The following is a 57,671-nucleotide window of genomic DNA, read 5'->3' on the forward strand; positions in this document are numbered from 1 at the left end:
GCGTCAAGCACAACTATTCCGTCAGATAAAGGTCTTAAGACCGCAGCCTGGATTCGGGCATTGGTATCAAAGTCACTCCCATCAATAGTGACAGTTGGAGTAGTTGCAGTGTTCGTAAGAGTTACAGTGATAGTCCCCCTGTCCCCGGGCATGAAAACCTCGGGTTCCGAAATAACTTCCTTAAGCTCAACCGTACCTTTACTGTCAAATGTTTCAGTGCCTATTCGTATGTCAAAGCTTTTCTCACTCCAGGGACTGTCTTTATCCGTCTTTGTCCGGATATCAATAGAGCGCACTCCTTTCTGTGCGTTTTTATCTACAAACAGGTAAAATTCCTTTGTAGCAGTCCTGCCAGGATTGAGAACTCCGACGTTCTTCAGAGCATTTGCCTGGGAATCAAGAGAGAAAGGATATTGAGGTACGATTTCGATGTCAACATTCTCAGCTTTGTCTCCTCCGATGTTTTCCAACTGAACGGTCAGATTCAGATATTCTCCTATTTTTGCAGGATAGGGATTTGTTTCAACTATTGTAACTTTCAGGTTGGCTCCCCCAACAGCTGCAGAAGCAGGAGCTGCAAAAATTGAGGAAACCAAAAGTAAAGATAATATAAGAGAGAGAAGTGAATTTTTGGTTTTTATCATTCTAATTTCACCCCGATTAGCCTGAGTTTGAAATCTGAATACCAGGATTATTCCTTATTATTCTGAATTATCCCATCCTTTACGAGTACTATCCTGTCAGCGTACCCTGCAATTTCCGGATCATGGGTAATCATTACAATGGTTCTGCCATCTTCATTGAGTTTTCTAAACATATTTAGAATCTCACAGCCTGTTTTCGAGTCCAGATTTCCGGTCGGCTCATCTGCAAGAAGGATTGCGGGATCGTTGACGAGAGCTCTGGCGATAGCGACTCTCTGGGATTGTCCGCCTGAAAGCTCACCCGGCCTGTGACGCATTCTATCCCCCAGTCCCACGAGTCTAAGTAACTCCTTTGCTCTTTCGTGAGTATCGACCCCACTCCTGGAGTTAGCATAGGTAGGAAGTTCGACATTTTCAAGAGCTGTAAGCCTGGGGATCAGGTTAAATGTCTGGAAAATAAAACCGATCTCTAATCCTCTGAGCCTGGCAACTTCCCTGTCAGATAATTTATTGATGTCAAGTCCTTTAATTATGATTTTTCCTTCTGTAGGTCTATCAAGAAAACCTATAAGATTCATAAGTGTGCTTTTCCCTGAACCAGAAGGTCCCATAATGGCAAGGAATTCTCCCTCCCGGACTTTCAGGTTAATATCATGGAGAATCGGAACCTCCATATCTCCAAGTATATAACTCTTTTTAACATCAATCACTTCAATAACAGAAGCTGCTGTCAATTGTGTTTTACCGTTCTGCAGATCTCCAGAACGGCGCAGCTCACATTTAAACTGCTCTTCACTTGAAGTAGCCAGATCTTTTTCCGAGGGCAGTTTTCCTTCAAGCCTGGAATTTTCGGTTCCCGTCTCCAATATTAAGTCTCCGGGAGCAGAAACGTCTTCAATGGATATCTTCGTTTCCATGTCTACTCCTATGTTTTTTGGATGTTCTGATTAATTCATACGTATCTTAGTACCTATATAATATAGCCTATTCTGAGTTTCGAGCTTTGAATATCAGGCAATAGAACAATTTTTCAGCATCTAAAGAGCCAGAACCCTGGAGAAAGAATTATTTTTGATATCAGAGATATTACTTTTCCAGTGACGCACATAAAGTTATTCTCTTAATTCGGGCTCTTCATCCAAGTTCTGTATATCTTCTATACTTTGATAGCTTCGGACTCCCATGATATGAGACTGAATTGCCAGAAAAACAGGCAGTCTCTGGAAACCTATGTAATAATAACTTCCTGTAATTCGGTGAAATTTGAGTTCTTGCACCTGAATTACCTATGATGTAAAGAAGTTACCTGGAAGTTTTGTATAGCCAACCCGTGCCTTATTGGGTTTGTCAGGAAGATAGGGTTGAAAAAGAAAAGGGCTATTCTCCAGACAGAGCAGCCCTACTCAAGGGATAGATATTATTCATATCTCAGAGCGTCCACAGGATTCATGCGTGCAGCTTTTCTTGCAGGATATAGGCCAGCAGTTACTCCCACCAGGATAGAAATCGCAATTCCGATTTCGATCAACTTTAAGGGAAAGACAGGAGGAAGTTTAAGAGCACTCTCAAGAGCGTAAGCCCCCAGACCGCCTATTGCAGTGCCTACAATTCCCCCAAAGAAGCTGACCATTATGGATTCAAGCAAGAAAAGGGATAGAATATTGGAATTGCTGTAACCTACAGATTTCATTATCCCGATTTCCCTGGTTCTTTCAGTTACGGTCACAAGCATAATATTCATAATTCCTATTGAGCCCACAAAAAGAGAGATAAGGGCAAGAGCCAGCAGGAAAGAATTCAAAGCATCTCCTATTTTTCCTGTTTGCTCAAGAACTTCTTCCTGGTTAAAGACGTAATAAGGTTTTACATCCTCATTATCAATGTCTCTTTCCGGAACTCCGAAATTCCGGGCAAATCTGCTATCTACGTCATCTGAAATATCACGAACTTTTTCAGGACTGTCCGCCATTGCAAGGAAAGCTCCATAGTCCTTTTCCCCGATCATTTCGTTCATAGTAGAAATGGGAATGAAAACTGTCAAATCGTAGTCACTGTCTTGACTTACAACCGTTGGCTCGGAATCTTTCAGTATGCCTTTTACCTTAAAACTTTTTGTCACAATTGTACCATTTTCCTGTCGGAAAGCGATCTCTACAGTACTCCTGTGGGAGATATTCTTACTGAACTTGTCGTTTGCAATATCATACCCAAGAACAGCAGATGCGCTATCTTTATCCGTCAGGAAAGTACCCCCTTCCATTTGCAGGCCCTGAATTTTCTGAAAATCCTTGTTAACTCCTGCAATATTCACATTTTTAGTCTCTGAGAGATATATGAGATCCCCGCTCATCGTTTTTCTGGGAGATACGCCTGTAATTCCCGGAGTATTCTTCATAAGATTGTACTCGTTTTCAAAGAAAATGTTTGGCTGCTCGCTGGCTGCAATAATAAAATTGGAGCCTACTGAAGAGATCTCATCAGTAAAAAACTGATTAAAGCTGGCACCAAGGGATGCATTTACAACAACGGCAGCTATGCCAATTACTATTCCCAGTGTGGTGAGTGCAGACCTTAGCTTAGCACTTCCTATACTCCCGGATGCTATACGGGCTGCCTGTCCAAATTTTATCATATTCTACCCCACAAATATGATGTCAGTTCACAAGTTTTAGGTTTATTGTTTTCTTTTCTTGTAGAACAAGAAAGCAGCAGGAACAGAGACTATAAGAAGTCCGCCTGCCAGTACGGCTGTTGGATTAGATTCCGTAGATCCCGAAGCACTGGTGAAGTTCAGGTTGCCTACAGTATTTGCATGTCTGTTAATTCCATTATTATAGTTTGCAGTAAGGCTCATATTTTTACCCTCCTCCCTGCCAGGACTCCACGAATCGTCTGCTACCGCATTGAATTCAATAGTAAAGAGTTCATCCGGATTCATTGGCCCTATGAAGTATTCTGCAGGGTAGAATCTCATACCTTCGGCTTCTGGTTTTATGCTTACCGAATTGAATTCGTTAGGGTGGGTATTTGCCACATCGAACTCAATTGTAGCTTTTCCATCGACCATTGTAAGTTCTTTTGAGGGGATCACTCTTATGTTCGAGGAATCGACCTTGAGAGGAATATTCTTTCTGCTGTTGTAATCAAAGGAGTTGCCCTCGATTGCAAGTTCAAGGTTATGAGTTCCTTCTGTAGCCTCCTCTGCAACCCTAACATTGAAGGTCAGCCTGATGCTGTCTCCAGGCCCCAGAAGACCCATATCCTCGTAGGGAGCGTCAAGCACAACTATTCCGTCAGATAAAGGTCTTAAGACCGCAGCCTGGATTCGGGCATTGGTATCAAAGTCACTCCCATCAATGGTGACAGTTGGAGTAGTTGCTGTGTTCGTAAGAGTTACAGTAATGGTCCCCCTGTCCCCGGGCATGAAAACTCTGGGCTCCGAAATAACTTCCTTAAGCTCAACCGTGCCTTTACTGTTAAATGTTTCAGTGCCTATTCGTATGTCAAAGCTTTTCTCACTCCAGGGACTGTCTTTATCCGTCTTTGTCCGGATATCAATAGAGCGCACTCCTTTCTGTGCGTTTTTATCTACAAAAAGATGAAACTCTTTTGTAGCAGTCCTGCCAGGATTGAGAACTCCGACGTTCTTCAGAGCATTTGCCTGGGAATCAAGAGAGAAAGGATATTGAGGTACGATTTCGATGTCAACATTCTCAGCTTTGTCTCCTCCGATGTTTTCCAACTGAACGGTTAGAGTCAGATATTCTCCTATTTTTGCAGGATAGGGATTTGTTTCGACTATTGTAACTTTCAGGTTGGCTCCCCCAACAGCTGCAGAGGCAGGAGCTGCAAAAATTGAGGAGATTAAGAGCAACGAAAAAAAAGCTGCGATAGTGTTCTTTTTAATTATTTGCATGTATTTCCACCTTCAATTGTATTGAATTATTCCATCCTTTACAAGGATAACTCTATCAGCGTATTTTGCAATTTCAGGGTCGTGTGTAACGATTACTACTGTTCTACCTTCCGTATTCAAATCCATAAATATTCGAAGGATTTCGGCTCCTGTTCTGGAGTCAAGGTTTCCGGTCGGCTCATCTGCCAGAAGGATTGCAGGGTCGTTAATAAGTGCACGTGCAATTGAGACCCGCTGGGATTGCCCTCCTGAAAGTTCCCCTGGTTTGTGATGCATGCGGTCATGCAGTCCCATAATTTTAAGAAGTTCCTTTGCACGTCTCTTTGGATCGATATTGGTTCTCGAATTAGCAAAGGTAGGAAGCAAGATATTTTCAAGTGCAGTCAGGCGCGGAACAAGATTGAAAGTTTGAAAAATAAAACCTATTTCGAGCCCCCGAAGATGGGCGAGCTCTTGATCTGACATCCTATTTAGATCCTTTCCCCTTACAAGAACCTGTCCTTGAGTAGGCCTGTCAAGGCAGCCTATAAGGTTCACAAGAGTACTTTTTCCAGAGCCTGATGGGCCCATGATAGCCAGAAATTCTCCTTGTTCAATTTTAAGATTTACATCTGAGAGAACGGGAATCTCCATACTCCCAAGTATATAGGTTTTCCTGACATTGGAGACTTCGACAATAGGAAGTCTGTCCTCAGGCAAATTATTTTTGTTAATATACACGTCCCCCTGTCCCAAAGTTACTAAAATGTGATAGAAGAATTACATTGAATAATCTCAATGTTTTTACTCATTATGTAAGACAGTCCATTTTAACTTATGCTTTATTAATTTTCGCCCAAAGACCCAGTTTGAAGGCATATAGATATTGTTTTGTAAATTAAAAATCATGGATATTAATTGGTTATCAGAAGATGTTTCTCGAATTACCCTCTGGACTTTTTTAAATAACTTATCATTATAAATAATGAATCTTTACCAAAAAATACGAAAACTAGAGTCAGCTAAAATATAGGCTGTGAAAACAGATAGCTGTAATTCTTTCATGAGGTGAAAGACCTTTTACAGAAAATTTACGAACATTCTCCAGAAGTAACCTTCATAAATTAATAATGTATCTATATGCACATATATTAGAAAACCACTGACGGGTTCAAAACGACTAAACCAATCATTTTTAAAAATTTTTTCATTTAATCTTGAGACACAGTAAAATATTTAGATCAAGGTGGAGAATAAATTAGGGACTTTTAAACATTAAATAGGTTAAAAAATATATATCTGTATAAGGGAACCTTACTCTAAACATTTAGAAACTATTTTTCATAAGGAGATGAAATTCTACCGAGCTTATATAATTTGGTATATATAGCTATATACAGTCACTGTTGGTTAAAGTTTTGAACGGTAGATCTCGAATTAATAGAAAATGCATCATAGAATATTAATAAGTGCTGACAGGGGCTGTGAAAAAGGTACCATTTAGCAGTACGCAAACATTGATATAAAAATGTAAAACAAAGGGGGGAATAGATATGGTCTTTGCATTTAACTTTAGTCAGATGTTCGCATTCATGACTAACTTCAACTTCGTATTCGATTTAGGCAATTTCTGCTTTTTCTAAGCGGAAGTGCAAGATGTGTTTCTGCAGGGAGAACCATAAGGTCTTATCCAGACTGCAGAAGACCAGGGTATAACGGGGGATAAACAAAACCAGGAAAAAGTGAGGGATTTAAAATGATCTTCAGTTTCGAATATTCAAATATTATAAAGTACTTCCAGGCGGAGTGCTTCAAATTCTTCTACTGCTTCTAAGCAAGCTGTAAGAAAAAGACCTCTGCACCGGTATGAACAATATTATTGTAACCTCGGTACAGAAGGCCGTGGTATAACGGGGACGAACAATCAGGAAAAGAGTGAGGGATTTAAAATGATTTTCAGTTTCGAATATTCAAAGATTACACAGTACTTCCAGGCGGAATGCTTCAAATTCTTCTACTGCTTCTAAGCAAGCTGTAAGAAAAAGGCCTCTGCACCGGTATGAACAATATTATTGTAACCTCGGTGCAGAAGGCCGTGGTATAACGGGGACGAACAATCAGGAAAAGAGTGAGGGATTTAAAATGATTTTCAGTTTCGAATATTCAAAGATTACACAGTACTTCCAGACAGAATGCTTCAAATTCTTCTACTGCTTCTAAGCAAGCTGTAGATAGAAGGGTTCTGCAAGGTGAGCGAGGTCCTTATAAACGCAATTGCAGAAACCTGCGTATAACGGGGACGAACAATCAGGAAAAGGGTGAGGGATTAAAATGATTTTCAGTTTCGAATATTCAAATATTGTAAAGTACTTCCAGGCGGAGTGCTTCAAATTCTTCTACTGCTTATAAATACGCATAGTTAAAATGTTCCTGCAGGGAAGGACTGCAAAGCTTATACTTCCCAATTGTAGAAGACTAGAGTATAACGGAGGATAAACAAAACGCAGAATTGAGTGGAGGGATTAAAATGATCTTCGAAATTTTCTACTCGCAGGTCAACAGTTACTTCCAAGCTGAAACGTTGAAATTCTATTATAAGCTTTGATTAAGCAACGGTACTAACGAAAAGATACGAAGTTGCCAGCCCTTCAGGCAACTTCGTCCTTATAAAAGAAATATAATACTGCCACTTTTTTACCTCCTTTTTATTTTGCTGATATTTACTCTTTTTAATGTCTCTATGAGATCTCTACCATGTCGGACATACTTTTGGAAATATAAGAAAAACAAACCTCGTAAAATTTAAAATTGATACTGAAAACTTTAGAATCGGGAAAATATAATATTTTTTAAAGGTTATAGTTTTCTACGAGGATATTCACTCCAGAGTAATCAAAATAGAATGTAGAGAATCGAGAGGTCTGTCCATCCAAATATAAGATTGCAGCAAAAGCTTCTGTTAGCTTATGTTAGATTCTGTTTCCAAATACTAAAAGACTATTATTTGTAAGGAGTTGTTATTCTCCACATTATATGTAAATTAAGAGTATACCTTAATATTGATGATCCTGTGTGAGTCTAGTTCTGAATCTTGTTTCTTTAATAAACTGAGATTTTGTAAATTAGACTAACTTGGATTTCAATAACCTAAGTATATGATTTAAGGTGCTTTAAGATCCTTTGGTCTTTTAGCCAGGAGTCTCCAAGATTGTTTATACTTACCTTCAATCCCAAAAATAGGTTCTGGGAGTATAACTTGGGAGTATAGTATAAAAAAGGATATCTAAGGGGGTTTGGCGAAAGCGAATTCTATCCGAGGGATTAGAGAACTGAATTTGGTTAGCAGAAGCTATAAATCTAAACGAGAAAAAATAAAATTTCACTATGGAGGGAATTACAATGTTTTACTATATAAGTTATACAAAAGTCACCATACTCATACAAGTAATAAGGTTTAAGATGATATATTTTGGCGGCCAGGGTTTTGGCGGCTTTGGAAGATTCCTCAGATGATATAAGTGTCAGATGTTTACCAGTCGACTACCACTTTAAATGATATACATTACAGGCTCAGACTGCATGCTCAGGCAACAGTGTGGCCTGTATGAATTTTTTACAGTGGAAATAATAGGTTTTCTTAAGCATAAATAGCTGAATTCAAATCTTTTCTAGAAATACTACTGCAAGTATAATCGAACAAACATTACAGTTAAATCATAACAGTCCAGTCGAATAGATTTTTATCAGTTTTCCTCTTGTTCGTTATGATCAGGTAGAGGACAATGCCGACTAAGAACTGAAATACGGGAAGTTCTTGAAAATAGATCAATAAATGATAAGGAATAAAGAAGAATAAAAAAGAAGAATAACTTTTGAAGAGAGAAAAGCCTAATTTTATAAAATGATCTTTATTTGAATTTTTAGAGCTAAAGAGGATTTATATTTAGAGGTTGGTGTCAGGTAAAAGCATTCTGGCTTTTCTTCAGAATGGGACCTTTATACTTCAAGGTTAAATTTAGCTCGAGAATTAACCCGAGAGTTGAGTTTAGAGGGACCTATATAAAGCCACTAATTTATACTTATGAACAATACACAGATAAGGCAATGTGAACATGTAAAATTCTAACAGGCTTCCTCTTTTAAGTATCCTGATACTTCCTTTCTAGCAGGAACGCGTTTAGTACAATACGTAGAGCATGAAAAGGCTTGTTTTCTTTATGTTTAAAGAACTCTTAGAACTTTACTGGAAATTTTTAATGCGGTCCAGTTCTAAAGGAAGTGAAAATAATTGTGGTGAAAATGAGTGCCTGGCTTAAATTACACAGGGATAAATATCTTCCGCATATAGCCTTTTACAAGGATCATGCTTATTCACGCTTCAGAGGAATAAAATAGTAAAGCTTGAAGTTCCTAACCTGGAAAGAGTTGCCAGGCCTACCTGATCCTTCTAATATCCGGTTTGGAAGAGAGTAAAGCTTAAGCCCCTATAGAGAAAAATAATTCACAAAATCTAATTGTTACTCTTAGAATTCAGTTGTGTATTAACTGGAATAAACAAATGAGAAATCCTGGACTATTAGGAAAAAAAATAGAAGACCTGTACATATTTTTAATTAGGCGCCTTAAACTTTTTCTTGAATTATGAAATCAGGATTGTGAACTCGCACTTAAAATAGGGAATAAAATTGCCTGTTTGGCAGGCAATCTCATATATTAAAGGATGAAAAATGGAAAGCGAGTATGCTTATATGTCCACCTTATTAAACCTCCACATAGCAGCAGATAGCATTGTAAGGGCAAAGAAAATGAGGCCCATGAAAGAAAAAGCGATATCAGCTGTAGTATAAACGTAGTGATTCCCCATTACAGAGAAATTAGTTCCTAGAGCAAAATAACGGATTCCATCTGCCAGTAGGGTTAGCGGGTTAAACATCGAGAGAAGCTTGAGGATATCAGGAAACGACTCGATAGGATAAAGGGCGTTACTTATGAAGAAAAGGGGCATGCTAAGCAGGGTGAGGATTGATTGCATCCCTTCAGGATTTTCAATGGTAATTGCAATAGACCCTGACAGGAAAAGGAATCCAAGAGTAAAGACTGCCACCAGTAGCATAATACCCAGGATTGCAGTAATAGTTTGGGCGAGAGTAAATCCCTCAAAGAAATCCATTCCTATAAGTTTCCCGAATCCTATTATTATGAAAGTCTGGATAAAGGCCTTAGTTACACCCGAAAGTCCAATCCCGAGAATAATATGAAATCTGGGAACCGGACTTGCAAGAGTTTCCCTCAAGAGACTAAATTTTTTATCAAACATAAGGGTGGTGCCTCCAAACAGACTGCTGAATAACACATCCATTGCAATTATCCCTGCCCCCATATACGAAAGATAATCAACTACGGGAACACCGGCTTCGTTTGGAACAAGTGAAGTTAATTTGTCAAAACTGTCAGACATAGCAAGCCCGAAAAATGCTAGCCACATCACAGGCTGGATCAGTGAACTGAAAAGCACCGATTTAAATCTAAAGAATTTCAGCATCTCTCTCCAGTATATGGCACGAAATTCAAAATTCATTCCGAAACCCCCGCAGTTTCCTTTCCTTGCGGCTTTTCTTTATCATCGCCTTCCCTTAACTCATGCCCTGTGTAATGGACAAAAACATCATCCATTGAGGGTTTTTTGATATTTACGGTTGTGATATCTATCCCTTCTCCCCGGATTTTCTCCATAATTTGAGGAAGCACATGAGTAACGTCCTCTCCTATAAGGATTCTCAGGGATTTCGTATCTTCTGTTACACTTTTAACCGACCTTAGTGACCTCAAAATTTCTGCAGCGGTTTTATTATTACTGGTTTCGAGATAAATGAGGTCTTTACCAAGTGTATTCTTTAATTCATCTGAGTTTCCAGTTACGATTATTTTTCCGTGATCAATTATGCTTATTCTATCGCTCAGTTGATCCGCTTCTTCCATATAATGGGTTGTCAGAAATATGGTAGTGCCTTCTCTTTTAATCTCTCTAAGGTACTCCCACATTCTCATCCTTGTCTGGATATCGAAACCTACGGTTGGCTCATCAAGGAAAAGGACTGCAGGTCTTGTCATCAGACCTCGTGCAAGCTCAAGCCTTCGCTTCATACCGCCGCTCAAATCTTTTGCCAGGGTATTCCTTTTACTCTCCAGATCAGTCAGTTTTAAGAGTTCGTCGATGCGTTCTTTTCTTTCTTTTTTTGGCATGGAATAAATCCTGCCGTGATACTCAAGATTCTCAGATACGGTCATCTCATGATCAAGGCAAAGCATTTGAAAAACAATGCCTATTGATCGTCTTACGGATTTCGAGTCTTTTGCAACATCATACCCGTTGACTCTGGCTTCTCCTTTCTGGAGTTTCTTCAATGTAGTAAGAATATTAATTACAGTACTCTTGCCCGCCCCATTTGGACCAAGAAATGAGAAAATTTCCCCCTGCTTTACAGTGAAACTGATATTGTCAACAGCTTTTAAAGAGCCATATGAATGTTCAAGATTATTTACTTCTATGACATTTCCGGTCATTCGTAGATCAACCCCTTCCCTCTACCGTATCGGATCACTCCTATCACTTATATTAGATCCATTAAACCCATTACTAGACCCCAATCTTTAATGGGTATGGATGTAGCAAGTAGTTTGTTGAGACTATTGAGTTTGGATAAATATCTTAATAGTTTTACACAAGTAGTTATGTCTCAGATGGTTTATATAAATAGGAAATAAAGATTCTAAACTAATCTCTAAGAAGCTTCTTGTTTTTCGTTTAGATACTTCTAAAAAGCTAGATAGATCGTTTAATACAATCATACTTACTAAAATATATCCCCAATAACTTCCCCCTTTTGTTTTTTTAAAATTCCTTTCCTATCCAAGTTATATTTAAGAAAATAGAAAACATAAGAAAGATATCTTTATATTGTGGTACCTGCCTCGAAACGAGCGTTAACTAAACTAGAACCAAATATCTTTAGAAAATAATTGAAGCTTTAACTTTAATATTACTCCCACCTAAAGAAAAAGACTTCTCACTATATAAATTAATTGTCTATTTTAAGAATTGACGTCCTCTTCTACGTATAAACATCTTCTATCCCAAATTACATTCTGCCAGGTTATTTGATTTAAATACTCCGACAATAGGTATTCCAGATACAAAGAGAATATTCTGTGCAGATCAAATTAATAATTGTATGGTTTAAATAATAAATTATATTAAATTTATAATATAATGTGTAATTAAATAGACGATATAGAGAAATTTTAATAAGTATGTTATCTTAAAAGTTAATTTTTAAGTAAATTGAACACCCCGAGCCTATGCATGCCGGATCTCAGCATATATAGTAAGACATAGGATTCAAACTTTGGGGAAGATACATATAAATACGTTAATCGGCGATGTTATTTTGGGGGAGAGAATGGCAGAAAACTTGCGACTTTCACCGATTGTCCGTGCATATCCTGACAATCAATTTGAGAACCTGCAAATTGAAGTGATTCTTCGGGGTAGAGAAGAAAAATATTACCTTTAAAATTACCGAAAATGGCTTCCACATAAAAGCTACCAAAGAAAGGGTTGAGTATGCAGACAGCTACCACCGTCTGCTGCCTGGAAGACCCGGAAAAAGCGGCTGCTAATTACTCAAATGGCGTACTTAAAGTAAAAAGTACCTTATCAACAGCCTTTTGAGAAAGCCGTGGATGTAAAAATCGATTAAGAAAAGCAATTAGTAATTTCATGGTAAATTCTTAGGGGGAGAGAGTGCTATGGACAGTGCCGTACCCAGAATATTGAAAACTCCGATACTAGCAATGTATCACGATGACAAACGCCAGCTTCTTACTCTGGAAGTCGAACTTCCCGATGTAGAAAGTGAAAATATAACACTTATGATGCATGAAAACAGCTTTTATCTTAAAGCATTCAGTACAACCGTGGAGTATCTGGGATCTTTCTTTCTAGATGGTCCCGTAGATCCCGAAAAAGCAACAGCAGTCAACAATAAGGGAATGCTTACTATCAGAGTCCCCTACAAAGAGCGTTTTACTTGTGCAAGATATATTCCTATCCTGTAACGCAGTATAAGAAATAACACTCATCGGAAGAGATCTAAAAAACTTAAGTTTATATCTTATTAATCTTTATTATATTTTATCTGAATTAATAAAGATCATTTTTATTGAGTTTTGCTTGCGTAGAGGAGACACTATGAAAATAATAAAATGCAGTGATCTGGGGTTCAAGTGTAATTTTATGGCTGCTGGCAACGAACTGGAAGAAGTTGAAAATGCTATACTTGACCATATCGAAAAACAGCATAAAAAAGAGCTTCAGAATATGTCCGAAGATGACATTCATCATCTGAAACATCGGATATCGACCCTTCTTGGAAGAAGTTGCGGCTGTGGAGCTCTGTAACAAATAATAAACGAATATTTATACTAACAATACTGTGAAAAACGAAGGTTATCCTGGGCCTCTAGGCAGACTTTCTTTAAGCTTTTTTGTCAATTAATTTCATTCAAGAACCTTATCAAGGATCTAACTCTGAAAGGTGGGGGATTCGGTAAATAGAAAAGGCCGGACAAAAGACAGTTTTGAATAGCTCAGAAACCCAATAAAGAGTTTCAAAACCCCGGTCACGAATTCAGAATCCAGAGATAATAGTTAAGCAGCATAGCGAAGCTAACCCACAGGAGATATGGGAACAGTAAATAAGAAGCGAGTTTTGAAATTTCCCTGAATTTCAGGATTGTCAGACAGATCGCAAGCCAGAGCAAAATAATCTCGACAAAAGCATAGAAAGGTGATTTTAGCCCAAAGAAAAGAAAAGACCAGAGGGTATTAAGGCCTAACTGAACGCCGAAAATAAGCAGTGCCATTTTGACCCCTTCCTTCTGAAACCCCTTCTCCCAGACAAGGTAAAATGAGATTCCCATTAGTGTATAGAGCGTAACCCATACAGGAAAGAAGACCCAGGATGGAGGGTTGAAAGTCGGCTTTTCCAGTAAAAGATACCAGTTCTCAAGAGATGAAGCTGTAAATACTGAGCCTATTGCACCTGCAAGCTGGCAGAGCAAAATAGAAACCAGAAGTTTGAAAAGATTGACTCCCCGAACCATACAATATCATACCGGAAATTATTCTGTACTCCAACCCTTATTAATACTAGGATTCAAAAAAGCTTTAAACTTTCGCCTTTTGTTACAGATTTTATACAAACGCCCCGTCTAAGAGAAAAACTCAAACGGGTTTAGAATTATTTCCTTTTGAGATTAGCATTAATGAGTTTTATGTACATTAAATTAGAAAATATACTCAACAAAGTGAAATAAGGCATATGTGCGTATCAAAAATAACTTAATCTTCTCGATAGAATAACAGTTTAAAATTTTACAGCGATATGAGAAAAATATAAATATCAGAACATAGGTAAAAGACTACCTAATGCCTGGTAAAGGGTGGAAATCAAATGGTGCAGATAAAAAAGTGTACAACCAAAGAAGATGTAATAGAGGCTGTAATTGAAAGAGACGTGAAGTTTATCCGGACCCAGTTTACGGATACACTCGGCATCATTAAAAGCTGGGCAATCCCTGTCGAACAGCTGGAAGAAGCTTTCGAAAACGGGGTAATGTTTGACGGGTCTTCGATCCAGGGCTTTACAAGGATTGAAGAATCAGACATGAAACTTCTGCTTGACCCGTCCACTTTCAGGATCCTTCCATGGAGACCTGCAACCGGCGCAGTAGCCAGGATACTTGGTGATGTGTATCTTCCTGACGGACAGCCGTTTAAAGGAGACCCCAGATACGTTCTTAAAAGCGCAATTGCAGAGGCCGAGAAAATGGGGTACTCAATGAATGTAGGTCCTGAGCTGGAATTTTTCCTCTTTAAACTTGATGCAAATGGAAATCCGACCACAGAGCTTACGGACCAGGGAGGATACTTCGATTTCGCACCTCTTGACCGTGCACAGGATGTACGCAGAGATATTGACTATGCTCTCGAACATATGGGCTTCCAGATTGAAACCTCCCATCACGAAGTCGCACCTTCCCAGCATGAGATTGATTTCAGGTTCGGGGACGTGCTCAGTACTGCAGACAATGTTGTAACCTTTAAATATGTCGTAAAATCAATTGCGTATCACAAAGGGTATTATGCCACTTTTATGCCAAAGCCTCTCTTCGGGGTAAACGGTTCAGGGATGCACACCAACCAATCCCTCTTCAGGGATGGCAAGAATGTGTTCTATGATCCGGACACTCCAAGCCAGCTTTCTCAGGAAGCAATGTATTACATTGGAGGCCTATTGAAGCATATCAAAGAATTTGCAGCCGTTACAAATCCGGTTGTCAACTCCTATAAGAGAATTGTACCCGGATATGAAGCACCGGTTTACATCACCTGGTCTGCAAAGAACAGAAGTTCCCTGATTCGTATTCCTGCTACCCGTGGCAATGGGACGAGAGTGGAACTGAGATGTCCGGACCCGGCCTGTAATCCATATCTTGCCTTCTCCCTGATGCTCAGAGCTGGACTTGACGGTATAAAAAACAAGATCGATCCGGGAGAGCAAACTAACGTGAACATTTTCCATCTCACGGAAAAAGAGCGAGAGGAAAGGGGTATCCATTCCTTGCCTGCAGACCTCAAAGGAGCAATTGATGAAATGAGAGGTAGCAAATTCGTAAGGGAAGTTCTCGGAGAGCATGTTTTCAGCCACTACCTCTGTGCAAAAGAGATTGAATGGGACGAATACAAAAAAATGGTACACCCCTGGGAACTTGAGAAATATCTGCATATGTTGTAAGCATATCAGATCTCATGAAACCCACATAGATTCCAGTAGATCCAGTGAGACAGAATTGAAAAAGATTCATTCACAAGATTCACCTCTTCCGGAGGTGTATCCCAATTTTAATAAAACGGTCCAGTAGATTATGGAGGAATTTTCTCGTTCAACCGGCTAATTCCCCCATTCAACCGGTAAGATCCATTCACAAGAAGCTTCTCATACTTTCTTTATCGCTAAGGTCCGAAAAGAACATTAATATAAAAATGGTTTCATTATGTAAATCCACTTTTCAATAGCATTACTTTTTCTCAAAGAGATTTACCAGCATATTATGCTGCCGGGAAATAAAACTAACATCCTTAAGATGAGAGGACTAAGAGAATTAATCTGTTAAAAAGCCAGTGACAGGAATGTAAATGCAGAAAAAAGGAAGAAATTTGAAAATTAAAAGGTCATGCTTCTCAGTGCCTCTCAAAAACGTTTAACCAGAGAAAAGAAACATATATATATTGTCAAATAGGTACTAAATTACTTACTTCCCTTAGTGATGACCCTCTCAATGTGTGTAAGAAATAAAACCACATCTGGGAGCGTTACTATTCACTCACAGTAATTAGATAATTTAGATGAGACAAATTAGTCAAAATTAGAACTCATTAAATTGCGGAAACCGATAAAAATTACCTCTGAAACCCAGTTTTTCAGCTGGCAAGTTTTTTGAACTATTTCTCAAAAATGAGCCGCGGAACAATCCAGAAAGTTATTGATGAATAATCCAGGAAATTATTGATGAATACACGACGTTACGTTCATTCCTATCCATTTCCAGAGTGATCAAAATGTGTGGAATAATAGGCTTTATAGACCGAACAAAGTCCAGAATGGACGGGTCGAGCATAAAAGCCGCCCTAAGCCTTATGAATGAAAGAGGTAGTGGAGACGGGGCGGGCTATGCTGCATATGGAATTTATCCAGAGTACGCAGATTACTATGCTCTTCATGTTTTCTTTGACAATCTAGGTGAACCAAAAAGGAAGGTAGATGAACTCCTCGAACAATGGGGGGAAATCGTTCACCAGGAGGAAATCCCAACTACCCCGCAGCCGGGCATAAAAAAAGTGCACATCCCATGGAGATATTTCTTCAAGCCCTCAGAAGACCTGATGGCAGGAAGGATGGATTCTGAGAATGATGTTGTCACTTATGTAGTCATGGAAGTAAATGCCAATGTGAAAGGTGCTACAATCTTTTCCTCAGGGAAAAATATGGGGGTTTTCAAAGCTTCCGGCTGGCCCGAGGATGTGGCAAACTTCTACAGAATTGAGAGCTACAAAGGATACATCTGGCTTGCCCATAACCGCTATCCTACAAATTCCCCGGGCTGGTGGGGAGGAGCTCATCCTTTCAACCTGCTTAACTGGTCAGTAGTACATAATGGAGAAATTACCTCTTATGGTACAAACCAGCGCTATGTTGAAGGATACGGATACAAGTGCACCCTGTTTACTGATACCGAGGTTGTAGCCTATCTGTTTGACCTGCTTGGAAGACAGCATGAACTCTCACATGAGATGATTGTCAAGGCTCTAGCTCCGCCTTTCTGGGACGATATCGACAGGATGCCAGCAAAAGAGGCAGAATTGAACAAGGCAGTTCGCCTTACCTATGGATCTGCCCTTATGAACGGACCCTTTGCGATCGTAGTCGGAACAGAGAACGGTATTGTCGGCTTTACTGACAGGATTAAACTGCGCCCTCTTGTAGTTGGTGAGAATGGAAACAGGCTCTATATTTCCAGCGAAGAAGCCGCAATAAGGGTTCTCGACCCCGAAGTTAAAAACATATACACTCCCAGGGCAGGAGAACCAATTGTAGGGAGGTTTATTGAATGACACTCGGAAGTGTACCCCCAAAATTTAAAGTAAGTATTGATCGCGACGAGTGTATGGACTGTGGGCGCTGTATTGAAAACTGTTCTTACGGTGTGTACAGGAGAGAAGGCGACAGAATCCTGGTAGAATCCAGGAAATGTACAGCCTGCCTTCGCTGTGTTGCCATGTGTCCGAGGGACGCAATTACACTTACAGAGAAACCTATTGATTACCGCAGCCACCCCCTCTGGACCAGAGAGGTCAGAGAGGATATCATTAATCAGGCTCGCAGCGGAAAAATTATACTTTCAGGAATGGGAAACGCCAGGGATTTGCCTGTTATTTATGACCGTCTTCTCCTTGATGCCTGCCAGGTAACGAACCCGAGCATTGACCCCCTGAGAGAACCTATGGAACTCAGGACTTACATAGGAAAGAAACCATCCAAACTAAAATTCAAGAAGACCGAAAGCGGAGACGTAGAACTGGAGACAAAACTGGCGCCGAATCTCAAGCTCGACACTCCGATCATGATAGGGCATATGAGCTTCGGAGCTATCAGCCTGAACTCTCATCTTAGCATGGCAAGAGCAGTGAAAGAGACCGGAACCTTCATGGGAACAGGAGAAGGAGGACTGCACAAAGCACTCTACCCTTACCAGGACCGTATGATTGTTCAGGTCGCTTCAGGCCGTTTTGGAGTTAATATCGACTACCTTGAGAGGGGTGCAGCCATCGAAATAAAAATCGGACAGGGCGCAAAACCAGGTATTGGAGGGCACCTGCCTGGAGAGAAGGTAAACGAGGAAGTTTCAAGAACCCGTATGATTCCGCTTGGCAGTGATGCAATCAGCCCGGCTCCTCACCACGACATTTATAGTATTGAAGACCTCGTCCAGCTCATTCGCAGTCTCAAAGAAGCAACCGAATGGAAAAAGCCAGTCTTTGTAAAGATAGCAGCCGTGCATAATGTAGCTCCAATTGCTGCAGGCATTGCCCGCTCTTCTGCAGACGCAGTGGTAATTGATGGGTTCCGCGGCGGGACCGGGGCAGCCCCTAAAGTTTTCAGAGACCATGTGGGAATACCAATTGAAGTCGCAATCGCAAGTGTTGATCAGAAACTCAGGGAACAGGGCGTAAGAAACGAGATTTCAATCATTGCAAGCGGTGGAATAAGAAGCAGTGCAGACCTTGCCAAATCAATTGCACTCGGTGCAGACGCCGTGTATATTGGTACTGCTGCGCTTGTTGCTATGGGCTGCAGGGTCTGTGGCAATTGTTACAGAAACCTCTGCCCATGGGGCATTGCTACCCAGGAACCGCATCTCATGGACAGGCTCGACCCTGAAAGAGGTGCATTCCAGGTTGCAAATCTGATCAAGGGCTGGACGCTCGAACTCAGCGAACTTATGGGCGCCGCAGGCATTAACAGCATAGAAAGCCTGCGTGGTAATAGGGATCGCCTGCGCGGATATATGCTGGACGAAGGAATGCTTAAAATTCTCGACGTACTGCAAGCGGGGGCCTGATTGAGATGAAGACGGTAAGAATTGATGCAAAAGGCATGCATTACACTCCCCTGAACCAGAAAATCCGGGCTGCAGTTGCGGACGGGGCAGAGGAAATCATACTCGATAATGTGCTCGGACAGCGATTTATAGGCGACGGGTTAAGAGGAAACGTCCGAATCGTAATTAACGGAGTTCCGGGCGGAGACCTTGGAATGTTTATGAGCGGGCCGACCTGTATTATAAACGGGAATGCCGAGCATGCTCCCGGAAACACGATGGACAGCGGAATGCTTGTGATTCATGGAAGTGCGGGAGATGCAGCTGCTCACAGTATGAGGGGAGGAAAAGTTTTCATAAAATGTAACATTGGCTACCGGGGCGGCATCCACATGAAACAGTACGATGTGGAAGCAAGACCTGTACTTGTTGTAGGAGGCACAGCCCATTCCTTCCTCGGAGAATATATGGCAGGCGGCCTTGTACTCGTACTGGGCATCGGTAAAGACAAAGCGATGACAGACAGGGGCATCGGAAGCGGAATTCATGGTGGGGAAATTATCATCCGTGGAGAGGTGGACGATTACCTGCTTGGAATAGGAGCCAAGAAGTTCAAGTTTACTGAAAGTGATCTTGAACGCATTGCCCCGATTATAAAGAGCTTCTGCGAGCATTTTGGATATGACCCCGCAAAGTTTCTTGATACCAGCTACACGAAGATCGGACCTGCAAGCAGCCGGCCTTTTGCAAGCAAATACGTCTGGGAGTGATGAGAGATGGCAGAACAGAAACCAATAAGCAAAAATTACCTTGATCTCAAATCAGAAGTCTGGGACGAAGGCTTTTGCTCAGGCTGCGGGGCCTGCATTGCAGTCTGCCCTGCTGATTCCCTGTACTTCGAGACAGGCGGCGATTCTACACACCCGAAGAGCAATAATTACTGTAAAGCCGCTGTTGACGGTGTTCCCTGTGGAGCCTGTTACGAAGTTTGCCCTAGGCTTGATGAACAGCCCTCAAGCCTGCTCGGAGACTACCTGGAAATCACTGCCGGAAAAGCCGAATTTGAGATCCCGAGAAAGCAGAGCGGGGGAGCGGTCACAGCAATCCTTGCAAACGCCCTTGATACAGGTCTTGTAGATGCTGTGGTTACGGTTACGGAAGATCCCTGGACCCTCAAGCCGCATTCCATGGTAATAACCAGAAGTGAAGCCCTTATCGGTCAGGCAGGAAGCCGTTATAACTGGTGGGTCCCTCTTGTTTCTTCCCTCAAGGAAGCGGTTGTAAACAGGAAGTACAGGAACATTGCAGTTGTCGGAGTTCCCTGTGTCGTTCAGGCAGTCCGCAAAATGCTTGAAACCGACCACCAGCTTGTGCAACCATACAAAAAATCCATCCGTTTCGTCTTCGGGCTTTTCTGCACGGAAAGTTTCGACTATGAAAAACTTATCGCAGGCAAGCTTAAAAGCGAGTACGCACTCGAACCCATGAAAGTCTGCCGTATTGACGTAAAGGGCAAGCTCGAAGTTACCTTAAATGACGGGACACAGTATGTAATCCCACTTACAGAACTTGAGGACACTATCCGCCCGGGCTGCGGCATCTGTACGGACTTTACCGCTCTTAAAGCCGATATTTCTGCCGGATCTGTGGGAAGCCCTGACGGCTACACCACCCTTGTCGTCCGCACACTTGTAGGACAGCACCTTCTTGACAGTGCAGTTGCTAATAAGAAATTGAGCGTTGGTGGCGAAGTCAGCACCGGCATAATTGAAAAGCTTGCAAAGAAGAAGATGGCAAGAAAACCGGAATAAACTACAGAAACTTAAAAGATGAAGCTTTAAACTTCATCTTCATTCATTCTATTTTTACTATTTTGACTTTTGCACTTGGGTAATTTTGCCTGAATATTCCATGCATTTTTTTGGCAGGGCTAAAGACGCGCTCACGGGTATAGTAACTACCAGCGTAGAACCAATAAATGGAATCTCCTTTATGGGTAGTTTGAGATCAGTCGATCCCTCTTAAGAAAACTGAAATCCACAATACTCCAAAAAAAATGGAAATAATAAGATACTTAAATTCTCTCTTTGATGCAAAATATCCGGCTAAACTGCCAAGAGTTGCCAAACTTACAGCATAGATGAGAATAGTCAAAAACCGGCTGAGATTGAAACTATCCATATAAATAAGATTCCCAAAAAATAAGTTTCCGAAAAACAAAAGAAGGAAAATTGGAACTGCTCCAACTATAGCTGCCCCGATCTTATCTTTTACAACCCACCCATAAATAATTGGAGTTACAGGAAAAATAAGTAGACTAACAACGGTCTCAAACCTCTCCCCATAGGTTCCAAACGCCCCATACATATCTATAATCTCAAGACTAGCTACGATAAAAATAACTATAAAAGAGATTATCAAAGGCTTAACTAACTTTCTTTGAGAATTGATGTTTAAGCCTCCTAAAAGTAAGAAAGGTGATAAAAAAATCACCTTCCTTTGAATACACATTTATAGTATTTTGATTACTTAACTTCCTACTTTATATATACAGGTGGCTTCTCCATCATTCGTTAGTAAGGAACCTTCTAGATGCTTGATTCCCTAGATGCTTGATTCGCAATTAAAATACAGGGATCAAGCCAGGATTATACCCTGTAATGCATTCTCCACCTTTAGCAGTTACTATAAATGTATTCTCAATTCCCACCATTCCGATATTTTCAATCCCTTTTTTAGGTTCGAGGGCAAATACCATTCCTTCCTGAAGAGGTTCGTCAAAACCTTCTGCAATTACAGGCAGTTCATCAATTAGCAGTCCGACCCCATGCCCGAGGAATTTTACTTTACGGTTGCCAAAACCCATAAAATTTTGCAGGAATTCCGAATCAAGATTATTAATGATTGTAGTGTAGATTTCCGAGGGAATTGCGCCGGGTTTTAACATTGAGGCAGCTTCGGTCTGTATGGTTACACATTTATTATGAGCATCTATGGCAGTTTGTGGAAGGGAAGAGCCAAACATGTAGGTTGTCGTTTTATCCGTGTTATAGCCTTCAACCCCGCATCCGACATCGATGAATACCAGATCTCCTTTTCTAAGCTTCCTATCACGGCTTCCAATGAGGGGAACTGCAGGGCTCATTCCGTAGTTTCCGCCGGGGCCGTTAAAGTAAGAAGGATAAATTGAGCTTTCACCGAAACAGACATTTCCCAGGAACATCTCGGTATCAAACATTCCAAACCGACACAATCCGTCATGGCCTTCCTCGACCATAACTGAAAATAATTCGGTTGCCAGGTCCGTTTCACTCATTCCTTCGCGCAGCATATCAGGTACGAGATCTTCCAGCACATGCTGGTGAATCCTGCCGGCTTCTCTTGTCAGGGAGAGCTCGTATTCGCTTTTTATTGCTCTGACAGCGCAAATCTGGGGATCTGCGGGCTTAAAATTCGTAAAAGGGAAATACTTCTGGAATCTCTGGTACAGAGCCAGAGGAATTATCTCGGTTTCCAGGTACACCGTATTGGGAAGTACACTTATACTCTTTACAGCATCACGGAAGCTGTTCATAGGTTCTATATTGGGAAATAAGGATTCGTCCAGGGCTTTTTCATAGCTGCGGCGTGCCCATAAGGTTGCTTCCCCGCGCCTGGGGATAATTAACATTCCATCCTGCATCGTACCCGTAAAATAATAAAGGTTTATCTTACTGAAGACAACAGCTATCTCCCATTCGGGATTTGAGATATCCATGCGTTTTCTAAAATTTTCCATACGGTTTTTCAGTTCGGTTAAAGGTACTTTCTTAATCATGCGAATCCCTTTACTAGCTTATCTTTGCTAATTATAGAAGTGTAACTCATTGTAGTGAATATAACAGAACCTACCAGCAAGAACCTGAGTAAATATACATAATTGATATATGCATAATAACTGTTATTTATCATAAAAATAAATCTTATTTCATACTGTTCTCACACAGATTTATTATTTCCTATAAAGAGAACTGTTGTTTCTGACAACGATAGTTTTTATTTTCAGATCCATTTCTTTAAAAGAAAAAAATAACTCTTTTAGTCGTGAAATCTCAGTTCTTTCTAAGAATGGAAAAAAATAATTAGAAAGGAAACAAATTAAAAGTAAAACAGAAGTAAAACAAAAAGGGTTTTTTGAAAAGGGGTTATCATGCTAGGAAAATTCGAGGATCTCGTTGAAAAGGCTTCAGGAATGGGACTCAAGGCTTATTTTGTGGATGCAGGGGATGTTCCGGTTGAGAACAGGATTGCTCTGAAGTGTGCGTATGGCTGCAAGGGTTATGGAAAGAGGTTGAGCTGCCCTCCTCATGTCATGTCGGTGGAGGATTTCAGAAAAATTATAGGGGAATACAGCAGTGCGCTTCTACTTGTCGATGAACGCGATACCTCACAGATCCCAGATATTCTGGAAGCCTGGGGAGAAATTCGCAAGGATTCTTTCCATAAGATGCTGGAACTTGAGTATGAAGCTTTCAGAGAAGGTTTCACTTTTGCTCATCTCCTGAGACCCGGCTCCTGTAACGAATGTGATGTCTGTAACCTTGAAAAGTGCATAAAGCCGGAATTGAGGCGTTTTGCGCCTGAAGCGGTAGGAATAAACCTCCATAAAGCAATGGAAAAGGCAGGGCTTGTACTTGAGTTCTGCAAACCTGAAAAAACTGCATGTATTGGGGTTTTGCTGCTTGAGTAAACTTAGTAGCGGATAAGCAGGTACAATTCCTACCGGATACGTAATGAAACCACATTGAAGACAGAAGGTATATTTACTCTCCGACATATTTTATGGAATACATAGCAAACTGGAGGTTTTGTTCAAATTGAATTCTGAAAAATTAAAAATAGCTGTCCTGGGAGGAACGGGAAATATAGGAGAGGGTATGGTGCTCAGGCTGGCCCTTCAAAACCTTATGGCTGAAGGTCTAAAAAACGATGTAATCATAGGGTCCAGATCCAGGGAAGCTGCCGATGAAGCTGCAAAAAAAGCCTTATCCGAACTTGAGAACTGCGGGTTTGACACATCGGGAATTAACATTACAGGAAGCAGTAACCTTGAAGCTGCACAGGCAGCCGAGATAATAATTCTTACTATCCGTTTTGACCATGTCTTGCCTCTACTGAATGAAATTCAGGAAGCTCTTGAAAACAAGGTTCTTATCACTCCTGTAGTTCCGATGGTTAAGGAAGGGAACATGTTTGTATATAAGCCTCCAGAAGAAGGTTCAGCCGCTCTTACAATTCAGAAAAAAGTCCCGGCTTCTACAAAGGTTGTTGCAGCCTTCCACAACATCCCGGCAGGAAAATTGAAGGATATTGTCAAATGCAAGGCTGTACATCATGCGCTGGTATGCAGTGACGATGCAGAAGCAAAGAAGCTGGTTATGGAGCTTACAGAGCATATGGGATGCCTGAAACCTCTGGACGGAGGCCCCCTTAAACAGGCAAGTACCATGGAGTCACTTACACCCCTGCTGATAAATCTCGCAAGGCTCAACCGGCTTAAAGACCTGGGAATAAACTTTTCCTGATAAACCTCTGTAAACATTGATAGGTATAAAGAAAGGTATAGAGCAAAGGTTGTCTAAACAAAGAGCCTGGATCCGGAAAATGAATATTCATTCGAAAACTTATTTTTATATAATAGTAAATATAATATATCTAAAAGCGCAGAGATTTTACAGTTTTTATAAATAAGAGCCTCTGCGTGAAGGTATAAAAAGAATTCACTAAGGATTTATCAGCAAAAACAGTTCACTAAGGATTTATCAGCAAAAACGGTTCACTAAGGATTATCAGCAAAAACAATTTATTGATAGATTACTGGTAAAATCAAGTTCATTAATTGATATTAGTAAAAACTGACACTGGCAACTCATAATTGTCGGGCTTGACATAAATTCGTTGTTCCTGATATTGATTCGAATGGATTTAGTCTATATTAAATATTATGAGAGTAATAATCAGCATAAGAAACTCTGTAAGAGAGAGCTGATCAATGGAGAATTTGACAGAGGGCTTACAAAAAAAATATCAGAGAAAAGCCTGCCTCGCATGAAGCTCAGGAAATGGCTTCCAGATTCAGAGATTTCTCTTATCCAATTATCTTTGCTTACTTTTCTTTTCTAAAAAGGACGAATTAAATAAATCAGACAGTGAACCTGTATGAGTGAAGAATTGCCAAAAGTATTGAAGGCTGCAGGGCTTGACTTACTTTCCTGCATGCAGTGTGGCACATGCACAGGGAGTTGTCCTTCTGGACGGCACACCGGACTTAATACGCGAAGGATTCTTCGAGATGCACGCAAGAACAGGACAGCAATCCTCTCCGATGATGCCCTCTGGCTCTGCACCACCTGCTATACCTGCCAGGAGCGCTGCCCACGCAATATACCAATTACCGATGCTCTTCTTGAGCTCAGGAGACTTGCCGTAAAAGAAGGTTTTATGCTTCCCGAACACAGGCGGATATCGGAAATGGTCATGGAGTGCGGACATGCAGTTCCTCTGGATGAAGAGACAAAGCAAAAGAGGGAAGAACTAGGACTCGATTCCATACCTGAGACGGTCCAGAAATATCCTGAAGCCCTTCAGGAGGTAAAGAATCTTCTCAAAGCCTGCAAATTTGACGAGTTGACGGCTGAAAAATAAGGAGACAGAACATGGAAAAACTATCGCTGTTTCTTGGATGCATCGTACCCAATCGTTACCCGGGAATTGAGAAAGCAACTAAGCTCTGCTTGCAAAAGCTTGAGATAGATGCAGCCGACCTGCCAGGAGCCTCATGCTGTCCCGCTCCCGGAGTCTTCAAGTCCTTTAATAAAGCAACCTGGCTTGCCCTTGCCAGCCGGAATATCGTTCTTTCGGAAAAGATGGAAAGGGATATCCTTACAGTTTGCAATGGCTGCTATGGTTCCCTGGCAGATGCCAATTTAGAGCTGAAAAAGAGCCCTGAACTGAGGGAGTGCACGAACAGGTGCCTTAAAGAGATCGGTATGGAATTTCAGGGTACTGCCGAAGTAAGGCACATAGTCGAGTTTTTATATAAGGAACTTGGACCTGAGAGACTCAAGGAGTATGTCACAATCCCGCTTGACCTTAAAGTAGCACTGCACTACGGATGCCATCTTATCAAACCTTCTAGAGACCGGAAACTCGGAGAGACGGATGCTCCTGTTTTCTTTGATGAGCTTGTTGAAGCTACAGGTGCAAAAAGCGTAGATTATACCGACAAAATGATGTGCTGCGGAGCAGGAGGGGGAGTACGTTCAGGGCATGCTGCCGAATCCCTCGAGATGCTTGAGCACAAACTCGCGTGTATTCGGAAAGCAGGAGTGGATTGTATTGTCAATGCATGCCCCTTCTGCCACCTGCAATTTGACAGGGGGCAGCTTGCAGTCAATGAGAGATACGGAACGGACTATTCAATTCCGGTTCTTCACTATTCTCAGTTACTGGGCCTAGCACTAGGCTTTTCTCCATATGAGTTGGGGATAGAACAAAACGCAGTCCAGAATATAGAATTTCTTGCAAAAATCTACGAAATAAGTGCAGGTTTAAGGTAAAAGAGTCAGGTAAAAAAATGCCCCGAAGGTGAAGTAAAAATAGTAAAAGAGGATTTTTTCGTTTTTTATGAATCTTAGAATAAAATTTTCTTCTTCATAATTTATTTTTTGGATTTTATTTTTCATAACTTATCTTTCATCCTGCATATACCAGAGGCATTTCTGTCTCCATTTGCAGGATCCACAAACTTCTTCAACATCGGATGCATTAGCCAGTTGTGAGTTGATTAGCCTGAAGGCTTTATCTGCCTCCATAACAGTTCCCTCTGCTATCTTTAATTTCTCCATAACAACAAGATCCATCTCCCGGATCCTCTGAGAGGCTATTGATTTCTGTGCAATGCATTCCCTTTCGCTTGGGCAGGAAGTGCAGATTACATCACATTCGGATACAAGTTCCAGAGGTCTTGAAGGGGAAGCCTTTATATCCGAAATTACAGCCCGCAGATTGGCTACAAAAACCGGGCTGTACCCATAGCCCTGAAAACCCTGGATGCAGCAAAGGTGATGAGCTCGGATTTTCAGGCATTCAGATCCGGCCTCACAATCGGATCCAGATGTGTTCGACTTTTCAAGCATGTGTTTCTCCAGGATTTGAATTTATAGAACCAGAGAATTCATTATAGAAATCTCATTCTATAATATCGATTTCTGAATCGGTTAACTGAGGCAGTTCCTCAACAGGCAATGTTATCGAAGGAGCTTCCGAGTGTTTTGCAAAGAGAATATCATAACCTGTCTTAAGTCCCATCATGAGATTGAGATCGGTGAGATCGTCATTCAGGAGTTGAGCCTGGCCAATAGGATTGCATATGGCTTCAAACTCCAGGTCTTCGGATTTTTTAATTCCGAGGCTGGCTTTTTCGAAGCTGGATACTTTACAGCAAACCGAGAAAACCTCAAAATACCTTGAGAGAATATCATAAGCCAGCCTGGCTTCTCGCTCATATTCAATACAGAAAGCAATTCCTATTTTTTTGTACCCAAGTCTTTTTGCATAGATTGTAATTTCTTCCAGTTTTGTCCTTTTTACATACTCGGATTCGAGCCTGGCAGAAATCTGGATTGATTTCAGATCGTCGCCTGTATACTCAAGCCCAGATTTAATGACAGAACAGTTCTTACCTCTCATGCATTCTTTAATCCTGCATAACGCGCACTGCACACTTTTTTCTCCCGGATTTTTGACACGATTAGGGTATTATAATCACAAAGAAGCTTTGAGGGTATAAATATTTCCATGAAGGACATAAAAATATATTGTTAGAGTGTAAGATAAAAAATAACAAGAGACCTGCCCCGCTGGCAGGATTTCCCCGGCCATGGTGTCTTGCTCCTGCACCAGATCCACCGCACTCAAACATTCGGAGGCGCTTTACGACCCTATTCTCCTGCAGGTATGCACGCTTTCATGAGAATTATCTAGAACTGTATGAAAGGCAACTACGTTAATTTCGCCCATTCGCACAAAAATATTTATATTTTTCTGCTTAAAAATAGAAATTGTTATATATTTATTCCGCAATGTGCATAAGTGACTTATGAAAAAATGCAGAGGAAGACCAAAGTGCCCTAGACGCGTCGAGCAAACGCCCGATGTCACATATTTCAAACCCAGAGGTGTCCCGCTGTCGGACCTTGAGGTTGTATCCATTACAGTCGAAGAGCTTGAGGCCCTGAGACTTGTAGATGTTGAAGGACTAAGGCAGGAAGACGCAGCCATAAGGGTAGGAATCTCAAGGAGAGCTTTCTGGGAAGACCTGAAAGCTGCCAGAATGAAAATAGCTCTTGCCCTTAGCACAGGGAAAGCAATAGAAATAAAGGGCGGCAACTATATCAGTGCCGAAGACACAGAAATTAGTGAAGGCGCTGACACATAAACAAGAAATCTGAAAAAATCGGGAAAAAATACGGAAGTTTTACACAGGCGGTAAAAATGACAGATAAGGTTCAACCACTTGAGAGTTTATCGAAAAAGCCGGAGGAGCCAAAAATAGTAGTCAACCTCAGGCGCATCAAACGCAAGATTATGATTATGAGCGGGAAGGGAGGAGTAGGTAAAAGCACAGTTGCAGCAAACCTTGCTGCAGGGCTGGCCCTGCGTGGATATAGAGTTGGACTCCTTGACAGTGATATCCACGGCCCGACAATTCCCACAATTTTCGGGCTAGAATCTCAAAGGCCCGAGATTAACGGAGAGGGAATTCTTCCAGTTCAGGTACTTCCCAACCTTTCTGTAATGTCTGTCGGTTTTCTGCTTGGAGACAAAGATTCCCCTATAATCTGGAGAGGGCCTGCCAAAATGGGAGCAATCAAACAATTCCTGGAGGAGGTTAATTGGGGAGCACTCGATTTTCTGATAATAGATTTACCTCCAGGCACAGGGGATGAACCCCTGAGTGTAGCCCAGCTGATTCCGAATTGCGACGGTTCGGTGCTTGTTACAACCCCTCAGGATGTAGCCCTCATCAGCGTCCGGAAATCAATCAGGTTCTCTGAAAAACTCAACGTGCCTATTATAGGGCTTGTTGATAATATGCATGGGCTTATCTGCCCCCACTGCGGCAAGCCAATCGAAGTATTTGGAAGCGGAGGCGTGGAAAAAGCCTCAAAGGACTTTGATATTCCTGTTCTTGCCAGACTTCCTATTGAACCCAGAGTAGCAGAAATGGAAGATAAAGGTACTATAATCCAGGGTCTGCTTGAACATAGTACTGAATGGCAGGAAAAGTTCGAAGCCGTTGTAAACGCAGTAGAAAAAATCCTGGATGAGAAGTAAGGCGGAATAAGAAAGGAAAATTCACTGGGAGAGGTCTACACGTTTTCCTGAGTATTTAATTTTTCTCAATAGGCTAGTCTCCCCATTGGCCAGTCTCGGGAAGAGGCGAACTCAGGCTATATAACTCAAGGCTATATATTAGTGCTTTAAGGATCTCTTTCCCCTTTCCTATTTTTCCCCTACCTGTATTTCTCCCATTATCTCTTGCGTTACTTTTATAGTTCTGTCATTTAAGGCTCTTTTAATATATTTTTTATAATCGCGAATCTCTTAAACTGAGCGTATATTTCCTTTCCTTACGGTTAATTATTTGAGGTTTATTGATAATTCTACTTCAGAATCAGGATTTCACAATTACCGTAAATAAAGGTTATTTGTGAAAAGAGAGAATTATTACCACATTACAGGTAATTCTTACGTGATGTACTTACCGCATATATCAGAATATTACAAAATAAAAAATTAATGTTGAGAACATGAAGAAATTGGTTATACTATTGATCCTCCTTGCAACCGTAATCTTCACCGCAGGCTGTACTGAAGAGAGCCAGGAAGATTCCGCGAACACCCAGGCTATCCAGGAGAGAACTGAAGCTGTCGAGGCAACGGAGCCTGAACAGAATACAACTTCTCAAGAAATCCAGGAAGAAGGCAATGTTGTTGAAGTGGCAGGCCTTGAAGAAATAAACACAACCCTCCAGCAGGGACCGGTTCTTATGAAAATCGGGTCTGAGAGGTGTGGACCGTGCAAGGCTATGAAGCCTATGCTTCAAGAACTGGCAACTGAATACGAAGGAAGGGCTAAAGTTGTCTCCATAGACATAGACAGGAGCCCCGATCTTGCAGTCTATTTCGGAATAGGCTATATCCCTGATTCAACTGTAATCATCGGTATTACGGATGGGGAATATGTCTACATGAAGCCGGATGGAAGCGTTACCACAGACAGGTTCCAGGCAAGAATACTCGGCACCACGGAAAAAAGCACACTTGAAGATGTTATGAATCTAGCCCTTATTCAGGCTGAGAAAGATAAATCTTAATTAAAAAATCGAGGACAGACCTATCTTCAGAATCCGATACACACTTAAAGTCCAGGTTTCCGGCAACCTTAAGATCCGGTAAAAACCACGCTGTATAAAAGAACTTAAAACTACAAACCTGAAGAACCATGTTTTATGATGCAATTTCCCCTCTGGCTGCATTTGGTGCAGGAATTCTCAGTGTCCTTTCTCCCTGTATCCTCCCGCTTCTGCCTGCAGTACTGGCAACGTCCGCAGGAAAAGGAAAGTTAAGACCCCTTGCGATAGTAATTGGAGTCTCTGTATCCTTTACTATAATGGGTGTAATAACCTCAGCTTTTGGAGCAGCCTTCCAGACATATATAAATCAATTGAAAATCCTGGCAGAAATATTTATTCTCCTAATGGGTTTTGCAATACTCTCTGAGATAAGCCTGTTCAATATCTTTTCAAGATTCCCCCTGCTGTCAGGAATGAATGGAGGCGGACCTGTTTCCGGATTTTTGCTCGGGCTCTCTCTCGGAGTACTCTGGATCCCATGTGTCGGCCCTATTCTGGCTTCGATCCTGACCATGGTAGCTCTGGAAGGGAACGCTGCTAGCGGTGCAATTACCCTTGCAATTTATTCACTGGGGTTCGCAGTTCCAATGCTCCTGCTCGCGTATTCAGCCCACTTTTCCTCCTCCAAAATCCGACTTATATCAAGGTGGGACGTGGTCTTCAAAAAAGGAGCGGGAATAGTGCTTATCCTGGTTGGACTCTGGATGATCCGCCAGAACCATGTCCAGTGGTTTATTTGAGAAGGACAGAAAAGGAGAATTAAAAACTCAGGGTTAGAGGCCGGATACACTGGCCTGTATCCCTGATGTATCATAATTTTTGATCCACTATCAGATAATATACGGAATGAACATCTTAGTTTTCTTCTTGTATTCGAGATACTCGTTACCAAATTCCTTTTCTATATCCATTTCTTCCTTTTTTGCAAGCCTGAAATAAAGAACAAGAAGCAACGAATAAAGGATTATAAGAGGCAGAGTTGCCCACTCCATCATCATCCCGAGAGTTATCATGAAAAAGCCAGTATACTGGGGATGGCGAATATACCTGTAAATACCGGTTGTAACAAGCTTTCCCTGCCCTTCGCCCTTACTCCAGTAGTTCTTGTGAATCTGATTCCAGCCTGAAACTACAAGCGCAGCTCCGGTCAGTGATACCAGGATTCCGAGATACATTCCCCAGAAGCCTATATACTGCACCAGGGTATGACCCCACAAAATGCCTTCGGGGAGAGTAAAGCCAAAGAGCCATCCTATAGCGAACATGCTGAAAGGCACACCGAACATCTCAAGTGCAAATGCGACAATAAATGCCGTATATACACCCGCAGGCTTTACCTGGCTCTTTTTATAGAACGGCACAAATAACAAGAATACTCCGTAGATGATTATCCACAGCCCAACTGCCCACCACATTCCAAAGTGGGACCAGATATCTTCTGCCACCATTTTTTCACCTGACTCGCTTTCAAAAGACCGCAATATACGCTCAAAGTGAAATTAAGTTTATGTTGTTTTAAATCAGAGCTCTTTGTATATATCTTAATAGTAAAATTTGTATTGGAGACACCTGGATGGTAGAGCCCAGAAGATAATCTTCGTAAATAATTAAAATGCGGATAAACCGAACTAAAAAAAGTAATAAAACTAAGCAGAGTAATTAAGTCAGTTTACAGTTTCTCTGAGGGGAAATAAAAAGAATTTGTTAGACCCTTTATAGTCAACCTGTTGATTATTGACATCCTATAGTAGCAGACTGGTTTTTCATTCCCGGGTCTTTCGAAATCCTTTAAAATCAATTACAAAAAACTAACTTTTATAATGAACTTATTTTTATAATAAATTTATTTTTATAATAAATTTATTTTTATAATAAATTTATTTTTATAATAAATTTATTTTTATATTAAACTTATTTTTATAATGAACTTATTTTTATATTAAACTTATTTTTATAATGAACTTATTTTTGCATGCTCATATAGGCTGACTTGAAGTTAGAAAGACTTGCGTCGGAACTTTCTCCAAGATCGTAGCCATTCATGCTGCCTGTTGCCGAAGCCAATCTGTAACTGGAACTGTCACTGCTCTTGAATTTATAGTTACCGTCTCTTGAACCGGATGTAGAGGACCCGGTTGAAACATCGCCCTCACCAGTCCAGTCAGCCTGAATGGTTAAAGTCTCTGCTTCACCTGTGTAGTAGTCACAGACATCAACCTTAACCCCAGAAAGGCTTGCAGAATTAAGTTTTTTAGATGCCTTGAAGACATCATCCTCTGTAAATAAGTATCCGTACTTTTCTGAATAGAAATCTGGTCCGTATGTAGTGGTTGATACAGAGATGTCTGTTCCATAATCGGATTCACCTACAGATAAGTACGTATAGGTAGTCATATCACCGTTTGTCTCATACCAGTTTGCGTACGCAGAAGCACCATTGTGCCTTTCTATTGTTTTAGATTGCAGCGCCTGTACACTCACAGTCGTAGAGATCAAGACTACAAGAGCAAATAATATCGCGTATGATTTTTTCATAGTGTACCTCCTTGAAAGATAATATTTTAACTAATATATGCAGAGATATTTATTCAAAATGGAATTTGCATATATTCAGGAGGATGTAGGCTGTAAAGAGCCCAAAGTAAATTAGTATAAAAGTATAAAAGGACTATGCAAATATATTTAAGGCGTAAAGATAAAAATCATTCTAAAAAATAATAAATAAATAAATAAATAAATAAATAAATAATTAAAATAATAAAATCGTTCGCAGCAAAGCAAACTTAAAAAGAGACCTTATACAAATTCCCTGTAGAGGGCATTTTTGAGTTAAATTAATCACAATTTTGAATTATGATTCAGTAAACGCTTAGCAAAGTTTGAGAAATTCTATAAAGCTAGGTAATTTAGACCTTTAGAGATTCTCTATTTATTATTCCGTGTTCATACAGGCAGACTTGAAGTTGGACAGATTTGCATAGGAACTTATTCCAGCTCACATCCGTTTATATTGCATGTAGCTGAAGCGTCTCTATATTTTGAACTGTCACTGCTCTTCCAGACATAGTTTCCACTTTGCGACCTGGACATATAAAAATATCTTGAAACATCGCCCTCACCGATCCAGTCAGCATTGACAACCATATTAATGGGAAAAAAGTTTAAGATTGGAAACTGAGGTTAAAATGTAAAGGAAAAGTTTGAGAAAGTATTACTCTTCACTTTCTCTTGCAATTGCAACAAGCTCGTTAACACATGCAACCGCCATCGGGGTTCCACCTCTTGTCCCTACACAGCTGATTGAGGGTACAGGAATGCTCAGGTTCCTTAGCATTTCCCTGGATTCGGCTGCATTTACAAAACCTACCGGAAGCCCAATGATAAGAGCTGGTCTTACGCCCTTCTCTATAAGTTTACAAACCATAATAAGGGCAGAAGGCGCATTTCCTATTGCAATAATACTTCCATCGAGCCTGTCACGGGCAGCCAGGAAACCTGCTGACGTGCGAGTAATTCCGTACTTGTTAGCAATTTCTGCATCAGGATCTTCATCGAGTACACAGATAATTTCGGATTTGTGCCCAGCCTTTGTAATTCCGGCTTTTACCATGTTAATGTCCACGAAAATCGGGGCGCCCTTTTTAATTGCTTCCACGCCTGAGGGGATGGGATCATGCATAAAACGCATAATATCTGCTACGGAAAGATCTCCTGTAGCAATAACGCAGCGCTGGCGGAAACGATCTTCGGGTGTTTTGTTCCCGACAATTTTCTGAATCATTGTCCGGCTTTTCATATAGATTGCTTTGGCTTCTTCAGTTCTTGCCCCGGAATCATTACAAATATTTACAAGTTCGGGATTAACATCAACTGTAAGCTCGGTAAATTCCTCAAGATTTTCGAGGTTTCCGGCCTTCTCATTAGCGTTCTGTTCAGTAGTCATATTTCTTGTGATACCCCCTGGGAGTGATTATGAAATCCTTCTTTTGGGAGCTCCAGATTCTGGAATCTCCATTTCCGACAAGGATTGTGGTGCTCATATCGACCCAATCCTCATATTCCATAACTTTTCCAAGAGTGGTCACGATCCTGTCCTCGCTTTCACCCCTCAGAGCGTTCTTCACAAGCCCCACAGGCACGGAGTCGGCTTTATACTGGCGGATAATTTCGATAGCTCTGGAAAAGTTAGACTGCCTCTTGCGGCTCTTCGGGTTATAAAGAGCCATCACGAAATCGGCTTCTGCAGCAAGGTTAAGCCTTTTCTCAATAACATCCCACGGAGTCAGAAGGTCGCTCAGGCTGACTACTGCAAAATCCGTCACAACAGGCGCGCCAAGCATACTTGCTCCGGCTAAAATTGCCGTTACTCCCGGAAGGATTTCTATATCAACTTCAAGCCCTTCGTGTTCAGCGACTTCAAGCACGATACCTGCCATGCCGTAAACGTTGGTATCACCGCCGCTGACCATAACGACGTTTGCAGCTTTTGCTAGCTCCACAGCTTTTCTTGCCCTGTCCACTTCTTTACCCATATAGCTGCGGATTACTTCCTGAGTTCCAAGGAGGCTTGCTATCTGGTCCAGATAAGTGCTGTTCCCGAGCACATAATCGGCATTAAGGATTACATCCCTGGCTTTGACCGTCATCTGTTCTACAGATCCAGGCCCGATTCCTACGATGTAAAGTTTTGCTCCGGTTGCTTTATCTTGCGATTGCGATTGTGACTCTGCCATAAATTTTCTTCCTGCAAATCAATTGTTTTTCTTCAGAAAGGGCCAGAGCTGCAGGCTCTGCAACTCCTTTTAATCCGAAGCGGGAAGCCTGAGAAGATGAAGGGGGATTATAGCTGTTTAACATCTCATCCGGTAAAAAATTCACCGGAATGCCAAGCATCTTTCCCGCTTCCAGAAGCCCCTGTTCATTTTCCTTAAGTTTCGCAGAAGCTAAAGCTGTAACTTCTATAAGGCTCAGGTTGTACTCACTGAGAGCCTGCTTTACAGCTTCAATAACCTCTTCTTTCGTAATGCCCCTGCGGGTCCCGATTCCTATAATCATCCGTTATCGTCTCTGATTCTTAATACAGTCCCGGCCAGGTTAGTTTACGTAAGTGTAGAGAAGTAATTGACAGCTCAGTTAGCTATTACTGCTGTCGTCTTTTACTTCTGCATTTTCCTGCCGTCTTCTTACCAGCACTGATACATCTTCATCCACAACAACAATTCTGGGCCCCTTAATCTCAAGAACTTCTATTTCCTGATCAAGGAGTGCACAGTTTACAGCTACAGTGGACTCTTTATTGAAGATCTCGCAGCCTAACCTGTCAGCAATACCTTCTACTGAGGGTTTACCATGAACCTCGGTAGCCGTCGTAAGCACAGGGACTGCTCCGAGTTCGGAAATTTTTCGGGCAATCTCATTTGCTCCGTGATGCCCCCCAAGCAGAGGGATTGCAAAGTTCAGGTTTGAATCGACCACGATCACAGCAGGATCAGACCACTTATTATCGAGAAGGGGAGCAATATCCCTGACCACGATGCCTGTGGCAAAGACCGCAATTATTACCCCATAATTTTTAAAAGCCTTTTCGAATATGCCCTTTTCGTAAAGGAGCAGGTCGGCTTTCAGGTGTTCTGCTATCCTTGCCGCAATATCCCGGTTCCTTTCAAAGGTGATTACAACGGCTCCTGGGCTACTCCGTATAGGTAAGACCTCCTGTAGTTTTTAGGGTCGACAACCCCACCGATAATTATCATTGCCGAGCGTGTAATTCCTGCATCCTTGACCTTGTCTGCGATATCTTCCACGGTTCCTGTAATGACCTCTTCGTCCTCCCAGGAGGCGTGAAATACCACTGCAACAGGTGTGTCCTTCGGGCAGCGGACCTTTTCCATAATTTCCCTGATCTTCTGCGTGCCAAGGAAAATTGCCATAGTAGTATTGTATGCAGAAAGCTCGGGGATAAGGTCTTTTTCCAGGGTTTTTCCGGCAGGGCGCGTAATGATTAGCGTGTCTGAAACGCCATTAAGAGTCAACTGTGTACCAAGAGCTGCAGCACTTGCAAAAACCGAGGAAACCCCGGCAACTCTTTCGACCTCGATATCATACTTTCTAAGTTCTTCCATCTGCTCTATGACGGAACCGTAAAGAGACGGGTCTCCACTGTGGAGACGAACAACGAACTTTCCGGCATCCACCGCATCCGCGATTATTTTAGTGGTCTCATCGAGAGTCAGCCCATAGCTGTCCACTGTTTCTCCCTGCGTATAATTAAGCACCTCGGGATTTACCAGAGAGCCTGCATACATCACAAGGTCGGCTTTTTCAAGCATCTCACGACCGAGTATGGTAATAAGTTTCGGGTTCCCTGGGCCTGCTCCCACAAAATACACTTTTCTTTCCATCTGACCATTCCCTTTGCTTTCGTGTTTTATTTAAGTTATATATGATTCCGCGAATGTTACGTAGGGCAATTTTACTTCTTTCCGTAAATGATACTGAAATAGTTCCCTTTTTCCGGGATTTCTTCTTTTTTGCGGATTATAAGCTCATTGTCCGAAAAAAGTCTTTCTGCAAAGATAAACTCCCTGTATCCTTCAGCTTCAAGCTGTCTAACTATAGTTTTCGGTTGAGTAGCTTTCAGGTGAATCTTGTATCCCACCTCAGAACCGTCACTGACTTCAAAAGAACTTTCGACCGCAACATCAGTTCTCGCAGCAAAGGAGGTAATTGAACTTATGCCAGGCACAGTTGCAAGCTCAACGTCCGGATAGTGCTTACGCATTACCTTTTTAAGATGGGAAAAAGTAGAGAAAAAGTTAGGATCGCCTATAAGCCCGAAAGCCACATTGCCTTTTCTCGCCTCTTCTGCCACCCTGTCAGCGTTTTCCTTCCAGAGAGCATTGAGAACTTCAATGTCTCTTATCATGGGAAACTCAAGGATTTCGGCATCTGCATAAGGAGCCACCAGGTCTTTTGCCATGCGGCCTGGAACATATACCTTATCGCTGTTTTTCAAAACGTCCACTGCTCTGAGGGTCAGAAGTTCAGGGTCTCCGGGACCAAGTCCTACTCCTATTAACATGCTATCGCTCCGTAGATTATAAAAATTAATTTAACGCAGAATTCAATACAGGAAAATTTTTCATTTTTGCTTTTTTCCGACAACGATATACACCGGATTTTCGGGTTTGAACATCGTTTCTCCGGCAATTGGTGCACTTCTCGAAACCGAAACATGAACTACTTCATCAAAAATCCCGAGTCTTTTCATTGCCTCAATTGTCCTGACAACTGTTTCGATACGGACGGCATTTACCACAATACTTCGGGCTTTTTTCTTAACGAGTATCTCCAGCACTGAGCCAATATTCTTTGTCCCGCCGACAAAAGCACAATCGACAAAATCAGTAAAATCTTCCGAGTTAAGGAGATCTGAGGCTTCACCAGCTAAGATTCTGGCGTTTTCTATATTGAAATTCTTGAAATTCGTTTCAGTGGCTCTCAAAGCTTCATCTCGAGCATCTATCGCATAGATAGTCAGATTTCGAGCGATTTTTGCTGCTTCAATCGAAACCGAACCGGTCCCACAGCCTATATCTGCAAACCGATCTCCGTCTCGCAGCCCCAGTTTGAAAAGGGATACAGCAATAATCTCAGGTTTTGTCGGACCTCCGCTAACACTTACTATTTCGGACATATTCTACCTCGGGATAAAGTAAAGCAAATATATGAAATGTAAATTAAATATATGTCGATATAATAACTAATTTTATTAAATAGATCATATTTTAATCAGCGCCGGAAGATACGTTTTATTGAAAGATATTCATGCAGGCACATACAAACGTAATTAAGATCGGGATTTTAATAATTAAAATCAAATTTTTCAGATTAGCTTGATTATAAATATAACTTGTTGTAGATATACCTTATTATCGTGAAGAAGGGCATGATAGGAAAGTAAACTTTCGTGAAACTGCAAAGAACGAAGATTAACTCTCCACAAGAAAAATTTATACCAATTTTCCAAAACAATATCATGCCGCCTTTTTTTCAGATAGTATCCGGAAAGTATTCTAACACGAAGAATAATCGTTCTCTTCTATTAATCTTAATATGTTAGAGATAATAAATATATAAATATAAAAATACATTTTGTATTTTGGAAGAAAGAGATTTTAACTATAAGAACATATCATAAATTAATTACAGGCACATAAGAATAATATGCTGCTTAATAAAATTAGAAGTGACCTCCGAGTAGTGTTTTTTAAATAGGAAGCTAAGGCTCTTCGGTTAAATACAACTGATTTTCTGATCTGTATACCTGAAAACATGTTTTAAGAGGAAAACCCCGCAGTAAAAGCCCGCTCTCTCGATGCAGGGCCCTGCCGCCTGAAAGAAAGGAGGAAAAGCGATGAAAATTTACGAATCATATGACGATCTGCCCAAATTAAAGCTGCCTTATGGAAACGACGTGTACATAAGTGACAGCACTATTCGCGACGGCTCCCAGATGCCGGGAATAGTTCTGAGCAGAGAACACAAGCTTCAAATTTACGAGTACCTGCACGAGATAGGAATTGAGAAACTCGAGGCTTTCGTATTTAATAAAAGGGATAGAGATGCCGTAGATCTTATGTTCGACATAGGGTACGAGTTTCCTGAAATTACAGGCTGGGCAAGAGCTTCAAGAGCTGATATAGACAAAATCCTCGAAGTCGACGGGATTAAAGAAGCCGGAATCCTTATGTCCGTATCGGACACCCATATTTTTTCCAAGATGAGACTCGCAGGCAGGGAAGAAGCCGTAGAAAAATATCTGGACGCCCTGCAGTATGCAGTGGACCATGGGTTACGCACGCGAGCACACCTTGAGGATATGACAAGGGCAGATAACTACGGTTTTGTCTTCCCGCTCGTTGAGAAAATTATGGAAATCGACCCTGGTTGTATTATCCGGGTCTGTGATACCGTAGGGTACGGAATGCCCTTCATGAATATTGACGAACCTTACGGAATTCCGAAAATCGTCCAGCACCTCAAAAAGGAAATCGGAGTTAAAAATATAGAAACCCATATCCATGACGATTACGGATTCGGGTCAGCAAGCTCAATTGCAGGCTTCTGGCACGGGGCAAACTGGACAAGCGTAACATTCCTGGGCATAGGAGAACGTGCGGGAAATAGTGAAATGGAAAAGATCCTGCTTTTCCTGGCAGACAGAGTAGAAGGTTTTGAGCGATATAATCTTGAGCCTGTTACTCGGTTTGCAAGGTTCATGGAAAAAGAACTGGGGCTGCGGGTTCCAAGAAACAAAGCCGTAGTCGGGAAAAATATTTTTGCCCATGAGTCTGGAATACATGCCGCAGGCGTCCTTAAAAATCCCTTCAATTACGAACCTTACCCTCCGGAACTGGTAGGGGGAAAGCGGCTCCTGCTTATAGGGGACTCCTCAGGTCTGGAGGTTATCCGGTATAAGGTTCAGGAAACTTTAAATGACCTTCTTGATGTTGAAACCATAGTGGAAAAAGACGACAACCGACTCTTGAAAATCCAGACCGAAATCCAGAAGCTCTATGATAAAGAGGAAAGGGTTTCCTGTATCTCGGATGAAGAGTTGCTTGCTTATGTGGAAAAATATTTCCTTTACCAGCCTATCTGCAACCCGGCACTTTCAGGCAGGGGGAAATTGAAGAATAAAGGAAAAATAGCTGAATCTGAGGAAGGAAAATTGAAGGAATAAGAGAATTCTTCCTTCAGTACCTTCTTATTTGAGAATTTCTGCCGTATACTTTGCGATCTCGCCAGCCATCTGACTGAGTTTCGCATTTCCTCCGAGATCGTAAGTCACATACTTGCCTTCGGAAATTACACGCTCTGCGGCCTTAAATATCGCTTCGGACTTCTCCTTTTCTCCAAGGTAGTCAAGCATCCATGCTCCTGCAAGTACGGTTGCGACAGGGTTTACCTTATCCTGGCCTGCATACTTTGGAGCCGAACCGTGAGCCGGTTCAAACATTGCGAAAGAATCTCCGATATTGGCAGAATAGATCAGACCGATGCTGCCTACCAGAGCCGAGCATTCCTCACTGATTACATCCATAAAGAGGTTTGTAGAAAGGAGGACCTTTTTATTGAAAATCTGAGGGTTCTTGATCAGCTGCTGGGCAATATTGTCAATATGATAGGGCCAGATCTCGATATCCGGGTAATTCTGCCCGACCTTTTCGACCTCTTCTAAGAAAGAGCCGCAGGTCAGTTTCAGAATATTGCTCTTATGGATTGGCACAACGGCATCATAGCCTCTTCTCTTGGCTTCCTCGAAAGCATAGTTTGCAATCTTGCGTGAAGCTGTACGTGTGATCTTACGGATTGCAATCGATACATCGTCTGTAAGCTGGATTTCTTCTCCAATGTAGAGACCTTCTGTGCCTTCACGTACACAGACCATTTCCACATCTCCAAGAGGTGCACTTGAGTTAGGGAAAGTTTTGATTGGCCTGACGTTTGCATAGAGATCATACTTTCTCCTTATAGAGACGGCTACACTTCTTGGAGATCCTATTCCTCCAGGCGTAGTTGTCGGGCCTTTAAAGCTGGCATCAGAGCTGTCAAGAATTTCCCAGGTTTCATCCGGGATAAGGGAGTCGCCTCCGTGCTTTTCCCACCATCCAGCCCCTGCTTCACACATAACGAATTCAATGTCTGTGCCAGCGGCTTCTACAACTTTAAGCATTGCGTCCACAAGTTCGGGGCCTACCCCGTCACCTTTGATTACTGCTGCGGTTTTACTCATATTATCACCAGATCTTAAGGTTCGTATTTAAAGAACCGTAGCGACTGAAAAGCTAAAAAAGGGGAACTTTTCGAAAATTTGGTAAGAATAATTGGATCTTCCTGCGTACTGAACGTAAGGCTATATATTTCAAGTTTTGGGTAATTAATACTATGCCGATCAATATCTCACAGGAAGTCAGATTCGAGAAATATATGCCTGTGACATTTCTAAAAAATCTAGCCCTATATTTTCAAAAAATATCTCTCCGGATTTATCCTGTGCTTCCATAAACAAATATGGACTTAAGTCAAACTCAGAAAGAATAGATTTTCGAGGAATAAAGATGCCTGTAAAAGTTCCGATTACCGACAATCACATGCATATCGACCCCAGAGCCAGGGGACTTGAAGCAATAAAGGAATTCAAGAACTCTGGAGGAACTCATATAATTCTGGTCACCAAACCCAGCTGGTCGATCGGGATAAAAGTCAAAAAACCTGATGATTATCTAAGGGTTTTCGACGAAACCGTAGAAACCGCGTCAAAGATCCGGGAACTTGGAGTTGGAGCTTTTCCTGTGCTTGGAATCCATCCGGCAGAAATCTCAAAGCTTACCGAGTATATGGAGCTGCGGGAAGCTACAGAGCTTATGCAAAAAGGTCTCGAGCTTGCTTCAAGGTACGTTGAGAAGGGTCTTGCCGTAGGGATAAAATCAGGACGCCCTCATTATCCTGTGCCTGAGGAGGTCTGGGCAGCTTCGAATGAAATTATGGAGCATGCATTTTCCCTGGGAAAGGATCAGGATTGTGCGGTTCAGCTTCATACTGAAAGCGTGGGAGAGCCCGAACTTCAGGACATAGCAGAGAGGGCAAGAAAAACAGGAATAAAAATGTACAGGGTTGTCAAACACTACTCGCCGCCTCTGGTAAAAACCTGTGAAGAGCTTGGGATTTTCCCGGGGGTGATCTCGGTAAAAGGAGCAATCGAGCATGCACTTGAAGAAGGTACACGGTTTATGATGGAAACGGATTACATTGACGACCCTGACAGGCCAGGTGCTGTACTCGGCCCGAAGACAATTCCCAGGAGAACTATAAAACTCATGGAAACCTATGGTGAAGAGCCTTTCTGGATCATTCATAAGGAAAACCCTGAAAAGGTATATGATATCGAAATCGAGATTTAAGAAATTTCCAGGGAAAAGCCGGATAGAAGAGTTGCGGACCGCTATTTAAGAGAATTAACGATTATAAAGAAGATTTAAATCAAAGGAGAGATCCGGAAAAGAAGAGGCTCAAAGCAGGAAGGAATTAAAACAAAAAAGTGACTTGGAGCCGTTAAAGATAAAAAGGCACGTAAAAGCAGAGGGAGAAGGATGTTAGAAAATGCCTTCGAATTGAACCCTCTGTTGCTCCCTTGAGGGAAAAACTGCCGTAAATCAGATATTGCTGCCGGAACAAAGCCTGCAGTCAAGATTTACTTTTTTATTCTCTACCTTGAATTCACGATTTATTTTTTATTTTGAGATTTATTTTCTTTTTATTTTCACTATATCTCCGAGGGTAGTATCTTTCTTCATGTGAGAGACTTCCTGTCCTGAGCCTTCAACACGTTCCGTAAGTTTGATGTTAAGAGCGTGTTCGAGTTTCTTTCGAACGGAATCTTCTGGCACGATTTCGTTGCGTTCTATCTTTTTGATCAGAGATGCTTTTTCTTTGATATTTTCAGCCAGATCCTCCTGAGACCAGCCTTTAGCTTCTCTGGCTTCCCGGATGATCTGATCATAATTATCCAGGAGTTCATCTTTCAAAATATCGAAAAAATCCTTTTTTGGCCTATTTTCGGTTCGTGTAACCGTCCGAACCACCGGAGAGACTTTTCTTGACACGGGAGTTCGCTTATCAACGGGTTTACCATATGGAGCACATTTCTGGCAGACCTGGAGCTCGCTGTTGTCAATTGTAATGCATATAGACTTTCCGCGGATCTCTGCACCACATATTTCGCACTGCATATTGATCACTTCGAAAACGCTATATACGGTATGAACTTAAATATTATTCGGAGCTCCATGACGGAAAGTACCAGAAGTAAGGATGAAAGCATGCGCAGTCACCTTGGTAAGTCCGGACCTTTATATGACGGAATCGAGCCTGGAGAGCTGGGGGAAGTAACTGAAAGCGTCCAGGACCGAATGAGGCAACTTGAAAGCCGAAACAGTTTTCTGGAAGAGCAGTGCAGCCAGATTGAGTCCGAAAAACGTTATCTTGAAAACCAGAAGATAAAGTATGAACGGGAAATACGGAAGCTGCAGTCTGAACTCGATCGGATGAAAACCTCTCCGCTTATCATTGGTACGGTCATTGACGTGATAAAGAATGACAGGATAATTGTCCGGAGCAGCAACGGACCACAGTTCCTGGTTAATGTCTCACAATATATCGATGAGAAGAAACTGCTGCCAGGGGCAAAAGTTGCCCTGAACCAGCATACGCTTGCCATTGCCGAGGTTATTCCTTCAACGGAAGAGCCTTTTGTCGCTGCAATGGAAGTCCTCGAAAGCGTGGAAGTGGACTATGACCAGATAGGCGGTCTCGAGGAGCAAATCCAGGAACTTCAGGAAGCAGTTGAGCTTCCTCTTATTGAACCGGAACGCTTTGCCCGGATAGGTATCGAGCCTCCTAAGGGAGTTCTTCTTTATGGACTTCCGGGAACAGGCAAAACCCTGCTTGCTAAAGCTGTGGCTCACAGAACCAATGCGACCTTTATCAGGGTTGTCGGCTCTGAGCTCGTGCAGAAGTACATAGGGGACGGTTCTAAACTCGTAAGGGAAATCTTCGAGATGGCACGGAAAAAGGCCCCGAGTATTATCTTCATTGATGAGCTGGACTCAATTGCCGCAAGGCGTCTGAATGAGACGACTGGCGCAGACCGTGAGGTTCAGAGAACACTCATGCAGCTACTGGCAGAGATGGATGGCTTTGACAAAAGGAAAAATATCAGGATTATTGCAGCAACAAACCGCCCTGATGTCCTTGACCCGGCAATTTTAAGGCCAGGGCGCTTTGACAGGCTTGTTCACGTCCCGATGCCCGGAATAGAAGCCAGAGGAAAGATTCTCGAAATTCACTGTGAGAAAATGACTCTTGCAGGAGATATTGATTTTAAGAGGCTTGCAAAAGCTACCGAAGGAATGAGCGGAGCAGACCTGAAGGCAATAGCCACAGAGGCAGGTATGTTTGCGGTCAGGAAAGACAAAGAACTGGTTGAGATGGAAGATTTCCTCGAAGCAGTGGATAAGGTATCTATGGCTGCAGATACGCAAAAGATGATGCCTTCCAGTCTCCCTGAAAGCATGTTCGTGTAAAAACTTCCCCGGTAAACCGAATGGAAACGAAAAGCCCCTCAGGGGCTCTTTTTATATTCAGCCGGGAGAAATCATCATTTTTACCGGAAAAACTGAGGATTTCCCCGGATATTAGTTTTGTTAGAGGTTATGTACAGGAAACCGACAAACTATTTTTATAATCCAGACATAAAAAGTACCTGTGAATTCCGATTTTCATATAAAACCCGAAATTCGAATTCTGGGTATAGATGATTCTGCGCTCCTCAGTGAAAAAGTAATGATAGTCGGGGCTGTTTTTCGGGGTGGAGACTGGATTGACGGAGTTCTTCGCTCGGAGATCACAAAGGATGGGCTTGATGCTACTGATGTAATCGGCAGCCTGATAAAGAAGAGCAAACATTACGGCCAGATAAGAGCGGTTATTCTTGACGGGGTCACCTATGGAGGCTTTAATGTTGTGGATATACAGATGCTTTACAGGGAAACCGGAATTCCTGTAATTGTGATTATGCGGTCCTATCCAGATTTTGAGAAAATCAAATCCGCCCTCAAGTATTTTCCGGACGGGGGAGAGCGCTGGACAATAATAAAGCGAGCCGGAAAAATTGAAGAAATCGCCGGTCAAAAAAATCCCATTTATATCCAGAGAGCAGGCATAGGACTGGAAACTGTGAAGAAAATTATTCAGCTTACCTCAATAAGAAGTAATATTCCTGAACCTCTGAGGGTTGCCCACCTGATTGCGACAGGCATCATCCTCGGGGAATCCAGAGGAAAAGCGTAATTAAGGTTAATTCTCCAGGAAATATGCGGATACGAAACCGAATATCAAATCAGGCGAATGAAGGCACATAGGCCCGGAGAAAAGGGAAAAGTAAAAATACATGGACAGCTTGAAAAAATAAAATAATAAAGAAATCGCAAATGAGCTAAAAAAATAAGTAGGGTCGGGAAGAAAGGAATAAAATATAGGGAATAAAAGGAACCATAATAAGACTTGAAAGAAAAACCTGGGGCTAAGCAGGAAAGTAGAAGAATTTAATAAAATTATTAAACATATACAGTATAAGTTTAAAGACTGTAAAAGGAAAACTATTAAATTGGAAACTGTATATGTGATGGTTAAAATACATGTGTTCCCTCTAAAAATACATTTATTCTTTAATACCAGCCATTAAAATTACCCCATCGGATGGAGGAAAACAGTAGCATGAGATCCATTGTGGAAGAAGCCCTCGCTCGATCTGCCCTGGAAGGACGTGGCGGGCAGAGAGAGTACTCAAATTCAGATTACTCTAATGCAGACTCAGAAGTTGATGCTGAACTTGAAGAGATACTCAGGAGCCTCAAAACAACCATCAAAGTGGTAGGTTGCGGAGGCGGCGGTTCAAATAGCATCCAGCGCATGTTGGGCGAAGGAATCAAGGGAGCGGACCTTGTAGCCGTTAACACCGATGCCCAGCACCTTCTTCATATACGCTCCGGCAAAAAGATTCTTATTGGGAAAAAGAAAACTCGTGGACTTGGCGCCGGCAGCCTCCCCCAGATCGGAGAAGATGCTGCAATCGAGAGTATCGACGAAATAAATAAAGTTGTCGAAGGCTCTGATATGGTCTTTATCACTGCAGGTCTTGGAGGAGGAACCGGTACAGGATCGGCCCCTATAGTAGCTGAAGCGGCAAGAGATGCAGGAGCACTTACAATCGCAGTCGTTACACTGCCCTTCAGTGTGGAGGGCCATGTACGTAGAACCAATGCAGAGGCAGGTCTTGAGCGCCTGAGAGATGTAGCAGACACGGTAATAGTTGTCCCTAATGATAAGCTGATTGAAGTCGTCCCGAGGCTCCCACTCCAGGCTGCCTTTAAAGTATCAGATGAAGTCCTTATGAGAGCCGTAAAAGGCATAACCGAACTGATCACAAAGCCCGGTCTTGTAAATCTCGACTTTGCAGACATAAGAACTGTTATGCAGAACGGAGGCGTTGCGATGATCGGGCTTGGAGAGTCTGACGGGGAGAACAAAGCTGTAGAATCCGTACAGAAAGCCCTGCGCAGCCCGCTTCTTGATGTGGACATTTCAGGTGCGACCTCTGCCCTTGTTAATGTGGTTGGAGGCCCTGACATGACGATTTCAGAAGCTGAGTGCGTAGTTCAGGAGGTTTACAGCCGGATAGACGCAAACGCCCGCCTTATCTGGGGTGCCCAGATTGATCCTGACCTCGAACAGACCGTACGTACCATGATCGTGGTTACAGGAGTGACATCCGCCCAGATTTACGGCCACGGGAACGACAAGAATATTACCTTCAAATACGGGATTGATTTTGTAGAGTGATCAAACCAGACACAGAAGGAACTAAAATCATCGGTTGGAAAAAATACTGTTTTCCTCTCTTTAAAGTAAAAATAAGAGATAGGAATAAAAACCAATCGAAAACTATTTTTATGGTAAATACCGTATGATGCCGATACAATTCGGCATCAAAAAAGAAATATTTCTACTGACACGATTAAAGATTTGGAATAAAATTGAGATCCGATATCGGAATCTTTTCACGTTTTAAATACCGTGTCAGTGATATCTTCATATAATAGGAATTAATAATATAAACCGCCCGTTCCTTCCTTAACCTGAATCCGGAAATTTGTGTATAGTAAGAAAAGCGAATTTCGAGAACGGTCAACATATAGGAAGAATTACAGGCAAAAAATTCAAGATATATTGATAAAATAAAGAAAACCTGGATGTGAATTGATGGTAGAATCCACGTTTGAACCGAAAATAACTGTAGAAAGCGTTGGTCAGGCAATTCGGGCACACCTGAGAGTCCTGAAACTTACTAAGAAACCGTCCAGGGAAGAGTTCTTGACCATTGCCAAAGTTGCAGGTATTGGCATTCTGGCTGTGGGAGCAATAGGATTTATGGTATATGTACTGTTGACAATGTTGCCCCAGTGGGTGGCCCAATGAGTGAGGATTCTCAGATATTTGTAATCAAAACCACGGCAAACCAGGAAAGATCGGTTGCAACAGCTCTTGCCAGAGTTTCGAAAAAGGAGAAGCTGGATATAAGGGCAATTCTGGCTCCTGATGAGCTGAAAGGATATGTCCTGGTCGAGGCTCCTAAATCCGGAATTGTAGAACTGGCAATTCAGACTATTCCCCATGCGCGGGCTCTTGTGAAAGGGAGCTCTTCGATTGCTGAAATTGAGCATTTCCTTAAACCCAAACCAACAGTAACAGGAATCAAGGAAGGGGCTATAATTGAAGTCACTTCAGGACCCTTTAAAGGGGAGAAAGCCCGGGTTAAAAGGGTCGATGAAGGACATGAGGAAATTACTGTGGAACTGTTCGATGCTGTGGTTCCGATTCCCATAACGATTCGTGGCGACACTGTCAGAATACTTAAGAAAGATAACGAGTGAAGCCGCAGCGGGATGGAAAATACCGAAAAATTCCAGCTTATTAATAAATAAAATCACCAGTACTCAGAGTGGATCGAAAAGATCTGCAAAGTATATAGTTATTAAAACCGGTGAGACTCAGATGACAAGTATTGTTGAAGCACTTGTCCCCGGAGGAAAAGCGAATCCTGGACCACCTTTAGGTCCGGCGCTTGGTCCGCTCGGGGTCAACATAAAAGAAGTGGTCGAAAAGATCAATGAAAAAACCAGGGACTATAATGGAATGCAGGTTCCTGTTAAAGTAATTGTTGACGATAAGAAGAATGTCGAGATCGAAGTAGGTACCCCGCCAACGGCATCCCTGATCATGAAAGAGATAGGAATCCAGAAAGGGTCAGGAAATGCAGGAAGTGAAGTTGTTGGCAACCTTAGCATGTCGCAGGTCGCAAAGATCGCCCGCATGAAAAGGGAAGATGTACTTTCCTACGATCTCAAGTCAACAATGAAAGAGGTAATCGGTACCTGTGTCCCCATGGGTGTGACCGTAGAGGGAGTTAAGGCAAAAGAAAGCCAGAAGGCACTCGACCAGGGCAAGTTCGATGATGTGCTTGCCGGCGAGGAGTGGTAAGCCTTCCCATCCCTTTACTATTTAATCCGGAAATTCATTACCACCAATAGTTTTAAATCGGATAGCACTAATAGCTCAAGAATCTTGCACATTGTTGCAATAAATTAAAATAATAGCTATTAGCGGCTTACTGTTAAGAGTAACAGAACCCGGATTAATGGGGAAGCCCTAAGACCAACCGTAGTAAGCCGAAGAGGCTGCTTGAACAAGCAAGTTCAAACACTACGGGGAGGAACAAGATGGCAGAAAAAACTATACTGGAAGCTGTCAAGAAAGTACTTGAAGAATCGCCAAAGCGCAATTTCTCGGAAAGCGTAGACCTGGCGATTAACTTAAAGAATCTTGACATGAACCAACCGAAGAATAGAGTCGATGAAGAAGTAATTCTTCCTCACGGGCTCGGAAAAGAACTGAAGATCGGCGTTTTTGCAAAAGGTGATGTGGGCCTGAAAGCAAAGGCTGCCGGTGCTGCGTATGTTATTTCTGATGTTGAGCTCGATGAACTGGCGGCTGACAAAAACAGAGCCAGGACTCTTGCAAACGAATGTGACCTTTTTATCGCAGAAACCCAGTTCATGCCAACAATTGGTAAGAACCTTGGTATTGTTCTCGGACCCAGAGGGAAAATGCCTATTCCACTCCTACCTAACAAGGATATAGGCGAGCTTATCCAGAGCAAGCAAAATGCGGTCAGGTTAAGGTCAAAAGACAAGCTTACTTTCCATGTGCCTGTCGGTCGAAGGAATATGAATCCCGACGACCTTGCCGAAAACATTGAGACTATAGTTTCCAGGCTGGAGCGTGTTCTGGATAAGGGCAAGCATAACCTGAGAACAGTCTATGTCACGACAACTATGGGAAAATCCGAAAGGGTGGTGTAAATGGCAGAGGAGAAGCATCACACGGAGCACGTCCCACAGTGGAAAAAGGATGAGATCGATAATATAAAGGAACTCATCCAGTCCCATAAGGTATTCGGAATGGTAGGGATCGAGGGCATTCTTGCAACCAAGATCCAGAAAATTCGCCGGGACCTTAAGGACGTTGCAGTGCTCAAAGTCTCAAGGAACACCCTTACAGAGCGGGCTTTAAACCAGCTCGGAGAAACCATTCCCGAGATGAATAAATATCTTGACAAGCAGACGGCTCTGATATTTACCAACGAAAGCCCCTTCAAGCTTTACAAAGCGCTTGAACAGACAAAAACCCCTTCTCCGATTAAAGGAGGCGCTATAGCTCCTGTAGACATTACTGTCCAGAAGGGACCTACCAGTTTCCCACCTGGCCCGATTCTCGGAGAATTCCAGAGTGCAGGAATTCCAGCTTCAATAGAAGCAGGAAAAGTTGCAATAAAGGAAACGAAGGTTGTCTGTAAAGCAGGTGAGGCAGTCCCGCAGAAGCTCGCAACCATGCTTTCAAAGCTGGAGATATATCCCCTCATTGTAGGTCTGGACTTAAGAGCCGCCTATGACGAAGGGACAATTTACGAGCCGGAACTCCTTGCAATTGACGAAAGCCAGTACTTCTCTGATGTTATCAGAGCAGCCCAGAACGCTTTCAATCTCTCTGTCAACACTGCATACCCAACAAGCGCAACAATCGGCACCCTACTGGCAAAAGCCTTTGCAGAGTCAAAGAACCTTGGTGTCAATGCTGTCGTATTTGATTCAGGAGTCATGGACGCTTTGCTGGCAAAAGCTCATGTCCAGATGACATCCGTAGCATCCGAAGCCGCAGACAAAGATGCAAATGCCGTGGATGACGAACTGAGGGAAGTTCTCGGAGCAGCCGCAAGCGCAGCAGCAGCCGCAGCAACCGCAGCACCCGAGAAAAAAGAAGAAGAAAAGGAAGAAGAGAAAGAAGAGGAAGAAGAAGACCACTCCGAAGAAGATGGAATGGCCGGCCTCGGTGCCCTTTTCGGATAAATAAATTTACGATAATTGAAATTTAGGTGATCAACAATGGAATACATATATGCAGCTCTCTTATTACACAACGCTGGTAAAACAATTACCGAAGACGCAATCACTGCCGTTCTCCAGGCAGCAGGTATCGAAGTTAACGAAGCCAGAGTAAAAGCCCTTGTCGCAGCCCTTGAAGGCGTAGACATTGAAGAAGCAATTGCAAAGGCAGCATTCGCAGCACCCGCAGCCGCAGCAGCCCCTGCAGCAGCAGCCCCTGCAGCAGAAGAAGCTCCTGCTGAAGAAGAGGAAGAAGAGGAAGACACCTCTGAAGAAGACGGAATGGCCGGTCTCGGCGCCCTTTTCGGATAAACACAATAAAATTTCAATACCTACAGCTCGCCTTAAGGCGGGCACTTTTTTTTCAATAGAATTTAGCAGTAGTTTAATAACGTAGAATTATCTGATTTTCTGTAGAATTCTTTATCTTTTCTTAAAATTCTTCATTTTCTAAAAATATTTATCTTTTCTACTTGATTCTCTGCACTACGATATAATATCCCTTTTATTTGACTTATAAAAACAGAATATGACGAGACTAAAAGCAATAATAGGGTTATTGGAGAGACGACACTAAAACTCATTTTTAGTCTGAGTAATTGAAAATTTTTAGATTATTTTCTGTGATTTAAAAACTGATTCTCTAAAATCTAGTATCCAAAGAAGAAAATAAAAAATCACTGAAGTATACTCGTCAAAAGATATAAGCTGAGATTTTGAAACTGATTCATTATTTTTAATTGCTTGCTGAATTTAATCTATCGATAGAAAATAATTTATAATCTCGATGCCAACTGTTTAAAGTATATGTAAATCTTGCATATACTTAAGAAAATTTTGAAATTAAGGATTTAAAAAAATTGTGAATCTTGATCAAATAGAGTTAACCCTTGTCTTATCTTACATGCGGAAGGCTTCCGGAATGCGCACAACTGACGGCTGAGGGTTGTAGATAGTGCAGCAGGGAACGAAGGATCAATAACCGAATTCTATGACCTGATAGGGTGAATAATTTTCACCCGATTTTTATATTTTATGGCGATGATTTAATGAGGATAAAAATAGCACTGGCATTGATGTCTGCTATCTTTATGTTTTACTGGGCCGCAGCCTTAATAATAAGTTGTATACTTCGGTCAATATCTGTCACAATACTTTCTTTCGGAGACTTGACAGAGTTAATGAGCATTATTTCGTTTTTTGGTTCCATACTTTTCTTATTGGAAACAAGAAAAGTATTACCCAGATGGCGTCTGGCAATCCCATTATGTATTTCTCTATTTGTACTGGTTATCGTAAATTTTTGGATTATTTTTAGTGGTAGAGAACTTCTTAGTGACCACATCGGCATCGCAGAAACACTCGTGATGCTATTTATGGCATTACTGTCCCCATTCTCGGCACTGGTCTTCTTATCTATGGATAGACATCCTGACTCGATGAATGCATATCTTGCAGTTTCATCTGTAGCGAATATGCTTTCGATGTTACTCCTTTTCTTCACGCTCAGTGGACTTTCACATGCACTTTCAAGAGGAGGGCCTACTTTTGATGCTGTTGTCGCTTTTCAGGCATTTTATTGGCTCTTTGTGATGCCGGTTATAGGAATATGTTTTTTAGTTAGAGCAATAACATACAGGAATCCCAGAAATATTCAGAGTCCGGTAACTGTTAAGCCCACTCAAAATTAGTTATTAGTAAATTAGTAGTTAACTCAATTTTTATTTATTTACAAAGAATTTTCACACGATTCTTGGTAGATAACTTTGACTTAGCTTACTTTAAGCTTACTTTAATATTATATCTGATCACTTTAGGTATTAAATGGTTTAACAAATTATCCACGAACTTCGACTCATAAGTCAGTAAGCTATATGGAGCCGAAAAAGTATGTTATAAACTAGTTCTCCAAAAAAAAGTTATAATAGAAAAGATAATGAATAATAAGCAATCTTCTGAAAAAAAATAAGTAATAGATATCTATGTCCCGATTTAACCCTATCCTGGCTTCGAGAGCACTCTGGCAGATCCGGGTGAGAAAGCGTCCTTTTGTCCTTTCCCACGGCGTAAATACCCGCTGCAATATGCGTTGTAAGTTCTGTGAATACTGGAAGAAAACCGGAGAAGAACCGACAAAAGAGGAAATTTTCAAACTACTAGATGACGCGAAAGATTTCGGGATCGGAGTCTATAATGCCTGGACTGTGGAACCCCTCCTCAGAAAGGATCTTCCCCAGATCATGGCACATGCCAAAGGAATAGGGATGATCACTTCCATGGTCACAAACGGAAAGCTGCTTTACGAGAGAGCGGAAGAGCTTGTGGATGTGGATTACCTTTCGGTTTCTGTGGATGGGGTAGAGAGTTATAAAGAAATCCGTCGAATGGACTTTGAAACCCTGCTAAAGGGCTTAAAGAAAGCTATCGAGGTTAGAAAACTCCAGAAACAGAAGAATCCCATTCTGATGAACTGCGTACTCACAGGAAAAAACCTGGACGATATCGAGACTCTTATTTTGCTTGCAGAAAAACTGGGAGTAAAGGTTTCCTTCGAACCTGTCCACGAGTTTCCTGGAATCAGTGATGAGGTCTGGAATGAAATTGGAATCCGTGATATGGAAAAATTTCACAGTACAGTCGACCTTATAATCGAGCTTAAGAAGCAGGGCTATCCGATAATCAACTCCAAAACCTACCTCAGAATGGTCCGGGACGGGGAAACGGACTACAGGTGCAGAGCCAGCGGGATTATTATGAATGTGACGCATGACGGTGCTCTGGAAACCTGCCGTGTGCAAAACGAGCCTTTAGGAAACGTCATCTGGGATGGTTTTGAGAGTGTCTGGAAGAATTCGGAAGAACGCCGGAAGGAGATTGTCAAAAACTGCACAGGCTGCCTCTTTTTTGGATATACGGAAAACAGTTTGATGCAGAGTTTTAATCCCGAAGTTCTGATGCATTATGAGTGGATGTAACAGCAGAATTCCGCTTCGTGAGCCCGGTTTCCTTCCCGAATTGCGCCTCGGGAGGACGCTGCTCTTTTCGTTTCGCTCAACAGGGGAGTGCATGAAGAAATTCCAGGACAATCCAGAAAAGTATCTCAGCTTCCATGCTAAGGAAGCCAGGGTATAAAGCGAAGCAAAAGGTTCTCTTTTATCCCGAGTTCCCTTTATAGTTTTTTTATCCAGCATTTTTAGAGCTTCGGCTATAGCCCACCAGACTTCGGATTCAGATCGTTTAAGTTTTAATAAAAGGGGCTATTGCTTTTTATCACCGATTTTTCGAAGGGCACCTGCCGCATACAGTGCAACTACGGACTGTATTACTGCCGAGGAAAGCCAGAAAGCCCCCTCAGGGCATTCTGGACGGTCTTTATCTTATACAATCTTACTTACACAGTCTTTATTACAACCTGTTCTCCACTTTTCAGTCCGAACTGACGCGCAGCACTTCCTTTATTTACTGCAATCTCCAGGAAGCCGTGACTGCCTATAAGAGCGAGGGGCTCTTCCTGACCGACAAAACCGTAGGTATGAACAAAGGATATTCTTCTGCCATTTACTTCCACCTGTGAGCCGAAGGTAGAAAATTTTAAAATTATATCTTCCGGGATATTGGTGATTACATTCCCGAAGCTATCTGCAAAAATAACCTCCCCGACAAGAAAGGGGCCGTCAATTCCGAAATTTTTGAAATCAAGATTCACAAAGTCCGAGATTCTGGGTCCGACAGCCTCGATAAGTGTACCTTTTGAGAGGTGCGCTCCTGCAGGTGCAAAAATATCCCTTCCGTGAAAAGTTGCAGAAATTCCTGATTTGAGCATGAGTTTGGGATTTGTAATTTCGTGGACTTCCATTTCCCCAAGGCGGCATGCTGCAGGTATTAATAGCCCGTTGTCAGGGCCTACAAAGAATTGTTCCTTTCCTTCATCACCTGCTTTAATAGCAAGAGCGCGCCGGGAAGTCCCGACTCCGGGGTCAACGACACCAATATGCACGGTGCCCGGAGGGAAATATTGAACAAGTGAATAAAGAGCGAAAGCCCCTTCCCGGATTCCGGCCTGCCGGATGGAATGGGTTATGTCGATAATCTGAGTATCCGGGCTAATTCCCAGGATCACGGCTTTCATGGCTGCAGGATAAAGGTCTCCGAAGTCGGTAGTCAGGGAAATTAAGGGCATAAATATCACTTGGTTTTTTTCTATTTTATCGTATGCAGAAGGAGAAAATATATTAAGATGTGAAAAAGTACAGGCTAACACCGGGATATAAAAAATGAAGAAGAATAGAAGATGAAGCAGACAAAAATATTATTTATACTAATTTTGATGAGCCTGGCTCTTCTTACATCGGGATGCGAAGAAAAAATGAGTACAGAAGAAATACAGGAACCCTTTACCGAATTTTACATTCTCGGACCCGAAGGGACAGCTAAGAACTACCCGACCGACTATGTACTCGGGGACAACGGGACCATAATAGCTGGAATTACAAATCATGAGCAAAAGTCCGTAAATTATACAATGGAAGTCAGGCTCGAAGACACGCCTCTACCTTTACCGGCGGAATGGAAAAACGTATGCATCGAAAACAATGAAACCCTGGAAAAAGCCGTTATAATCACTCCTCCTTTTAAGGGCACAAATATGAACCTGCAATTTTTGCTTTACAATAACGATAAAAAAGGCACATTTGAAGGAGATGTCATCGCAGCTTACAGGAATCTTAATCTGTGGATAAATGTAACCCAAAATCTCACGGAGAACGTTTCAACGCCACTAACTGCAATATGAGCAAACACTGAAATTCAGTACCGGCCTTGCTACTCTGAAAAAACGGAAGTAATCAAAATCGTAAGTTTCGTATAAAATAGGAAAAAGGAGTTTCCTGCTTCAGCGGGACCTGAGAGCGCAGGGTCCGGTTGCACATTTCCCGCAGGCAAGCTGATTGAATTCGGGAAAAGCTTTTGCATTTTCCTGAAGCAAGCGGAAACATTTTTCCTTATCAAGACCTTTTACACTAAGAGCCCCGACCGGGCACCTGTCAATACAGACAAGGCACTTTTCTCCTTTCTTATATCGGCAAAACTCCTCAACAGGACGGGGGGTAGGAGGGATTTCTGCGGAAATAAATATTGTTCCGAAGCGACCTGCACACCCGGCTTTCGTTATCAGCATGTGGTGGACTCCAAAAGTGCCAAGCCCGGCTGCATAAGCTGCACTTTTGTGAGACCAGACAACATCAAAACCTCGATTCTTATAATCAAAAGTAATCTCAGGCACAACCGCTTTTATGCCCTCCTTTGCCAGTTCAGACTTCAATTTCTCATTAATTTCTCGGATCAGGCAGTCGGTCTCACCTCTAGCCTGAATCCACTCCTTTACAGGTTCCGGTGACCTCCAGTTTAGCTTCACAAGGTCTTTTTCAAAAGGCAGAAAGAAGGAAACAACAGTTTTTGCCTCAAGGAAGATCTCTTTCGGGTTCAGGTGGTAAGGGCCAATAATTTTCTCCATCTCATCAAAAATAGGGTCATCGGCTGAAGCATATCCGACAATAGGTTCACGGTATCGAGTTTCAGTACCCGGATTTGCAGCGGCTGATTTGATAATACTCTCTATCCTATTTTTAAGTTCCATATTAGTTTCTCCGGAAATCCATTTTCATAGAATACTGTAATTAATTATGGGATGTATGCATTTCATTGAACTGTCTAAAACGAAGAATTAGTTGCAGGTCGCCTTACTTAAAATTACTTATAAGTTGGAGAAATTAATAATAACAGGTGAGAAATATAACCGATAAGGAAAATGACATTGATATGTCAGACCAGATCAAATCGTTTCCCACTACAGTTTATCTTTTCTCAAGCTTTAATAAATATTCCTTAATATCCAGACCAGATGCATAACCCGTGAGCTTTCCGTTTGATCCTATAACTCTGTGGCAGGGAATAATTATCGCCATCGGATTCCGGTTGTTTGCAAGCCCCACAGCTCTATATGCCCTGGATTTTCCAAGAGATACGGCTATCTCTTTATATGTGCGGGTTTCGCCATAAGGGATTTTGCATAAAGCTCCCCAGACGGACTTCTGGAAAGCTGTTCCCTCAGGAGCCAGTTCAAGGTCAAAAGATTTTAATTCCCCGGAAAAATAAGCTTCAAGTTGCCTGGCAGCTTCTTTGAAGAAATCTTTGTTTTTTATCCAGTCCTCAGGAACATCTGCTTTCTTCTTGCCTTTCAGAAAAATAAGATGTTTCAGTCCCTCTTCATTCCCTGCCAGAAGAATAGGACCAATTGGGGATTCGATGATATCGTAATACATTTTGTTTGTCTCCTGTTAGCGCTGTTGGAAATAGTTGTATCGTTCTGGTAGAAATGTTTATTCAATAACCAGGTAAAGGAAGCTTTTTAAACGAAGCCAGATCCGAAAAAGAAAAAAATTGAAGGTTAAGAGCACTTAAACCCGTAAGTCCCTTAGCGTGTTTTACCGAAGCTCTTTGTCTGAGGCATTCAAATTCATTCGCTTTTATTCACTTTTAGATTCATTTTTCCAGAAAGATCCCGAATAAATGTTCAGGGTTTCTACGGCAGACTCAAACTCAGGTTCATTCGCTTTTTGTTCCAGTTCATTAAGTTCCTGAATCCTCAACTCCACAACGTCCATCGCATCCTCAAAAAGCTGCCTGTTGATTTCGATTCCGAAATACTTTTTGAGTTTTTCTTCAGGCGGTATTGTCGAACCTGCGGAGAGGTACGCGACATAATTTTTGTTGAAGGTTTCGGGATCTTCTTTGTACTGTTTAAAAAGGGAGAGAGTTATTGCCTTTGAGACAGCGTAGTTAAAGGTATAGTAGTTGTTTGTAAAGTAAATATGGTTAATATAAGTCCATTCCGCAGAATCTTTATCATAATAATCGACTGAGTTGCTCCTGTATTCTTTAGAGAGGTCTGTCCAGAGCGCATTCAGTTCGGCTCCACTTACTGTCCCATTCTCAGCACACATCTGATGTGCTTTATACTCGAATTCCGTAATCAATGGCTGCCTGGTAAACAAGTTCTGATAATCTGCAATCTGGTCAGACAGTATCATAATTGCGGTATCTCTATCATTGCTCTTGACCATATGATCAACAAAGAGTTCCTCATTGAAAGTTGAAGGAATTTCCATTTCATAGATTGTACCTGAACAGTAAAGATAGTCCACAGAATTGCCCATAAGGTAGAAATTAATCCCATGTCCGAGTTCATGCGTTAAAGTCTGCCGGTCCCCGATAAATCCGTTATAGTTTATAAAGATCAGGCCCGGAGCCTTCAGGGCAGACAGGTCGA

At 41.9% G+C, this 57,671-nt stretch carries 57 protein-coding genes and 1 pseudogene (1 of these 58 running past the window's edge); 31 read left to right on the forward strand and 27 right to left on the reverse strand.

The features are described 5' to 3' along the window. From EQO05_RS12670 to EQO05_RS12700, 7 genes and pseudogenes are all read right to left on the reverse strand, one after another. Positions 1-644 (reverse strand): annotated as a pseudogene (locus tag EQO05_RS12670) (hypothetical protein); the annotation flags it as partial. 47 nt (positions 645-691) lie between these two features. Next, positions 692-1,561: an ABC transporter ATP-binding protein gene (locus EQO05_RS12675; protein WP_128507074.1), complete on the reverse strand. Its 870-nt coding sequence runs from the start codon at positions 1,559-1,561 to the stop codon at positions 692-694. A 500-nt stretch (positions 1,562-2,061) separates the two neighbouring features. Next, positions 2,062-3,276, reverse strand: a complete 1,215-nt coding sequence (locus EQO05_RS12680) for an ABC transporter permease (RefSeq protein ID WP_128507076.1) — start codon at positions 3,274-3,276, stop codon at positions 2,062-2,064. A 42-nt stretch (positions 3,277-3,318) separates the two neighbouring features. Next, positions 3,319-4,560: a COG1361 S-layer family protein gene (locus EQO05_RS12685; protein WP_128507078.1), complete on the reverse strand. Its 1,242-nt coding sequence runs from the start codon at positions 4,558-4,560 to the stop codon at positions 3,319-3,321. 12 nt (positions 4,561-4,572) lie between these two features. Then, positions 4,573-5,280, reverse strand: coding sequence for an ABC transporter ATP-binding protein (locus tag EQO05_RS12690; protein ID WP_128507080.1), 708 nt, complete (start codon positions 5,278-5,280; stop codon positions 4,573-4,575). Positions 5,281-9,283: 4,003 nt separating this feature from the next. Then, positions 9,284-10,117 (reverse strand): ABC transporter permease, encoded by an 834-nt coding sequence (locus EQO05_RS12695; RefSeq protein WP_128507082.1) that lies wholly within the window; start codon positions 10,115-10,117, stop codon positions 9,284-9,286. Next, positions 10,114-11,103 carry an ATP-binding cassette domain-containing protein gene (locus tag EQO05_RS12700; protein WP_128507083.1) on the reverse strand — a complete coding sequence of 330 codons (990 nt, stop codon included), beginning with the start codon at positions 11,101-11,103 and terminating at the stop codon, positions 10,114-10,116. Before EQO05_RS12700 ends, EQO05_RS12695 begins: the two co-directional genes overlap by 4 nt. A 1,060-nt stretch (positions 11,104-12,163) precedes the next feature. On the opposite strand from EQO05_RS12700, the gene EQO05_RS16020 reads away from it, so the two are divergent. The 3 genes from EQO05_RS16020 (at position 12,164) to EQO05_RS12715 (ending at position 13,000) form a co-directional block, all read left to right on the forward strand. Then, positions 12,164-12,271, forward strand: a complete 108-nt coding sequence (locus EQO05_RS16020; RefSeq protein WP_240664662.1) for an Hsp20/alpha crystallin family protein — start codon at positions 12,164-12,166, stop codon at positions 12,269-12,271. 77 nt (positions 12,272-12,348) lie between these two features. After that, positions 12,349-12,657: an Hsp20/alpha crystallin family protein gene (locus tag EQO05_RS12710; RefSeq protein WP_128507085.1), complete on the forward strand. Its 309-nt coding sequence runs from the start codon at positions 12,349-12,351 to the stop codon at positions 12,655-12,657. Positions 12,658-12,790: 133 nt separating this feature from the next. Further along, positions 12,791-13,000 (forward strand): DUF1059 domain-containing protein, encoded by a 210-nt coding sequence (locus tag EQO05_RS12715; protein WP_128507087.1) that lies wholly within the window; start codon positions 12,791-12,793, stop codon positions 12,998-13,000. Positions 13,001-13,221: 221 nt separating this feature from the next. On the opposite strand, the gene EQO05_RS12720 is transcribed toward EQO05_RS12715, so the two are convergent. Further along, positions 13,222-13,704, reverse strand: a complete 483-nt coding sequence (locus tag EQO05_RS12720; RefSeq protein ID WP_128507089.1) for a TspO/MBR family protein — start codon at positions 13,702-13,704, stop codon at positions 13,222-13,224. Between the two features lie 350 nt (positions 13,705-14,054). Between EQO05_RS12720 and glnA the strand changes: the two genes are divergently transcribed. From glnA to EQO05_RS12745, 5 genes are all read left to right on the forward strand, one after another. Next, positions 14,055-15,398: a type I glutamate--ammonia ligase gene (gene glnA, locus EQO05_RS12725; protein ID WP_128507091.1), complete on the forward strand. Its 1,344-nt coding sequence runs from the start codon at positions 14,055-14,057 to the stop codon at positions 15,396-15,398. A gap of 824 nt (positions 15,399-16,222) precedes the next feature. Beyond that, on the forward strand, positions 16,223-17,275 hold the full coding sequence (locus tag EQO05_RS12730) for a glutamine amidotransferase family protein (RefSeq protein ID WP_128507093.1): 1,053 nt from the start codon (positions 16,223-16,225) through the stop codon (positions 17,273-17,275). Continuing rightward, positions 17,272-18,783 carry a glutamate synthase-related protein gene (locus EQO05_RS12735; protein ID WP_128507095.1) on the forward strand — a complete coding sequence of 504 codons (1,512 nt, stop codon included), beginning with the start codon at positions 17,272-17,274 and terminating at the stop codon, positions 18,781-18,783. The genes EQO05_RS12730 and EQO05_RS12735 overlap by 4 nt, the downstream gene beginning before the upstream one ends. A gap of 5 nt (positions 18,784-18,788) precedes the next feature. Further along, on the forward strand, positions 18,789-19,532 hold the full coding sequence (locus EQO05_RS12740) for a hypothetical protein (RefSeq protein WP_128507097.1): 744 nt from the start codon (positions 18,789-18,791) through the stop codon (positions 19,530-19,532). Between the two features lie 6 nt (positions 19,533-19,538). Beyond that, positions 19,539-20,573: a Coenzyme F420 hydrogenase/dehydrogenase, beta subunit C-terminal domain gene (locus EQO05_RS12745; protein ID WP_128507099.1), complete on the forward strand. Its 1,035-nt coding sequence runs from the start codon at positions 19,539-19,541 to the stop codon at positions 20,571-20,573. A 196-nt stretch (positions 20,574-20,769) separates the two neighbouring features. Here the strand turns inward: EQO05_RS12745 and EQO05_RS12750 are convergent, their stop codons facing one another. Continuing rightward, positions 20,770-21,129, reverse strand: coding sequence for a hypothetical protein (locus tag EQO05_RS12750; RefSeq protein ID WP_240664664.1), 360 nt, complete (start codon positions 21,127-21,129; stop codon positions 20,770-20,772). A gap of 256 nt (positions 21,130-21,385) precedes the next feature. Then, positions 21,386-22,579 (reverse strand): Xaa-Pro peptidase family protein, encoded by a 1,194-nt coding sequence (locus tag EQO05_RS12755; protein ID WP_128507101.1) that lies wholly within the window; start codon positions 22,577-22,579, stop codon positions 21,386-21,388. A 372-nt stretch (positions 22,580-22,951) separates the two neighbouring features. Here EQO05_RS12755 and EQO05_RS12760 point away from each other — a divergent pair, with 372 nt between their 5' ends. From EQO05_RS12760 to hdrB, 4 genes are all read left to right on the forward strand, one after another. Next, complete coding sequence (locus EQO05_RS12760) at positions 22,952-23,491, forward strand: DUF2284 domain-containing protein (protein ID WP_128507103.1); 540 nt, start codon at positions 22,952-22,954, stop codon at positions 23,489-23,491. A 127-nt stretch (positions 23,492-23,618) separates the two neighbouring features. Beyond that, positions 23,619-24,326 carry an NADPH-dependent F420 reductase gene (gene npdG, locus EQO05_RS12765; RefSeq protein ID WP_128507105.1) on the forward strand — a complete coding sequence of 236 codons (708 nt, stop codon included), beginning with the start codon at positions 23,619-23,621 and terminating at the stop codon, positions 24,324-24,326. 634 nt (positions 24,327-24,960) lie between these two features. Next, entirely contained in the window at positions 24,961-25,446 is a 486-nt protein-coding gene (gene hdrC / locus EQO05_RS12770; RefSeq protein ID WP_128507107.1) for a CoB--CoM heterodisulfide reductase subunit C, read from the forward strand. Between the two features lie 11 nt (positions 25,447-25,457). Continuing rightward, entirely contained in the window at positions 25,458-26,360 is a 903-nt protein-coding gene (gene hdrB / locus EQO05_RS12775) for a CoB--CoM heterodisulfide reductase subunit B (RefSeq protein WP_128507108.1), read from the forward strand. Between the two features lie 129 nt (positions 26,361-26,489). Here hdrB and EQO05_RS12780 read toward each other — a convergent pair whose 3' ends face one another. Continuing rightward, positions 26,490-26,939 (reverse strand): DUF1284 domain-containing protein, encoded by a 450-nt coding sequence (locus EQO05_RS12780; RefSeq protein WP_128507110.1) that lies wholly within the window; start codon positions 26,937-26,939, stop codon positions 26,490-26,492. A gap of 52 nt (positions 26,940-26,991) precedes the next feature. Beyond that, a complete protein-coding gene (locus EQO05_RS12785; protein ID WP_128507112.1) occupies positions 26,992-27,525 on the reverse strand; it encodes a DUF1847 domain-containing protein in 534 nt (177 codons plus the stop codon). 376 nt (positions 27,526-27,901) lie between these two features. On the opposite strand from EQO05_RS12785, the gene EQO05_RS12790 reads away from it, so the two are divergent. The 4 genes from EQO05_RS12790 (at position 27,902) to EQO05_RS12805 (ending at position 30,961) form a co-directional block, all read left to right on the forward strand. Further along, entirely contained in the window at positions 27,902-28,240 is a 339-nt protein-coding gene (locus tag EQO05_RS12790) for a DUF134 domain-containing protein (RefSeq protein WP_128507114.1), read from the forward strand. Between the two features lie 56 nt (positions 28,241-28,296). Continuing rightward, entirely contained in the window at positions 28,297-29,139 is an 843-nt protein-coding gene (locus EQO05_RS12795; RefSeq protein ID WP_128507116.1) for an Mrp/NBP35 family ATP-binding protein, read from the forward strand. Between the two features lie 476 nt (positions 29,140-29,615). After that, positions 29,616-30,182 carry a co-chaperone YbbN gene (locus EQO05_RS12800; protein ID WP_128507118.1) on the forward strand — a complete coding sequence of 189 codons (567 nt, stop codon included), beginning with the start codon at positions 29,616-29,618 and terminating at the stop codon, positions 30,180-30,182. 128 nt (positions 30,183-30,310) lie between these two features. After that, on the forward strand, positions 30,311-30,961 hold the full coding sequence (locus EQO05_RS12805; protein ID WP_128507120.1) for a cytochrome c biogenesis CcdA family protein: 651 nt from the start codon (positions 30,311-30,313) through the stop codon (positions 30,959-30,961). Positions 30,962-31,051: 90 nt separating this feature from the next. Here EQO05_RS12805 and EQO05_RS12810 read toward each other — a convergent pair whose 3' ends face one another. The 9 genes from EQO05_RS12810 to cbiT all read right to left on the reverse strand — a co-directional run bounded on the left by EQO05_RS12810 (position 31,052) and on the right by cbiT (position 37,917). Next, entirely contained in the window at positions 31,052-31,669 is a 618-nt protein-coding gene (locus EQO05_RS12810) for an isoprenylcysteine carboxylmethyltransferase family protein (RefSeq protein WP_205793811.1), read from the reverse strand. A 514-nt stretch (positions 31,670-32,183) separates the two neighbouring features. Next, positions 32,184-32,756, reverse strand: a complete 573-nt coding sequence (locus EQO05_RS12815) for a hypothetical protein (protein WP_128507122.1) — start codon at positions 32,754-32,756, stop codon at positions 32,184-32,186. A gap of 676 nt (positions 32,757-33,432) precedes the next feature. After that, on the reverse strand, positions 33,433-34,164 hold the full coding sequence (locus EQO05_RS12820; protein WP_128507124.1) for a precorrin-8X methylmutase: 732 nt from the start codon (positions 34,162-34,164) through the stop codon (positions 33,433-33,435). Beyond that, complete coding sequence (gene cobJ / locus EQO05_RS12825) at positions 34,154-34,954, reverse strand: precorrin-3B C(17)-methyltransferase (RefSeq protein WP_128507126.1); 801 nt, start codon at positions 34,952-34,954, stop codon at positions 34,154-34,156. Before cobJ ends, EQO05_RS12820 begins: the two co-directional genes overlap by 11 nt. Then, positions 34,923-35,276, reverse strand: a complete 354-nt coding sequence (locus EQO05_RS12830) for a cobalamin biosynthesis protein (RefSeq protein ID WP_128507128.1) — start codon at positions 35,274-35,276, stop codon at positions 34,923-34,925. The genes cobJ and EQO05_RS12830 overlap by 32 nt, the downstream gene beginning before the upstream one ends. Before the next feature lie 78 nt (positions 35,277-35,354). Then, a complete protein-coding gene (locus EQO05_RS12835; protein WP_370273820.1) occupies positions 35,355-35,870 on the reverse strand; it encodes a cobalamin biosynthesis protein CbiG in 516 nt (171 codons plus the stop codon). A 23-nt stretch (positions 35,871-35,893) separates the two neighbouring features. Next, complete coding sequence (locus EQO05_RS12840) at positions 35,894-36,622, reverse strand: cobalt-precorrin-4/precorrin-4 C(11)-methyltransferase (protein ID WP_128507132.1); 729 nt, start codon at positions 36,620-36,622, stop codon at positions 35,894-35,896. A 71-nt stretch (positions 36,623-36,693) separates the two neighbouring features. Then, the gene (locus EQO05_RS12845; protein ID WP_128507134.1) at positions 36,694-37,302 is read right to left on the reverse strand and encodes a cobalt-factor II C(20)-methyltransferase; all 609 of its coding nucleotides are present in this window, start codon (positions 37,300-37,302) and stop codon (positions 36,694-36,696) included. 60 nt (positions 37,303-37,362) lie between these two features. Further along, complete coding sequence (cbiT, locus tag EQO05_RS12850; RefSeq protein ID WP_128507136.1) at positions 37,363-37,917, reverse strand: precorrin-6Y C5,15-methyltransferase (decarboxylating) subunit CbiT; 555 nt, start codon at positions 37,915-37,917, stop codon at positions 37,363-37,365. A 720-nt stretch (positions 37,918-38,637) separates the two neighbouring features. Here cbiT and EQO05_RS12855 point away from each other — a divergent pair. Continuing rightward, positions 38,638-39,966, forward strand: coding sequence for an isopropylmalate synthase (locus tag EQO05_RS12855; protein ID WP_128507138.1), 1,329 nt, complete (start codon positions 38,638-38,640; stop codon positions 39,964-39,966). A 24-nt stretch (positions 39,967-39,990) separates the two neighbouring features. Here the strand turns inward: EQO05_RS12855 and EQO05_RS12860 are convergent, their stop codons facing one another. Further along, a complete protein-coding gene (locus EQO05_RS12860) occupies positions 39,991-41,019 on the reverse strand; it encodes an isocitrate/isopropylmalate dehydrogenase family protein (RefSeq protein WP_128507140.1) in 1,029 nt (342 codons plus the stop codon). 325 nt (positions 41,020-41,344) lie between these two features. On the opposite strand from EQO05_RS12860, the gene EQO05_RS12865 reads away from it, so the two are divergent. Further along, on the forward strand, positions 41,345-42,187 hold the full coding sequence (locus tag EQO05_RS12865) for a TatD family hydrolase (RefSeq protein ID WP_128507142.1): 843 nt from the start codon (positions 41,345-41,347) through the stop codon (positions 42,185-42,187). Between the two features lie 342 nt (positions 42,188-42,529). On the opposite strand, the gene EQO05_RS12870 is transcribed toward EQO05_RS12865, so the two are convergent. Next, complete coding sequence (locus EQO05_RS12870) at positions 42,530-43,015, reverse strand: multiprotein bridging factor aMBF1 (RefSeq protein WP_128507144.1); 486 nt, start codon at positions 43,013-43,015, stop codon at positions 42,530-42,532. A 57-nt stretch (positions 43,016-43,072) separates the two neighbouring features. Here EQO05_RS12870 and EQO05_RS12875 point away from each other — a divergent pair, with 57 nt between their 5' ends. From EQO05_RS12875 to EQO05_RS15635, 12 genes are all read left to right on the forward strand, one after another. After that, positions 43,073-44,368, forward strand: coding sequence for a proteasome-activating nucleotidase (locus EQO05_RS12875; protein ID WP_128507146.1), 1,296 nt, complete (start codon positions 43,073-43,075; stop codon positions 44,366-44,368). A gap of 181 nt (positions 44,369-44,549) precedes the next feature. Next, positions 44,550-45,134, forward strand: coding sequence for a DUF99 family protein (locus EQO05_RS12880; RefSeq protein WP_128507148.1), 585 nt, complete (start codon positions 44,550-44,552; stop codon positions 45,132-45,134). A 426-nt stretch (positions 45,135-45,560) separates the two neighbouring features. Next, positions 45,561-46,685, forward strand: a complete 1,125-nt coding sequence (gene ftsZ, locus EQO05_RS12885; protein ID WP_128507150.1) for a cell division protein FtsZ — start codon at positions 45,561-45,563, stop codon at positions 46,683-46,685. 420 nt (positions 46,686-47,105) lie between these two features. Beyond that, positions 47,106-47,321 (forward strand): protein translocase SEC61 complex subunit gamma, encoded by a 216-nt coding sequence (locus EQO05_RS12890; protein ID WP_128507152.1) that lies wholly within the window; start codon positions 47,106-47,108, stop codon positions 47,319-47,321. Then, a complete protein-coding gene (locus tag EQO05_RS12895) occupies positions 47,318-47,776 on the forward strand; it encodes a transcription elongation factor Spt5 (protein ID WP_128507154.1) in 459 nt (152 codons plus the stop codon). Before EQO05_RS12890 ends, EQO05_RS12895 begins: the two co-directional genes overlap by 4 nt. Before the next feature lie 121 nt (positions 47,777-47,897). Then, entirely contained in the window at positions 47,898-48,383 is a 486-nt protein-coding gene (locus tag EQO05_RS12900) for a 50S ribosomal protein L11 (protein ID WP_128507156.1), read from the forward strand. 239 nt (positions 48,384-48,622) lie between these two features. Continuing rightward, complete coding sequence (locus EQO05_RS12905) at positions 48,623-49,264, forward strand: 50S ribosomal protein L1 (RefSeq protein WP_128507157.1); 642 nt, start codon at positions 48,623-48,625, stop codon at positions 49,262-49,264. After that, positions 49,265-50,308: a 50S ribosomal protein L10 gene (locus tag EQO05_RS12910; RefSeq protein WP_128507159.1), complete on the forward strand. Its 1,044-nt coding sequence runs from the start codon at positions 49,265-49,267 to the stop codon at positions 50,306-50,308. Positions 50,309-50,344: 36 nt separating this feature from the next. Continuing rightward, positions 50,345-50,656: a 50S ribosomal protein P1 gene (gene rpl12p / locus EQO05_RS12915; protein WP_128507161.1), complete on the forward strand. Its 312-nt coding sequence runs from the start codon at positions 50,345-50,347 to the stop codon at positions 50,654-50,656. A 737-nt stretch (positions 50,657-51,393) separates the two neighbouring features. Beyond that, positions 51,394-52,035, forward strand: coding sequence for a hypothetical protein (locus EQO05_RS12920; RefSeq protein ID WP_128507163.1), 642 nt, complete (start codon positions 51,394-51,396; stop codon positions 52,033-52,035). Between the two features lie 291 nt (positions 52,036-52,326). Then, positions 52,327-53,319: a radical SAM protein gene (locus EQO05_RS12925; RefSeq protein ID WP_128507165.1), complete on the forward strand. Its 993-nt coding sequence runs from the start codon at positions 52,327-52,329 to the stop codon at positions 53,317-53,319. Then, the gene (locus EQO05_RS15635) at positions 53,306-53,476 is read left to right on the forward strand and encodes a hypothetical protein (protein WP_164888555.1); all 171 of its coding nucleotides are present in this window, start codon (positions 53,306-53,308) and stop codon (positions 53,474-53,476) included. Before EQO05_RS12925 ends, EQO05_RS15635 begins: the two co-directional genes overlap by 14 nt. A gap of 259 nt (positions 53,477-53,735) precedes the next feature. On the opposite strand, the gene EQO05_RS12930 is transcribed toward EQO05_RS15635, so the two are convergent. After that, complete coding sequence (locus tag EQO05_RS12930) at positions 53,736-54,524, reverse strand: S-adenosyl-l-methionine hydroxide adenosyltransferase family protein (RefSeq protein ID WP_128507167.1); 789 nt, start codon at positions 54,522-54,524, stop codon at positions 53,736-53,738. Positions 54,525-54,635: 111 nt separating this feature from the next. Between EQO05_RS12930 and EQO05_RS12935 the strand changes: the two genes are divergently transcribed. Continuing rightward, the gene (locus tag EQO05_RS12935) at positions 54,636-55,136 is read left to right on the forward strand and encodes a DUF1616 domain-containing protein (protein WP_128507169.1); all 501 of its coding nucleotides are present in this window, start codon (positions 54,636-54,638) and stop codon (positions 55,134-55,136) included. Positions 55,137-55,235: 99 nt separating this feature from the next. On the opposite strand, the gene EQO05_RS12940 is transcribed toward EQO05_RS12935, so the two are convergent. The 3 genes from EQO05_RS12940 to EQO05_RS12950 all read right to left on the reverse strand — a co-directional run. Then, positions 55,236-55,979, reverse strand: coding sequence for an epoxyqueuosine reductase (locus tag EQO05_RS12940; protein ID WP_128507171.1), 744 nt, complete (start codon positions 55,977-55,979; stop codon positions 55,236-55,238). 217 nt (positions 55,980-56,196) lie between these two features. Then, positions 56,197-56,664, reverse strand: coding sequence for a methylated-DNA--[protein]-cysteine S-methyltransferase (locus EQO05_RS12945; RefSeq protein WP_128507173.1), 468 nt, complete (start codon positions 56,662-56,664; stop codon positions 56,197-56,199). Between the two features lie 204 nt (positions 56,665-56,868). Beyond that, on the reverse strand, positions 56,869-57,671 hold the end of the coding sequence (locus EQO05_RS12950) for a M3 family oligoendopeptidase (RefSeq protein ID WP_240664668.1). 1,258 nt of this gene lie beyond the right edge of the window; 803 of the gene's 2,061 nt are visible here — the last part of the coding sequence; its start codon lies off the right edge, out of view; it ends in the stop codon at positions 56,869-56,871.

This window comes from Methanosarcina sp. MSH10X1 (assembly GCF_004099695.1).
Taxonomy (GTDB): Archaea; Halobacteriota; Methanosarcinia; order Methanosarcinales; family Methanosarcinaceae; genus Methanosarcina.

Coding starts and splice junctions, on each gene's coding strand:
- EQO05_RS12820 (WP_128507124.1), bottom strand. CDS start 34,164: ATGACTACTGAACAGAACGCTAATGAGAAGGCCGGAAACCTCGAAAAT.
- EQO05_RS12805 (WP_128507120.1), top strand. CDS start 30,311: ATGTTTTATGATGCAATTTCCCCTCTGGCTGCATTTGGTGCAGGAATT.
- cobJ (WP_128507126.1), bottom strand. CDS start 34,954: ATGGCAGAGTCACAATCGCAATCGCAAGATAAAGCAACCGGAGCAAAA.
- EQO05_RS12735 (WP_128507095.1), top strand. CDS start 17,272: ATGACACTCGGAAGTGTACCCCCAAAATTTAAAGTAAGTATTGATCGC.
- EQO05_RS12860 (WP_128507140.1), bottom strand. CDS start 41,019: ATGAGTAAAACCGCAGCAGTAATCAAAGGTGACGGGGTAGGCCCCGAA.
- EQO05_RS12780 (WP_128507110.1), bottom strand. CDS start 26,939: ATGCTTGAAAAGTCGAACACATCTGGATCCGATTGTGAGGCCGGATCT.
- EQO05_RS12865 (WP_128507142.1), top strand. CDS start 41,345: ATGCCTGTAAAAGTTCCGATTACCGACAATCACATGCATATCGACCCC.
- EQO05_RS12710 (WP_128507085.1), top strand. CDS start 12,349: ATGGACAGTGCCGTACCCAGAATATTGAAAACTCCGATACTAGCAATG.
- EQO05_RS12745 (WP_128507099.1), top strand. CDS start 19,539: ATGGCAGAACAGAAACCAATAAGCAAAAATTACCTTGATCTCAAATCA.
- ftsZ (WP_128507150.1), top strand. CDS start 45,561: ATGAGATCCATTGTGGAAGAAGCCCTCGCTCGATCTGCCCTGGAAGGA.
- EQO05_RS12800 (WP_128507118.1), top strand. CDS start 29,616: ATGAAGAAATTGGTTATACTATTGATCCTCCTTGCAACCGTAATCTTC.
- EQO05_RS12715 (WP_128507087.1), top strand. CDS start 12,791: ATGAAAATAATAAAATGCAGTGATCTGGGGTTCAAGTGTAATTTTATG.
- EQO05_RS12795 (WP_128507116.1), top strand. CDS start 28,297: ATGACAGATAAGGTTCAACCACTTGAGAGTTTATCGAAAAAGCCGGAG.
- EQO05_RS12815 (WP_128507122.1), bottom strand. CDS start 32,756: ATGAAAAAATCATACGCGATATTATTTGCTCTTGTAGTCTTGATCTCT.
- EQO05_RS12685 (WP_128507078.1), bottom strand. CDS start 4,560: ATGCAAATAATTAAAAAGAACACTATCGCAGCTTTTTTTTCGTTGCTC.
- EQO05_RS12790 (WP_128507114.1), top strand. CDS start 27,902: ATGAAAAAATGCAGAGGAAGACCAAAGTGCCCTAGACGCGTCGAGCAA.
- EQO05_RS12840 (WP_128507132.1), bottom strand. CDS start 36,622: ATGGAAAGAAAAGTGTATTTTGTGGGAGCAGGCCCAGGGAACCCGAAA.
- EQO05_RS12720 (WP_128507089.1), bottom strand. CDS start 13,704: ATGGTTCGGGGAGTCAATCTTTTCAAACTTCTGGTTTCTATTTTGCTC.
- EQO05_RS12925 (WP_128507165.1), top strand. CDS start 52,327: ATGTCCCGATTTAACCCTATCCTGGCTTCGAGAGCACTCTGGCAGATC.
- cbiT (WP_128507136.1), bottom strand. CDS start 37,917: ATGTCCGAAATAGTAAGTGTTAGCGGAGGTCCGACAAAACCTGAGATT.
- EQO05_RS12900 (WP_128507156.1), top strand. CDS start 47,898: ATGACAAGTATTGTTGAAGCACTTGTCCCCGGAGGAAAAGCGAATCCT.
- EQO05_RS12675 (WP_128507074.1), bottom strand. CDS start 1,561: ATGGAAACGAAGATATCCATTGAAGACGTTTCTGCTCCCGGAGACTTA.
- EQO05_RS12830 (WP_128507128.1), bottom strand. CDS start 35,276: ATGATTATAGGAATCGGGACCCGCAGGGGCATTACGAAAGAAGAGGTT.
- EQO05_RS16020 (WP_240664662.1), top strand. CDS start 12,164: ATGCAGACAGCTACCACCGTCTGCTGCCTGGAAGACCCGGAAAAAGCG.
- glnA (WP_128507091.1), top strand. CDS start 14,055: ATGGTGCAGATAAAAAAGTGTACAACCAAAGAAGATGTAATAGAGGCT.
- EQO05_RS12760 (WP_128507103.1), top strand. CDS start 22,952: ATGCTAGGAAAATTCGAGGATCTCGTTGAAAAGGCTTCAGGAATGGGA.
- EQO05_RS15635 (WP_164888555.1), top strand. CDS start 53,306: ATGAGTGGATGTAACAGCAGAATTCCGCTTCGTGAGCCCGGTTTCCTT.
- EQO05_RS12845 (WP_128507134.1), bottom strand. CDS start 37,302: ATGTTAATAGGAGTAGGACTTGGTCCCGGAGACCCTGAACTTCTGACC.
- EQO05_RS12940 (WP_128507171.1), bottom strand. CDS start 55,979: ATGGAACTTAAAAATAGGATAGAGAGTATTATCAAATCAGCCGCTGCA.
- EQO05_RS12750 (WP_240664664.1), bottom strand. CDS start 21,129: ATGTATGGGGCGTTTGGAACCTATGGGGAGAGGTTTGAGACCGTTGTT.
- EQO05_RS12695 (WP_128507082.1), bottom strand. CDS start 10,117: ATGAATTTTGAATTTCGTGCCATATACTGGAGAGAGATGCTGAAATTC.
- hdrB (WP_128507108.1), top strand. CDS start 25,458: ATGGAAAAACTATCGCTGTTTCTTGGATGCATCGTACCCAATCGTTAC.
- EQO05_RS12945 (WP_128507173.1), bottom strand. CDS start 56,664: ATGTATTACGATATCATCGAATCCCCAATTGGTCCTATTCTTCTGGCA.
- EQO05_RS12930 (WP_128507167.1), bottom strand. CDS start 54,524: ATGCCCTTAATTTCCCTGACTACCGACTTCGGAGACCTTTATCCTGCA.
- EQO05_RS12935 (WP_128507169.1), top strand. CDS start 54,636: ATGAAGCAGACAAAAATATTATTTATACTAATTTTGATGAGCCTGGCT.
- EQO05_RS12700 (WP_128507083.1), bottom strand. CDS start 11,103: ATGACCGGAAATGTCATAGAAGTAAATAATCTTGAACATTCATATGGC.
- EQO05_RS12730 (WP_128507093.1), top strand. CDS start 16,223: ATGTGTGGAATAATAGGCTTTATAGACCGAACAAAGTCCAGAATGGAC.
- EQO05_RS12910 (WP_128507159.1), top strand. CDS start 49,265: ATGGCAGAGGAGAAGCATCACACGGAGCACGTCCCACAGTGGAAAAAG.
- EQO05_RS12680 (WP_128507076.1), bottom strand. CDS start 3,276: ATGATAAAATTTGGACAGGCAGCCCGTATAGCATCCGGGAGTATAGGA.
- hdrC (WP_128507107.1), top strand. CDS start 24,961: ATGAGTGAAGAATTGCCAAAAGTATTGAAGGCTGCAGGGCTTGACTTA.
- EQO05_RS12875 (WP_128507146.1), top strand. CDS start 43,073: ATGACGGAAAGTACCAGAAGTAAGGATGAAAGCATGCGCAGTCACCTT.
- EQO05_RS12890 (WP_128507152.1), top strand. CDS start 47,106: ATGGTAGAATCCACGTTTGAACCGAAAATAACTGTAGAAAGCGTTGGT.
- EQO05_RS12855 (WP_128507138.1), top strand. CDS start 38,638: ATGAAAATTTACGAATCATATGACGATCTGCCCAAATTAAAGCTGCCT.
- EQO05_RS12740 (WP_128507097.1), top strand. CDS start 18,789: ATGAAGACGGTAAGAATTGATGCAAAAGGCATGCATTACACTCCCCTG.
- EQO05_RS12870 (WP_128507144.1), bottom strand. CDS start 43,015: ATGCAGTGCGAAATATGTGGTGCAGAGATCCGCGGAAAGTCTATATGC.
- EQO05_RS12755 (WP_128507101.1), bottom strand. CDS start 22,579: ATGATTAAGAAAGTACCTTTAACCGAACTGAAAAACCGTATGGAAAAT.
- EQO05_RS12810 (WP_205793811.1), bottom strand. CDS start 31,669: ATGGTGGCAGAAGATATCTGGTCCCACTTTGGAATGTGGTGGGCAGTT.
- EQO05_RS12905 (WP_128507157.1), top strand. CDS start 48,623: ATGGCAGAAAAAACTATACTGGAAGCTGTCAAGAAAGTACTTGAAGAA.
- EQO05_RS12895 (WP_128507154.1), top strand. CDS start 47,318: ATGAGTGAGGATTCTCAGATATTTGTAATCAAAACCACGGCAAACCAG.
- rpl12p (WP_128507161.1), top strand. CDS start 50,345: ATGGAATACATATATGCAGCTCTCTTATTACACAACGCTGGTAAAACA.
- EQO05_RS12920 (WP_128507163.1), top strand. CDS start 51,394: ATGAGGATAAAAATAGCACTGGCATTGATGTCTGCTATCTTTATGTTT.